At 52.3% G+C, this 57,671-nt stretch carries 48 protein-coding genes, 2 tRNA genes and 3 rRNA genes (2 of these 53 running past the window's edge); 18 read left to right on the forward strand and 35 right to left on the reverse strand.

The window, feature by feature from the left end; genetic code table 11:
• The 5 genes in view from HU143_RS21800 to HU143_RS21820 are tightly spaced (at most 1 nt apart) and all read left to right on the forward strand, a layout consistent with a single transcriptional unit that may run on beyond the window.
• Positions 1-89, forward strand: partial view of an STM4014 family protein gene (locus HU143_RS21800; protein ID WP_077909981.1) — the 3' end only. It extends 937 nt beyond the left edge of the window; the window shows 89 of its 1,026 coding nt (coding positions 938-1,026); its start codon lies off the left edge, out of view; the stop codon is at positions 87-89.
• Positions 82-957: an STM4013/SEN3800 family hydrolase gene (locus HU143_RS21805; RefSeq protein WP_023227070.1), complete on the forward strand. Its 876-nt coding sequence runs from the start codon at positions 82-84 to the stop codon at positions 955-957. The genes HU143_RS21800 and HU143_RS21805 overlap by 8 nt, the downstream gene beginning before the upstream one ends.
• A gap of 1 nt (position 958) precedes the next feature.
• On the forward strand, positions 959-2,200 hold the full coding sequence (locus tag HU143_RS21810; RefSeq protein WP_001062071.1) for an STM4012 family radical SAM protein: 1,242 nt from the start codon (positions 959-961) through the stop codon (positions 2,198-2,200).
• Entirely contained in the window at positions 2,197-3,075 is an 879-nt protein-coding gene (locus HU143_RS21815) for an STM4011 family radical SAM protein (protein WP_023227069.1), read from the forward strand. Before HU143_RS21810 ends, HU143_RS21815 begins: the two co-directional genes overlap by 4 nt.
• The gene (locus HU143_RS21820) at positions 3,060-3,794 is read left to right on the forward strand and encodes a Cof-type HAD-IIB family hydrolase (protein WP_001270588.1); all 735 of its coding nucleotides are present in this window, start codon (positions 3,060-3,062) and stop codon (positions 3,792-3,794) included. The genes HU143_RS21815 and HU143_RS21820 overlap by 16 nt, the downstream gene beginning before the upstream one ends.
• A gap of 54 nt (positions 3,795-3,848) precedes the next feature.
• On the opposite strand, the gene typA is transcribed toward HU143_RS21820, so the two are convergent.
• Positions 3,849-5,672, reverse strand: a complete 1,824-nt coding sequence (gene typA, locus HU143_RS21825) for a ribosome-dependent GTPase TypA (RefSeq protein WP_000572064.1) — start codon at positions 5,670-5,672, stop codon at positions 3,849-3,851.
• 375 nt (positions 5,673-6,047) lie between these two features.
• Here typA and glnA point away from each other — a divergent pair, with 375 nt between their 5' ends.
• The 4 genes from glnA (at position 6,048) to HU143_RS21845 (ending at position 10,422) form a co-directional block, all read left to right on the forward strand.
• Positions 6,048-7,457 carry a glutamate--ammonia ligase gene (glnA, locus tag HU143_RS21830; protein ID WP_001271699.1) on the forward strand — a complete coding sequence of 470 codons (1,410 nt, stop codon included), beginning with the start codon at positions 6,048-6,050 and terminating at the stop codon, positions 7,455-7,457.
• Positions 7,458-7,731: 274 nt separating this feature from the next.
• Positions 7,732-8,781 (forward strand): nitrogen regulation protein NR(II), encoded by a 1,050-nt coding sequence (glnL, locus tag HU143_RS21835; RefSeq protein WP_000146194.1) that lies wholly within the window; start codon positions 7,732-7,734, stop codon positions 8,779-8,781.
• A gap of 8 nt (positions 8,782-8,789) precedes the next feature.
• On the forward strand, positions 8,790-10,199 hold the full coding sequence (gene glnG, locus HU143_RS21840) for a nitrogen regulation protein NR(I) (RefSeq protein WP_001188782.1): 1,410 nt from the start codon (positions 8,790-8,792) through the stop codon (positions 10,197-10,199).
• Positions 10,200-10,311: 112 nt separating this feature from the next.
• Positions 10,312-10,422: a YshB family small membrane protein gene (locus tag HU143_RS21845; RefSeq protein WP_001578131.1), complete on the forward strand. Its 111-nt coding sequence runs from the start codon at positions 10,312-10,314 to the stop codon at positions 10,420-10,422.
• Between the two features lie 89 nt (positions 10,423-10,511).
• On the opposite strand, the gene hemN is transcribed toward HU143_RS21845, so the two are convergent.
• The 3 genes from hemN to HU143_RS21860 all read right to left on the reverse strand — a co-directional run bounded on the left by hemN (position 10,512) and on the right by HU143_RS21860 (position 12,932).
• Positions 10,512-11,885, reverse strand: coding sequence for an oxygen-independent coproporphyrinogen III oxidase (gene hemN / locus HU143_RS21850; RefSeq protein WP_000003528.1), 1,374 nt, complete (start codon positions 11,883-11,885; stop codon positions 10,512-10,514).
• A gap of 188 nt (positions 11,886-12,073) precedes the next feature.
• Positions 12,074-12,589, reverse strand: coding sequence for a Der GTPase-activating protein YihI (gene yihI, locus HU143_RS21855; protein WP_000743292.1), 516 nt, complete (start codon positions 12,587-12,589; stop codon positions 12,074-12,076).
• Between the two features lie 118 nt (positions 12,590-12,707).
• On the reverse strand, positions 12,708-12,932 hold the full coding sequence (locus HU143_RS21860; protein WP_001541209.1) for a hypothetical protein: 225 nt from the start codon (positions 12,930-12,932) through the stop codon (positions 12,708-12,710).
• A gap of 239 nt (positions 12,933-13,171) precedes the next feature.
• On the opposite strand from HU143_RS21860, the gene yihA reads away from it, so the two are divergent.
• Positions 13,172-13,804: a ribosome biogenesis GTP-binding protein YihA/YsxC gene (gene yihA, locus HU143_RS21865; protein ID WP_000183327.1), complete on the forward strand. Its 633-nt coding sequence runs from the start codon at positions 13,172-13,174 to the stop codon at positions 13,802-13,804.
• Positions 13,805-14,138: 334 nt separating this feature from the next.
• Here yihA and polA read toward each other — a convergent pair whose 3' ends face one another.
• Positions 14,139-16,925: a DNA polymerase I gene (polA, locus tag HU143_RS21870; RefSeq protein WP_000249972.1), complete on the reverse strand. Its 2,787-nt coding sequence runs from the start codon at positions 16,923-16,925 to the stop codon at positions 14,139-14,141.
• Between the two features lie 387 nt (positions 16,926-17,312).
• Between polA and HU143_RS21875 the strand changes: the two genes are divergently transcribed.
• On the forward strand, positions 17,313-18,221 hold the full coding sequence (locus tag HU143_RS21875; protein WP_000196890.1) for an acyltransferase: 909 nt from the start codon (positions 17,313-17,315) through the stop codon (positions 18,219-18,221).
• Positions 18,222-18,233: 12 nt separating this feature from the next.
• Here the strand turns inward: HU143_RS21875 and dsbA are convergent, their stop codons facing one another.
• The 3 genes from dsbA to HU143_RS21890 form a co-directional block, all read right to left on the reverse strand.
• Positions 18,234-18,857, reverse strand: a complete 624-nt coding sequence (dsbA, locus tag HU143_RS21880; protein WP_000725364.1) for a thiol:disulfide interchange protein DsbA — start codon at positions 18,855-18,857, stop codon at positions 18,234-18,236.
• A 16-nt stretch (positions 18,858-18,873) separates the two neighbouring features.
• Positions 18,874-19,860, reverse strand: a complete 987-nt coding sequence (locus tag HU143_RS21885) for a serine/threonine protein kinase (protein WP_000999264.1) — start codon at positions 19,858-19,860, stop codon at positions 18,874-18,876.
• A gap of 76 nt (positions 19,861-19,936) precedes the next feature.
• A complete protein-coding gene (locus HU143_RS21890) occupies positions 19,937-20,206 on the reverse strand; it encodes a YihD family protein (RefSeq protein ID WP_000649858.1) in 270 nt (89 codons plus the stop codon).
• Positions 20,207-20,275: 69 nt separating this feature from the next.
• Here HU143_RS21890 and mobA point away from each other — a divergent pair, with 69 nt between their 5' ends.
• Both mobA and mobB read left to right on the forward strand, forming a co-directional pair.
• Positions 20,276-20,860, forward strand: a complete 585-nt coding sequence (gene mobA / locus HU143_RS21895; protein WP_001046894.1) for a molybdenum cofactor guanylyltransferase MobA — start codon at positions 20,276-20,278, stop codon at positions 20,858-20,860.
• Positions 20,857-21,372, forward strand: coding sequence for a molybdopterin-guanine dinucleotide biosynthesis protein MobB (gene mobB / locus HU143_RS21900; protein WP_072162107.1), 516 nt, complete (start codon positions 20,857-20,859; stop codon positions 21,370-21,372). The genes mobA and mobB overlap by 4 nt, the downstream gene beginning before the upstream one ends.
• A 15-nt stretch (positions 21,373-21,387) precedes the next feature.
• Here the strand turns inward: mobB and HU143_RS21905 are convergent, their stop codons facing one another.
• The 10 genes from HU143_RS21905 to pepQ form a co-directional block, all read right to left on the reverse strand.
• On the reverse strand, positions 21,388-22,374 hold the full coding sequence (locus HU143_RS21905) for an IS110 family transposase (protein WP_023226548.1): 987 nt from the start codon (positions 22,372-22,374) through the stop codon (positions 21,388-21,390).
• A gap of 511 nt (positions 22,375-22,885) precedes the next feature.
• A 5S ribosomal RNA gene (gene rrf, locus HU143_RS21910) occupies positions 22,886-23,001 on the reverse strand.
• Positions 23,002-23,095: 94 nt separating this feature from the next.
• Positions 23,096-26,003 (reverse strand): 23S ribosomal RNA (locus HU143_RS21915).
• A gap of 182 nt (positions 26,004-26,185) precedes the next feature.
• Positions 26,186-26,261 (reverse strand) — tRNA-Ala (locus HU143_RS21920).
• A 111-nt stretch (positions 26,262-26,372) separates the two neighbouring features.
• Positions 26,373-26,449: transfer RNA gene (locus HU143_RS21925), tRNA-Ile, on the reverse strand.
• Between the two features lie 69 nt (positions 26,450-26,518).
• Positions 26,519-28,060: ribosomal RNA gene (locus tag HU143_RS21930) — 16S ribosomal RNA — on the reverse strand.
• Together the 16S, 23S and 5S rRNA genes with 2 tRNA genes alongside form the textbook arrangement of a ribosomal RNA operon.
• Positions 28,061-28,435: 375 nt before the next feature.
• Complete coding sequence (hemG, locus tag HU143_RS21935) at positions 28,436-28,981, reverse strand: menaquinone-dependent protoporphyrinogen IX dehydrogenase (protein WP_000853982.1); 546 nt, start codon at positions 28,979-28,981, stop codon at positions 28,436-28,438.
• A gap of 11 nt (positions 28,982-28,992) precedes the next feature.
• On the reverse strand, positions 28,993-30,444 hold the full coding sequence (gene trkH / locus HU143_RS21940; protein ID WP_000545688.1) for a Trk system potassium transporter TrkH: 1,452 nt from the start codon (positions 30,442-30,444) through the stop codon (positions 28,993-28,995).
• A 38-nt stretch (positions 30,445-30,482) separates the two neighbouring features.
• A complete protein-coding gene (locus HU143_RS21945; protein WP_000378897.1) occupies positions 30,483-31,097 on the reverse strand; it encodes an IMPACT family protein in 615 nt (204 codons plus the stop codon).
• Positions 31,097-32,428 carry a Xaa-Pro dipeptidase gene (pepQ, locus tag HU143_RS21950; RefSeq protein ID WP_185191066.1) on the reverse strand — a complete coding sequence of 444 codons (1,332 nt, stop codon included), beginning with the start codon at positions 32,426-32,428 and terminating at the stop codon, positions 31,097-31,099. The genes HU143_RS21945 and pepQ overlap by 1 nt, the downstream gene beginning before the upstream one ends.
• Positions 32,429-32,617: 189 nt before the next feature.
• Between pepQ and fadB the strand changes: the two genes are divergently transcribed.
• Together fadB and fadA are read left to right on the forward strand one after the other, a co-directional pair.
• Positions 32,618-34,807, forward strand: coding sequence for a fatty acid oxidation complex subunit alpha FadB (gene fadB / locus HU143_RS21955; protein WP_000966001.1), 2,190 nt, complete (start codon positions 32,618-32,620; stop codon positions 34,805-34,807).
• A gap of 9 nt (positions 34,808-34,816) precedes the next feature.
• Positions 34,817-35,980, forward strand: a complete 1,164-nt coding sequence (fadA, locus tag HU143_RS21960) for an acetyl-CoA C-acyltransferase FadA (RefSeq protein WP_000438778.1) — start codon at positions 34,817-34,819, stop codon at positions 35,978-35,980.
• Positions 35,981-36,176: 196 nt separating this feature from the next.
• Here fadA and HU143_RS21965 read toward each other — a convergent pair whose 3' ends face one another.
• The 3 genes from HU143_RS21965 to ubiD all read right to left on the reverse strand — a co-directional run bounded on the left by HU143_RS21965 (position 36,177) and on the right by ubiD (position 40,519).
• Complete coding sequence (locus HU143_RS21965; protein ID WP_023227030.1) at positions 36,177-38,000, reverse strand: aryl-sulfate sulfotransferase; 1,824 nt, start codon at positions 37,998-38,000, stop codon at positions 36,177-36,179.
• A 253-nt stretch (positions 38,001-38,253) separates the two neighbouring features.
• On the reverse strand, positions 38,254-38,955 hold the full coding sequence (fre, locus tag HU143_RS21970; RefSeq protein ID WP_000209831.1) for an NAD(P)H-flavin reductase: 702 nt from the start codon (positions 38,953-38,955) through the stop codon (positions 38,254-38,256).
• Between the two features lie 85 nt (positions 38,956-39,040).
• The gene (gene ubiD, locus HU143_RS21975; protein ID WP_000339760.1) at positions 39,041-40,519 is read right to left on the reverse strand and encodes a 4-hydroxy-3-polyprenylbenzoate decarboxylase; all 1,479 of its coding nucleotides are present in this window, start codon (positions 40,517-40,519) and stop codon (positions 39,041-39,043) included.
• Positions 40,520-40,704: 185 nt separating this feature from the next.
• On the opposite strand from ubiD, the gene rfaH reads away from it, so the two are divergent.
• Positions 40,705-41,193 carry a transcription/translation regulatory transformer protein RfaH gene (rfaH, locus tag HU143_RS21980; RefSeq protein WP_001192410.1) on the forward strand — a complete coding sequence of 163 codons (489 nt, stop codon included), beginning with the start codon at positions 40,705-40,707 and terminating at the stop codon, positions 41,191-41,193.
• 7 nt (positions 41,194-41,200) lie between these two features.
• On the opposite strand, the gene tatD is transcribed toward rfaH, so the two are convergent.
• The 9 genes from tatD to udp form a co-directional block, all read right to left on the reverse strand.
• Positions 41,201-41,983 carry a 3'-5' ssDNA/RNA exonuclease TatD gene (gene tatD, locus HU143_RS21985; protein WP_000459642.1) on the reverse strand — a complete coding sequence of 261 codons (783 nt, stop codon included), beginning with the start codon at positions 41,981-41,983 and terminating at the stop codon, positions 41,201-41,203.
• 41 nt (positions 41,984-42,024) lie between these two features.
• Positions 42,025-42,804: a Sec-independent protein translocase subunit TatC gene (gene tatC, locus HU143_RS21990; protein ID WP_000257554.1), complete on the reverse strand. Its 780-nt coding sequence runs from the start codon at positions 42,802-42,804 to the stop codon at positions 42,025-42,027.
• Positions 42,805-42,806: 2 nt separating this feature from the next.
• Positions 42,807-43,355, reverse strand: coding sequence for a Sec-independent protein translocase protein TatB (gene tatB / locus HU143_RS21995; protein WP_000459611.1), 549 nt, complete (start codon positions 43,353-43,355; stop codon positions 42,807-42,809).
• Positions 43,356-43,358: 3 nt separating this feature from the next.
• A complete protein-coding gene (gene tatA, locus HU143_RS22000) occupies positions 43,359-43,613 on the reverse strand; it encodes a Sec-independent protein translocase subunit TatA (protein WP_000508972.1) in 255 nt (84 codons plus the stop codon).
• Positions 43,614-43,819: 206 nt separating this feature from the next.
• Positions 43,820-45,460, reverse strand: coding sequence for a ubiquinone biosynthesis regulatory protein kinase UbiB (gene ubiB, locus HU143_RS22005; protein ID WP_000187559.1), 1,641 nt, complete (start codon positions 45,458-45,460; stop codon positions 43,820-43,822).
• Positions 45,457-46,062, reverse strand: coding sequence for a ubiquinone biosynthesis protein UbiJ (ubiJ, locus tag HU143_RS22010; RefSeq protein WP_023227029.1), 606 nt, complete (start codon positions 46,060-46,062; stop codon positions 45,457-45,459). Before ubiJ ends, ubiB begins: the two co-directional genes overlap by 4 nt.
• Before the next feature lie 9 nt (positions 46,063-46,071).
• Positions 46,072-46,827, reverse strand: coding sequence for a bifunctional demethylmenaquinone methyltransferase/2-methoxy-6-polyprenyl-1,4-benzoquinol methylase UbiE (gene ubiE / locus HU143_RS22015; RefSeq protein ID WP_000229009.1), 756 nt, complete (start codon positions 46,825-46,827; stop codon positions 46,072-46,074).
• A 95-nt stretch (positions 46,828-46,922) separates the two neighbouring features.
• Positions 46,923-48,353 carry a DNA recombination protein RmuC gene (gene rmuC / locus HU143_RS22020; RefSeq protein ID WP_017442069.1) on the reverse strand — a complete coding sequence of 477 codons (1,431 nt, stop codon included), beginning with the start codon at positions 48,351-48,353 and terminating at the stop codon, positions 46,923-46,925.
• 139 nt (positions 48,354-48,492) lie between these two features.
• Complete coding sequence (udp, locus tag HU143_RS22025; protein WP_000045169.1) at positions 48,493-49,254, reverse strand: uridine phosphorylase; 762 nt, start codon at positions 49,252-49,254, stop codon at positions 48,493-48,495.
• Between the two features lie 258 nt (positions 49,255-49,512).
• Between udp and HU143_RS22030 the strand changes: the two genes are divergently transcribed.
• On the forward strand, positions 49,513-50,325 hold the full coding sequence (locus tag HU143_RS22030) for a dienelactone hydrolase family protein (protein WP_000213959.1): 813 nt from the start codon (positions 49,513-49,515) through the stop codon (positions 50,323-50,325).
• A 79-nt stretch (positions 50,326-50,404) separates the two neighbouring features.
• On the opposite strand, the gene HU143_RS22035 is transcribed toward HU143_RS22030, so the two are convergent.
• Positions 50,405-51,748 carry an anaerobic sulfatase maturase gene (locus HU143_RS22035; protein WP_023227028.1) on the reverse strand — a complete coding sequence of 448 codons (1,344 nt, stop codon included), beginning with the start codon at positions 51,746-51,748 and terminating at the stop codon, positions 50,405-50,407.
• A gap of 323 nt (positions 51,749-52,071) precedes the next feature.
• Complete coding sequence (gene metE, locus HU143_RS22040) at positions 52,072-54,336, reverse strand: 5-methyltetrahydropteroyltriglutamate--homocysteine S-methyltransferase (protein ID WP_000154179.1); 2,265 nt, start codon at positions 54,334-54,336, stop codon at positions 52,072-52,074.
• A gap of 235 nt (positions 54,337-54,571) precedes the next feature.
• On the opposite strand from metE, the gene metR reads away from it, so the two are divergent.
• On the forward strand, positions 54,572-55,525 hold the full coding sequence (gene metR, locus HU143_RS22045; RefSeq protein WP_000569786.1) for an HTH-type transcriptional regulator MetR: 954 nt from the start codon (positions 54,572-54,574) through the stop codon (positions 55,523-55,525).
• On the opposite strand, the gene HU143_RS22050 is transcribed toward metR, so the two are convergent.
• From HU143_RS22050 to pldB, 3 genes are all read right to left on the reverse strand, one after another.
• Positions 55,413-56,312: a carboxylate/amino acid/amine transporter gene (locus HU143_RS22050; RefSeq protein WP_001196254.1), complete on the reverse strand. Its 900-nt coding sequence runs from the start codon at positions 56,310-56,312 to the stop codon at positions 55,413-55,415. The two genes, metR and HU143_RS22050, sit on opposite strands and share 113 nt — an antisense overlap.
• Before the next feature lie 80 nt (positions 56,313-56,392).
• Positions 56,393-57,193, reverse strand: a complete 801-nt coding sequence (gene yigL, locus HU143_RS22055; protein WP_000285336.1) for a sugar/pyridoxal phosphate phosphatase YigL — start codon at positions 57,191-57,193, stop codon at positions 56,393-56,395.
• Between the two features lie 15 nt (positions 57,194-57,208).
• Positions 57,209-57,671: the end of a lysophospholipase L2 gene (pldB, locus tag HU143_RS22060; RefSeq protein WP_000487680.1), read on the reverse strand. Its footprint extends 554 nt past the window's final position; only the last 463 of its 1,017 coding nucleotides appear in the window; its start codon lies beyond the right edge, outside the window; it ends in the stop codon at positions 57,209-57,211.

Below are 57,671 nucleotides of genomic sequence, written 5' to 3' on the forward strand. Positions count from 1 at the left end.
GCCAGGGTGATTTGATTTATCAGGATGCGCAGCAGAATAATCTAATTTATCAGGCGCAAATCCGGGCCATGAGGAAGCAAAATGTATAATTCAATGGATGAAGTCCCCGTCTCGCTGCACGCGTCGATTGACACAGGCGATGGCGAATTCGATATGAATGCGCTAATTAGTAATAACGCTCATATTCTTTTTATTGTGCTGGACTCGTTACGCTACGACATTGCGCTTCAGGAACAAACCGCCGGAAATACGCCCAACCTTAATCATTATGGACAATGGACGAAATGCGAGGCGGCCGGTAATTTTACCTGGCCTTCGCATCACGCCATGTTTTCAGGTTTTATGCCAAAACCTATTGATGATACCGTTAATCAGACCATGCTGTTTTTCCCAAAAGATATCGGACTTGGTCGTAAAGGCCCGAAAAATGCATTTGCCTTTGAAGACGCAACATGGATAAAAAGTCTGGAAAATAAAGGCTACCAGACCATCTGTATTGGCGGCGTCTCTTTCTTTAATAACCGCTCCGGCATGGGAAAAGTGTTCCCGTCGATGTTTAAAGAGAGTTACTGGCATCCACGCTTTGCCTGTACGGTTAAAGAAAGTATGGATAACCAGATCCATTATATCCAGAAAATCATGGCCGAACGTGCTGGCAGCCAACCGGTCATGATGTATATCAATATCGACACGATTCATTACCCTAACCATTTTTACGTTGAGGGCGCGGCCCCTGGCGATACCGTTGAGACCCATGCCGCCGCGCTACGCTATATCGACGCCCGCATCGACGGATTACTAAACATTTTCCGCCAAACCGGCGGCGAAACGTTCGTTATTGTCTGCTCCGATCACGGTACCTGCTATGGCGAAGACGGGAAATATTTCCATAGTTTTAATCATCCGATCGTTAATACCGTTCCCTATATGCATTTCTTGCTGAGCTGTAATCATTAATATGAATAACAATGATATTTATCGTCAGTATATGTACAGTTATCCGCATAAGACGGCTTATCGGGAGGTGGAGAACGTCAGCTTTAGCGAAGTAAAACCGCGGATTTACGAGCACGACACACATCTGTATGTTCATATGCCCTTTTGTCAAAGTCGCTGCGGGTTCTGTAATTTATTTACCTGCACTGGCGCAGATAATACGTTCATTGATAGCTATATCGACGCGATTATTACCCAGGGCCGACAAATGGCGCTGGCGCCCGCCCACTGGGCAAGCTTTACCGTAGGCGGCGGCACACCTCTGCTATTAAATATTGCGCAATTAGAGAAGTTATTTTTTTCCGTCTTTGATGTGCTCAATGTTGACTGGAATATTTATAAAACGATTGAAACTTCCCCTACGGATACCACGGCAGAAAAAGTAGCGCTATTAAACGCCTTTTCCGTTAATCGCGTCAGTATTGGCGTACAAAGTTTTCATGATAGCGAGTTACATACGCTGCACCGCCGCCACAATGCCGCCAGCGCGCACCAGGCGCTGGAATGGCTAAAGGCGGGTCATTTTCCATCACTCAATATTGATATTATTTATGGCATTCCCGGCCAGACTCACGCAAGCCTGACGGAATCGTTACATCAGGCGCTCGTTTATCAACCGGAAGAGCTGTTCCTTTATCCGCTTTATAATATGCCTCGCCAGGAAAATATGCATAGCTACTACGTTTTAGCCCGCGATCTTTTACGCAACGCGGGCTACACCCAAACGTCCATGCGCCGTTTCGTCCTTAATCCAGCGCCATCCGCCGCGGCGGAAAGCTGCGGATTTGAAAACTCACTGGCGCTCGGCGCGGGCGGCAGAAGTTATCTTGGCAATCTGCATTACTGTTCACCGTGGTCGTCGAACCTGCAAACATCACGAAAAATCATTCAGGCGTTTATCGACAGCCCGGATAAAACCGTCATTAATCACGGTTATCTGCTTCCCCCTGATGAAATGAAACGCCGCTTTATCATTAAAAATCTATTTTTCTGGCAGGGACTTTCTCTTAGCGATTATCAGCAATATTTTGCCAGCGATGCGCTAAGGGATTTCCCCGACCTTGAACGCTTCATACGGCAGGGTTACTGCTATCAGAATGGCAGTCGCCTCCGGCTAACGGAGACCGGTATGGCATTATCCGATTGCCTTGCTCCTGTGTTCGTTTCGCCTGAGGTGATGCTACGGGAGAATCGGCAGAGATGAGCGCCCCCGCCCTGCGCGATATTCACACGCTGTTTTATCGCGGCTATCTTAAATCGTGTAATTATCATTGCGGCTATTGCCCGTTCCATAAACACGCCCGCAACGATAAAAAACGCGACGAAGCCGCGCTATGGCGCATGGTTGACCATTTGCCTCTTTTAGGTACGCCGTTGAATGTGATGATTACGCCTTATGGCGAGGCGCTACGCTTGCGTTATTACATGGCGGCGTTGGCAGAAATTAGCCGCTATCCTCATGTTCAGGCGGTCGGCATACAAACTAACGCCTCTTTTTCGTTAATGTCATTGCTGGAATCATTTCGTGCCGGCGGCGGAGATATCTCAAAGCTTCGGTTATGGTGTTCTTTTCATCCCTCACAAATTACCGCTGAGCGCTTTCTCCAGCAGTGTTTAGCGCTCTCTGCCGCCGGAATAACCTGGTGCGCGGGGGCTGTCGCCAGTATGAAAGATATCGCCCAGTTTCGTTGGCTACGCCAGCAGTTGCCTGACCAGAATTATTTTTGGTTTAACGCCAACGAGTGTGCCAATACCCGGCATACCGTTGAGGAAACCATCGCCTTCAGCGAACTCGATCCGCTGTATGTGGTTGAAACGCAGCAGTGGCCAGCGCAGCTGGATATCTGTACCGCAGGAAGAAAAAGTATTTTTATGGACGCAGAAGGCGATCTTTTTGCTTGTCATATCAGCAAAATTAAAATGGGTAATTTATATCAGCAACGTCTTAATTCTCCCGCCTGCCAGGCAAAACAATGCCACTGTTTTCTCGCTTATCAGCACCGTCTCGATATTCCATTGCTGAATCACCTGGATGCCTCACGCTGTTTTAGGATCGGACGCTCATGCGATATCGTTTAATCGCTTTTGATCTTGATGGAACGCTGCTAAACCGTAATAAACAAATTCTGCCAGAGTCGCTAACCGCCATCCGTCAGATGCAGGACATGGGCTGCCGAATAATGCTTGTCACCGGTCGCTCTCATCGTGAAGCCTATGCGTATTATCAAACGCTGGCGCTCACCGAACCGATGATCTGTTGTAACGGAAGTTATATTTATCAACCGGCTCAACAGCAGATCCTTGATCCGCTGCCGCTGACGCACTTACAAACGGAAAAAATACTGGCGCGGGTATATCCGCTTAAACCGACAATTCGTGCTGATGATAAAATAATCTTTCAGGCTGATGAGTTAAGCAGTAGGGAAAATATCTGGCAAATCAGCGTCGTTCATCGGCACATAAAACAACTACAACATATTGCTGAGTTTATACAGCATGAATTACAGCTAAGCTGTACCTGGTCCTGGCATCATCAACTGGATATTCTCCAGAAGGGGTGCAGCAAAGGGCAAAGCCTCGCCAGATATGCACAGCAACAGCATATCGCAATGCGCGAAGTGATGGCGTTTGGCGATAATGATAACGATGCGGAAATGCTACGTTTAGCCGGATTGGGCGTCGCGATGGGGAATGCCAGCGCCCGGGCAAAGGTTTATGCGGATAGCGTCATTGGTCGGCATAATACGCCAGCGATTGCTGATTTTTTGGCAACCTTATCCCTTTCTCAACGTGAATAAAAAAACCCCGCCGAGTTTTCATTTCGGCAGGGTTTTTATCCGTAAGAGCGTTAATTACTCTTCTTTCTGACCACGGTTCGCACGGCGGCGATCGTTTTCCGTCAGGTGACGTTTACGGATACGGATAGAGGTTGGGGTGACTTCTACCAGTTCGTCGTCATCAATGAACTCCAGCGCTTGCTCAAGGCTCATTTTAATTGGCGGAACCAGAATCACCGCTTCATCCGTACCAGACGCACGCATGTTGGTCAGTTTCTTACCGGTCAGGCAGTTTACCGTCAGGTCGTTGGAGCGACTGTGAATACCAATAATCTGGCCTTCATAAACTTCCGCACCGTGACCCAGGAACAGCTTACCGCGATCCTGCAAACCGAACAGCGCAAACGCCACCGCTTTACCCTGACCGTTGGAGATCAGTACGCCGTTCTGACGCTGGCCCACTTCACCCGGACGAATATCGTCGTAATGGCTGAAGGTGGAGTACAGCAGACCCGTACCGGAAGTCATGGTCATGAATTCTGAACGGAAACCAATCAGCCCACGGCTTGGGATCACGTAGTCGAGACGTACGCGGCCTTTACCGTCCGGATTCATGTTTTTCAGGTCGCCTTTACGCTCGCCCAGCGCCTGCATGACAGACCCCTGGTGCTGCTCTTCGACGTCCAGCGTCACGTTTTCGTACGGCTCTTGTTTACGACCGTCGATTTCACGGAAGATAACTTTCGGACGGGAAACCGCCAGTTCGAAACCTTCACGACGCATATTTTCAATCAGCACGGACAGGTGCAGTTCGCCACGACCGGATACACGGAACGCATCCGCATCTTCGGTTTCTTCAACGCGCAGCGCCACGTTATGCACCAGCTCTTTGTTCAGACGGTCAAGAATCTGACGAGAAGTCACAAACTTACCTTCTTTACCGCAGAACGGCGAGGTGTTAACGCAGAAGAACATAGACACGGTCGGCTCATCAACGGACAGCGCCGGCAGCGCTTCAACGTTCTGCGGGTCGCAGATGGTGTCGGAAATGTTCAGCTCGCCCAGACCGGTGATCGCAATGATATCGCCCGCTTCGGCGATATCGCTGTCGATACGCTCCAAACCCAGATGCGTCAGCACTTTACCTACTTTCGCGTTACGGGTTTTCCCTTCACTATCGATGATAGTGACCTGCTGGTTCGGCTTCACTTTGCCGCGTTTGATACGGCCGATGCCGATAACGCCAACGTAGTTGTTGTAGTCCAGCTGGGAGATCTGCATCTGCAACGGACCATCGAGGTCAACGTCCGGCGCCGGAACATGATCAACGATCGCCTGATACAGCGGGGTCATGTCTTCCGCCATATCTTCGTGGTCCAGACCCGCGATACCGTTCAGCGCCGAAGCGTAGATGATCGGGAAGTCCAGCTGTTCGTCGGTCGCGTCGAGGTTAACAAACAGGTCGAATACCTGGTCAACAACCCAGTCAGGGCGCGCGCCAGGACGGTCAACCTTGTTGATAACCACAATAGGTTTCAGGCCATGAGCAAAGGCTTTTTTGGTCACGAAGCGCGTTTGCGGCATCGGGCCGTCAAATGCGTCAACCACCAGCAGCACAGAGTCAACCATGGACATGACGCGCTCTACTTCACCACCGAAGTCAGCGTGCCCGGGAGTATCAACGATGTTGATACGGTAATCATTCCATTTAATAGCGGTGTTTTTAGCGAGGATAGTAATACCACGCTCTTTCTCCAAATCGTTGGAGTCCATCACTCGCTCTTGAGTTTCGGCACGCGCGTCGAACGTACCGGATTGCTGGAGCAGCTTATCAACCAGGGTAGTTTTACCATGGTCAACGTGCGCGATGATGGCGATGTTACGCAAATTTTCGATCACAACTTTGCCTCAGGCATTAGAAATAGCGCGTTATTGTACACGGATTAATCGCACTACAAAACAGGATCACAAACATCCTCCGCAAACAAGTATTGCAGAGTCTCTTTGTGATCGCTTTCACGGAGCGTTAAAAGGGTGGCTTGCGTTCTATTGCACCAATGTGGTGCTTAATGTTCACATTAAAGCACTATTTTGGTGCAACATAGTCACCGTGGTGCAGCCTTTTTGCACGATGGTGCGCATGATAACGCCTTTTGGGGGCAATGTGAAAGTTGGCACAGATTTCGCTTTATATTTTTACGGCGACACGGCCAGCAGAATTGAAGATCTCGTTACCACGACGACCGACCATGACCAATCCGGGAGAGTACAAGTATGTCCGCTGAACACGTTTTGACGATGCTGAACGAGCACGAAGTGAAGTTTGTCGATCTGCGCTTCACCGATACCAAAGGCAAAGAACAGCACGTCACGATTCCTGCTCATCAGGTAAATGCCGAATTCTTTGAAGAAGGCAAAATGTTTGACGGCTCCTCTATCGGCGGCTGGAAAGGCATTAACGAATCCGACATGGTGCTGATGCCAGACGCATCCACCGCAGTGATTGACCCGTTCTTCGCGGACTCTACCCTGATTATCCGTTGCGACATCCTGGAGCCTGGCACTCTGCAAGGTTATGACCGTGACCCACGTTCCATCGCAAAACGTGCGGAAGACTACCTGCGCGCGACCGGTATCGCCGATACCGTCCTGTTTGGGCCGGAACCTGAATTCTTCCTGTTCGACGACATCCGCTTCGGCGCATCTATCTCCGGCTCACATGTGGCGATTGACGATATTGAAGGCGCCTGGAACTCCTCTACCAAGTACGAAGGCGGCAACAAAGGCCATCGTCCGGGCGTGAAAGGCGGTTATTTCCCGGTTCCGCCAGTTGACTCCGCGCAGGATATCCGTTCTGAAATGTGTCTGGTCATGGAGCAGATGGGCCTGGTCGTTGAAGCGCACCACCACGAAGTAGCGACCGCAGGTCAGAACGAAGTGGCGACCCGCTTTAACACCATGACCAAAAAAGCCGACGAAATTCAGATTTACAAATATGTCGTGCATAACGTGGCTCACCGCTTCGGTAAGACCGCGACCTTTATGCCAAAACCGATGTTCGGCGATAACGGTTCCGGTATGCACTGCCACATGTCGCTGGCGAAGAACGGCACCAACCTGTTCTCTGGCGACAAATATGCCGGCCTGTCTGAACAAGCGCTGTACTACATCGGCGGCGTCATCAAACACGCCAAAGCCATCAACGCCCTGGCGAACCCGACCACCAACTCCTACAAGCGTCTGGTCCCGGGTTACGAAGCGCCGGTGATGCTGGCCTACTCCGCCCGTAACCGTTCCGCCTCCATCCGTATTCCGGTGGTGGCGTCTCCGAAAGCGCGCCGTATCGAAGTTCGCTTCCCGGACCCGGCGGCTAACCCGTATCTGTGCTTTGCCGCCCTGCTGATGGCCGGTCTGGACGGGATTAAGAATAAGATTCACCCGGGCGAAGCCATGGACAAAAACCTGTATGACCTGCCGCCGGAAGAAGCGAAAGAGATCCCACAGGTAGCGGGTTCTCTGGAAGAAGCGCTGAACGCGCTGGACCTGGACCGCGAGTTCCTGAAAGCAGGCGGCGTGTTCACGGATGAAGCGATCGATGCGTATATTGCGCTGCGTCGCGAAGAAGATGACCGCGTGCGTATGACCCCGCACCCGGTAGAGTTTGAGCTGTACTACAGCGTTTAATCGTATATTAAAAATCCGACAAATTTCGCGTTGCTGCAAGGCGGCAACTGAGCACATCCCCAGGAGCATAGATAGCGATGTGACTGGGGTAAGCGAAGGCAGCCAACGCAGCAGCAGCGTGAAAGGCGTCAGGAGTTTTTGAGTTGCCGTGGAAACTTTCAGCCCATCCCAGGATGGGCTTTTTTCTCCACCAACAATCTGATCTCACGCGCTTTTTAGTGGTAAAAAGCTATAATGCACTAAAATGGTGCAACCTTTTCCAGGAGACTGCTGAATGGCAAGCGGCATACAGCCCGATGCTGGGCAGATCCTCAATTCGTTAATCAACAGCGTGCTGGTGGTCGACGACGCGCTGGCAATCCATTACGCCAATCCTGCCGCGCAGCAGTTGCTCGCGCAAAGCTCACGCAAACTGTTCGGGACGCCGTTACCTGAACTGTTGAGCTATTTTTCGTTAAACATTGACCTGATGCGCGAAAGTTTAGCGGCAGGACAAGGCTTTACCGATAACGAAGTGACGCTGGTGATTGATAGTCGCTCGCATATTCTCTCTTTGACCGCCCAACGTCTGCCCGACGATTTTATACTGCTCGAAATGGCGCCGATGGATAACCAGCGTCGTCTGAGTCAGGAGCAGTTGCAGCACGCGCAGCAAATCGCCGCCCGCGATCTGGTGCGCGGTCTGGCGCACGAAATCAAAAATCCGCTCGGCGGCCTGCGCGGCGCGGCGCAGCTACTCAGCAAGGCGCTGCCCGACCCGGCGCTAACGGAATATACCAAAGTCATCATTGAACAGGCCGACAGGCTACGCAACCTTGTCGATCGTTTACTGGGGCCGCAGCACCCGGGAATGCACATTACCGAGAGCATACATAAAGTCGCGGAGCGCGTGGTGGCGCTGGTGTCGATGGAACTGCCGGATAATGTCCGGCTTATCCGCGATTACGACCCCAGTCTGCCAGAACTGCCGCACGACCCGGAACAAATTGAGCAAGTACTGCTGAATATTGTCCGCAATGCCTTGCAGGCGCTGGGGCCGGAAGGCGGCGAAATTACGCTGCGTACGCGTACCGCCTTCCAGTTAACGCTGCATGGCGAACGCTATCGCCTGGCGGCGCGTATAGACGTTGAAGACAATGGGCCGGGCATTCCTCCCCATTTACAGGATACGCTGTTCTACCCGATGGTCAGCGGTCGCGAAGGCGGCACCGGGCTTGGGTTATCTATCGCCCGCAATCTTATCGATCAACACGCCGGCAAAATTGAATTTACCAGTTGGCCGGGGCATACCGAGTTTTCGGTTTACCTGCCGATTCGGAAATAGAGGTGTTTATGCAACGAGGAATAGTCTGGGTCGTCGATGATGATAGTTCCATCCGTTGGGTGCTTGAACGTGCTCTCGCCGGGGCAGGGTTGACCTGTACCACCTTTGAGAATGGTAATGAAGTACTGGCTGCGCTGGCCAGTAAAACGCCGGACGTCTTGCTGTCGGATATCCGAATGCCGGGAATGGACGGGCTGGCGCTATTAAAGCAGATTAAACAGCGTCACCCGATGCTTCCGGTCATCATTATGACCGCGCATTCCGATTTAGATGCCGCCGTGAGCGCCTATCAGCAGGGGGCGTTTGATTATCTGCCTAAACCGTTTGATATTGATGAAGCCGTCGCTCTGGTCGAGCGCGCGATTAGTCACTATCAGGAGCAGCAGCAGCCGCGTAATATCGAGGTTAACGGCCCGACAACAGACATGATAGGCGAAGCGCCCGCCATGCAGGATGTGTTTCGCATTATTGGTCGGCTGTCGCGTTCTTCGATTAGCGTGCTGATTAACGGCGAATCAGGGACCGGTAAAGAACTGGTCGCCCATGCGCTACATCGCCATAGCCCACGCGCCAAAGCGCCGTTTATCGCGCTCAATATGGCGGCCATCCCGAAAGATTTGATTGAATCCGAACTGTTTGGCCATGAGAAAGGCGCTTTTACCGGGGCGAATACCATCCGGCAGGGCCGTTTCGAGCAGGCTGACGGCGGCACGCTGTTTCTGGACGAAATTGGCGATATGCCGCTGGATGTCCAGACTCGTCTGTTACGCGTGCTGGCTGACGGACAGTTCTACCGCGTGGGCGGGTACGCGCCGGTAAAAGTGGATGTGCGCATTATCGCCGCCACCCACCAGAACCTCGAACGACGCGTTCAGGAAGGGAAATTCCGCGAAGACCTGTTCCACCGCCTGAACGTGATTCGTATCCATCTTCCGCCGTTGCGCGAGCGTCGTGAGGATATTCCGCGCCTGGCGCGCCATTTTTTGCAGGTCGCCGCCCGTGAATTAGGCGTGGAAGCCAAATTATTACATCCGGAAACCGAAACGGCGTTAACGCGCCTGGCATGGCCTGGTAACGTGCGTCAGTTAGAAAATACCTGCCGCTGGCTCACCGTCATGGCCGCCGGACAGGAGGTATTGATCCAGGATTTACCGGGCGAACTGTTTGAAGCCTCGGCGCCGGATAGCCCGTCCCACCTGCCGCCGGATAGCTGGGCTACATTACTGGCGCAATGGGCGGACCGCGCCTTGCGATCCGGTCATCAAAACCTGCTTTCTGAAGCGCAGCCAGAACTGGAAAGAACGCTACTGACCACGGCGTTACGCCATACGCAGGGTCATAAACAGGAAGCCGCCAGGCTGCTCGGTTGGGGGCGAAACACCCTAACGCGGAAGTTGAAAGAGCTGGGAATGGAGTAAACATTACCCGCGAGTGTAAAGATTAATAATTGAGCGCAAAACGCTGCTATTTTGCGCTTTACTGTTCCGATGAGTTCAGTATGATCATGCCCGGCAAACGGGGGGATTCATTATGTTAGAATCTATTATTAATCTGGTATCGAGTGGAGCGGTCGACAGCCACACGCCACAAACTGCGCTAGCCGCCGTGTTGTGTGCCGCGCTGGTGGGACTGTTCAGCTGACAATGTGCCGGATGGCGCTAATGCTTATCCGGCCTACAGGTTGTCGCAACGTGTAGGCCCGGTAAGCGCAGCGCCACCGGGCAACCCGGCTAAATGACGCGCGAGAACTGCTGCATCCGCGCTTTCTGGCGCAGATACGCGTCAAAGCACATGCAGATATTGCGAATCAGCAAACGACCTTTCGCCGTCACCTGAATTCCCTTCTCGCTAATATCCACCAGCCCATCTTTCGCCAGCGGCGACAGTAACTGCAAATCTTCGGCAAAATACTCAGCGAAATGCAAACCCCACTGCTGTTCGACAGCGTTAAAATCCAGGCGGAAGTTACAAATCAGCGCTTTGATAACATCGCGACGAATACAATCATCACGGGTCAGCGTAATACCACGCCATAGCGCATTGCCCCGCTCATCCACTTGCTGGTAATAACGCTTCAGCTCTTTCTGGTTCTGCATGTAGCCATCGCCAATCATGCTGATAGCAGAAACCCCCATCCCCAGCAGATCGGTATCGCCCTGGGTCGTATAGCCCTGAAAATTACGGTGCAGCACGCCTTCGCGCTGCGCGACGGCCAGTTCGTCGTCCGGACGGGCAAAATGGTCCATCCCGATAAACTGATAACCGGCCTGAGTAAGCGATACGATCGTCTCCTGCAAAATATCCAGTTTCTGCTGCGCGCTGGGTAAATCGGCATCTTTAATTTTACGCTGGGCGGCAAAAAGCGTTGGCAGATGCGCATAGTTAAAGACGCTCAAACGATCGGGGTTCAGCTCCGTCACACGCTTCAGCGTGAAAGCGAAGCTTTCCGGCGTCTGTTTCGGTAGACCGTAGATCAAATCGATATTGGTCGAGGTAAAGCCGATATCGCGGGCGTGATTAAGCAACGCAAAGATGAATTCTTCATCCTGCTCGCGGTTAACCAGGCGCTGCACCTCTTTATTAAAGTCCTGCACGCCCATACTCAGGCGGTTAAAACCTTCCGCACGTAAATGATCGAGCACATCCAGCTCAATTTCACGGGGATCGACTTCGATCGAGATTTCCGCGTCGGTATTAAAGTGGAAATTTTCACGCAACAGCGTCATTAAGCGGCTGATTTGCGCTTTATTCAGGTAAGTAGGCGTACCGCCGCCCCAGTGAAGCTGGCTGACATGACGGTTTGCAAACAGCGGCGCGCGATGACGAATTTCCTGCTCAAGCGCGTCAAGATACTGGTCAGCTTTATGCTGTTGGCGGGTGACAATCTTGTTGCAGCCGCAGAAATAACACAACTTGTGACAAAACGGGATATGCACATACAGCGAGAGCGGACGTTCAGGATAACGCGCCACAGCCTGCAAGAATGCGGCGTCCTCGAAGTCTTCAGAAAACTCCAGCGCGGTTGGGTACGAGGTATATCGTGGCCCGGAATAGTTATATTTCTGGATCAGGGCCAGATCCCAGTCTATTTGCTGTTCAGACATGCTCACTCCTTCCGATGGCGTCTCTGGCGGGTACGGCGTACCGGCTTCACGCCATGACGGGCGGCAAGCCGGCTGCGCAGCCATTTCTGTCGCCGCGACAATCGCTGTAGTTTAACGAATAACCACACCAGATAACATATAACCGGAAGGGTTATAAGCAGGACGGGCAAGCCCACGGTGTAAACCCGTTAGTTGCCGCCTCTTAGCAGGCGCATCATATCTTCCTGCTTCTCGTCCTCTTCGTCGTCTTCTTCGTCGTCATCGTAAGACAGACCAAGCTTCTGCATCAGTTCATCAATACGATCCAGTTTGGCATCTACCCAGGCTTGATCTTCCGCACTCAGGGTTTCGCCCGCTTCCAGACGTTCTAACAGCGCATCCAGGCGCTCATCCGTTTCCAGTAAATCCAACTCCGCCTGCGGTGAAAGCATAGGTTTCTCACTTTTCGGTTTATGCTGTTGGGTCACTTTTTCAGTCACGCCCAATGGAACAGGTGTTTTACTGCCAATACGTGGATCTTTTTGTTGATTCTGATTGCCGCCGCCCGAAGCGGAATTGCCGCCCGCCGCGCGACTTCCCGGCGCATGGCCGCGATGTTTTTTCAGGCGCTTACGGTCACGCGCCTCCTGGTTTAACTCTTCACGCGTTTTACGACGCTGTTTGCCAAAGGCTTTACTGCGCGGTGCAGAGGTTGGTTTTTTCATGATGTCAGATCTTTAAGCCGTTTTATTCAGTATAGAATTGAGGCGGAATCTAGCAGAAAGCAAGCAAAGAAAAAAGGCGACAGAGTAATCTGCCGCCTTTTTTCTTGACTCACGACCCTTAACGGGTTCCACCATCCCTGTTGGCTATCAACACGCCCTGTTTTTCCCTTAGCCTGGAACATTCCATGTTGTTTCCATTTCCTTTTACTAACGTCTCCGGACGTTTGTCTTCCTGACAATCCTGTGTCTTCGCCTCCTGGCGCTCCTGACCCTCATCCTGAGTCGTTGATCCTGTTAGCGTCCTCGCTATGTGCATTACTTTACTCTTTTGGGGTAAACTCACAAGATACCGACACGGCAAATCCCTTTTTTTCAGACAATTACCTTTCTATAAATTCATGATTTAACTATATTAACTGGCTTTTAGCGTGACAACGACTCTGTCATGTCGCATAAGTGCAATGGACAATGTCTCACAAAGCGTATGGCTTTTACTTACAGCACCGCCGCGCCGAAAAATCCGTCTTTTGCTGGCGTTCAGGTATAATCGCCACAATGCTTTGACTGACGGAGACGACCGCTTTGACTAACCTGAATTATCAACAGACGCATTTTGTGATGAGTGCGCCTGATATTCGCCATTTACCTTCCGATTGCGGAATTGAAGTGGCTTTTGCTGGCCGTTCCAATGCAGGCAAATCCAGCGCCCTGAACACGTTGACCAACCAAAAAAGCCTGGCGCGTACCTCTAAAACGCCGGGCCGTACCCAATTGATTAACCTGTTTGAAGTCGTAGATGGCAAACGGTTGGTCGACCTGCCGGGCTATGGCTACGCGGAAGTCCCGGAAGAGATGAAACGCAAGTGGCAACGCGCGCTGGGGGAATATCTGGAGAAACGTCAAAGCCTACAGGGCTTAGTCGTTTTAATGGATATCCGCCATCCGTTGAAAGACCTCGACCAACAGATGATCCAGTGGGCTGTAGAGAGCAATATCCAGGTTCTGGTTCTGCTGACCAAAGCGGACAAACTGGCCAGCGGCGCGCGCAAGGCGCAGTTGAATATGGTACGTGAAGCCGTGCTGGCTTTTAATGGCGATGTGCAGGTAGAAGCGTTTTCCTCGCTGAAAAAGCAGGGAGTGGATAAGTTACGTCAGAAACTGGATAGCTGGTTTAGCGAACTGGCACCGGTCGAAGAGATTCAGGACGGGGAATAATCACCCGCTATGCCGGATGGCGCCGCTGCGCGTCTTATCCGGCCTACGGTGTGAGCGAAACTTTTCTTACGCCCAATAAAAAACGCCCCAGTCATAAACTGACTGGGGCGGCTAAAATATTCAGCCAAATCCGATTACGTGAAGTAAAAGGTCTGAAAGATAGAACATCTTACCTCTGTACCCTACGTGAATAACTTTACTCTTTTTTGAGCAACACAGAAAGACCTTTTCGTAATTTTTTTTCATTCTTTACATAGGGAATTCTAATACCCATCACAAAACCCCCGTGCTTATGTTGCTTAATTACGAAAAAAGCGCGTTATTCCTTAAATGCTTAGTGCGCTTGATCCCAATTTTCCCCGCTACCGACTTCTACCAGCAACGGCACATCAATACGCGTGCAGTTTTCCATCAACTGATGGATACGTTTTGCTACCGCATCTAAGTCGTCTTTATGCACCTCGAACACTAATTCATCGTGTACCTGCATAATCATCCGCACGCGTGGCTGCTCGGCCTGTAGCCAGGCATCGACGGCAATCATGGCGCGCTTGATGATATCGGCAGCCGTTCCTTGCATGGGAGCATTGATCGCCGCGCGTTCCGCCCCCGCGCGCCGCGCCGCGTTGCTGGATTTAATATCCGGCAGGTAAAGGCGGCGTCCCTCCAGCGTTTCCACATAGCCTTGTTCTTTTGCCTGAGCGCGGGTGCGTTCCATATATTCCAGCACGCCAGGGTAGCGTTCGAAGTAGAGATCCATATACTTCTGCGCCTCTTTACGCGGAATATTAAGCTGGCGAGAAAGACCGAAGGCGCTCATCCCGTAAATCAGGCCAAAGTTAATGGCTTTCGCACTTCGGCGCTGTTCCCCGGTCACGCTATCCAGCGGCAAGCCAAAGACTTCCGCCGCCGTTGCGCGGTGAATATCTTTCCCTTCGGCGAACGCCGTGAGCAGTCCTTTATCACGGGAAAGATGCGCCATAATACGCAGCTCAATCTGTGAATAGTCCGCAGATACAATGAGATAATCCTCAGGCGCAATAAATGCCTGACGAATGCGGCGGCCCTCTTCATTGCGCACCGGAATATTTTGCAGGTTCGGATCGGTGGACGATAAACGTCCCGTCGCCGTTACCGCCTGATGATAGGACGTATGGACGCGCCCGGTTTTCGGGTTAATCATCAGCGGCAGCTTATCGGTATAGGTGGATTTTAGCTTCGCCAGACCACGATACTCCAGAATCACTTTCGGCAACGGATAGTCCAGCGCCAGCTCCTCCAGCACCTCTTCCGACGTTGACGGCGCGCCGCCAGGCGTTTTCTTCAACGGCTTAATACCCTGCTTTTCAAACAGGATGGTCTGCAACTGCTTCGTTGAGGACAGGTTGAACGCCTCGCCCGCAATGTCATGCGCTTTCTTTTCCAGTTCCGCCAGACGTAGCGTGATTTCTTCCGAATGTTTGTGCAGGACGGCAGGATCGATTTTTACGCCATTGCGCTCAACGCGTGACAGTACCGGCACCAGCGGCATTTCGATGTTTTCGAAAACATTCAGCGGGCCTTTGTGCTGCTGGAGCTCAGGCCACATTTTGAGATGCAACTGTAACGTGACATCCGCATCTTCTGCCGCATAGCGCCCCGCTTCCTCCAGTGCGATCTGGTTAAAGGTGAGCTGGTTTTTACCTTTACCGGCAATGTCTTCAAAGGTGATAGTTTTGTGCTTCAGCCAACGATCGGACAAGCTGTCCATATCATGGCGTCCGGCGACGCTGTTCAGAATGTAAGACTCAAGCATGGTATCGAAGGCGATACCGCGCAGCTCAATACCGTAATTTTGCAAGACGCCGCGATCGTACTTGAGGTTTTGCCCCACTTTGCGCACTTTTTCATCTTCCAGCAGCGGCTTCAGCAGTTCCAGAGCACGCTGGCGGGAGATTTGATCCGGAGCGTCCAGATAATCATGTGCGACAGGTACATACGCGGCAACGCCAGGTTCGATGGCAAACGAGAGGCCCACCAGGTTGGCGGCGATATTATCCAGACTGTCGGTCTCCGTGTCGAAAGCAAAAACTGGCGCTTTTTTCAGCTTTTCAATCCAGCTTTCCAGCGTAACGTCGTCCAGAATAGTGACATAATTTTCATAAGAGAGCGCCGCTGCCGGTTCGCTGGGCGATTCATCAATAACGACCGTTTCCTGCGGTTTGGCCGCCGGTTTCGCGCCCTTTGCCTGTAGCCACTTGCCTGACTCGACGTCCGCCGTCCAGCGCTTAAACTCATATTTTTTAAACAGGCCCAGCAGTTCATCCGCAATCGGCTGCTGCACTTCAAGCTGTTCGCAGGTCAGCTCCAGTTCAACATCCGTTTTAATGGTGGCGAGTTTATAAGACAGGTACGCTACGTCTTTATTCTGCGCTAATTTACCGGCCATCGTTTTGGCGCCGCGGAAAGTGAGACCGGCAATTTTTTCCGGCTCGGCGTACAGCGTATCCAGGCCGCCCAATCCCTGAAGCAAGGCTTGCGCCGTCTTCTCACCCACGCCTGGCACGCCTGGAATATTATCCGAGGAGTCCCCCATCAGCGCCAGAAAGTCGATAATCAGCTCAGGCGGCACGCCGTACTTATTAACGACTTCATCCGGGCCGAGGATGGTGTTAGTCATGGTGTTGATCAGCGTAATATTCGGCGTCACCAACTGTGCCATATCTTTATCGCCGGTGCTGATTAATACCGGACGCCCCACCTTCTCCGCTTCTCGCGCCAGTGTACCGATAACGTCATCCGCTTCTACGCCAGAGACTGCCAGCAGAGGTAACCCCATGGCTTTAACCATGGCATGTAACGGCTCTATTTGCGCTCGCAGATCATCCGGCATCGGAGGACGATGCGATTTGTAGTGTTCAAAGAGCTCATCACGGAAGGTTTTTCCTTTGGCGTCAAACACCACCGCAGCATGCGTCGGCTGATACTGCATGATCAGGCTGCGCAACATGTTGAGGACACCATACATTGCGCCCGTAGGTTCTCCCGCGCTGTTGGTTAACGGCGGAAACGCATGATAGGCGCGATAGAGATAGGATGAGCCATCTACGAGAATAAGTGGGTTTTCTGGGATCTGAACCATAATGTCCGTGCCTGTTTAACAGATTATGGTTAAAGGATGCCACATACAGGAGGAAAACTTGAGTTTTTCGCCGCATTTGCGGAAAAGTTTTGTCGATCTTCAGGATCGCTCGCAAAACAACCTGTGGATAACTTTGTGTGTAAATTCTTACCATTACTTTAAAATCAGCGCGATAGCCTTCTCGTCTTAATAATTACCCATTATTTTCAATGAGTTGTTAACATCACGTTTTTCTGATTATCTGATTCATGCCGTTATCATAATGTGGATAGTTGTTACGAGTGTTTCTATTTCATTCAGCGCCATCATTAGCATCGTTTTCTGATAGAATCAGCCTCTTGCGCCCTTTTCGCGCACCGTTTATGGCTAACTTTTGAATAATTTATTATGACGAGAATACTCGCGGCTATCACGCTCCCATTGAGTATCGTATTGACCATCCTGGTCACTATTGTTTGCTCAGTACCGATCATCATTGCCGGTATGGTAAAGCTTCTTTTGCCTGTTCCCGGTATCTGGCGCAAGGTCTCCATTTTCTGCAATTTCATGATGTATTGCTGGTGTGCTGGTCTTGCAGCGCTGTTACGCCTTAATCCGCACTTGCAATGGGATGTAGAAGGGTTAGAAGGGCTGAGCAAGAAAAATTGGTATTTACTGATTTGTAATCATCGCAGCTGGGCCGATATCGTTGTGCTTTGCGTTCTGTTCCGCAAGCATATCCCAATGAATAAGTACTTTCTTAAACAGCAATTGGCCTGGGTGCCGTTCATCGGCCTGGCGTGCTGGGCATTAGATATGCCGTTTATGAAGCGCTACTCCCGTAGCTACCTGCTCCGACACCCCGATCGACGCGGCAAAGATGTTGAAACAACTCGTCGCTCTTGCGAAAAGTTTCGTCGGTATCCCACCACTATCGTTAACTTTGTTGAAGGCTCGCGATTTACGCATGAGAAACGTCAGCAAACGCATTCACCTTATCAACATCTGTTGCCGCCAAAAGCAGCCGGTATTGCAATGGCGATTAATGTTTTAGGCTCACAGTTCGATAAGCTGCTTAATATTACGTTGTGTTACCCAAACAACGATCGTCACCCCTTCTACGATATGCTAAGCGGTAGGCTGACGCGTATTGTTGTTCGGGTGCAACTGGAACCCATAAATGAAGAACTGCACGGCGATTACGTGAACGACAAAACATTCAAACGCCGTTTTCAACGTTGGCTTAATACGCTGTGGGATAAGAAAGATATACAGATAGAAGAGATTAAAACATCTTATAAAAACGCCGGTCAGTGACCGGCGTTCTTTTTATTTTTTATCAACCAAATATTTCACGGTATCAGCATACTGCTGAACAAAAACATCCATGCTGCTGGTATCCATGCCTTGTGGGTTAATCTGGTATTTGCCATTGACGAACATCGCCGGAACGCCCTGCAGTTGCAGGTCAGCCGCGGCTTTCTCCTGTTGCGCAACCAGTGATTTCACCACGAAGCTGTTCCATGCCGCATCGTAATCTTCGCCTTTGACGCCCGCATCTACGAAAACTTTACGGATATCCGCGGCAGATTGTACTGTCTGGGTTTTCTGTACGGCTTCAAACAGCGGGACCGTGACTTTATCTTCTACACCCAACGCCATCGCCACCGCCCATGCCTGGGTGAGCTCCTTGCCCAACGGCCCCAGGAACTCAACGTGGTACTTGGTCATTTTGGTGCCTTCCGGCAGCTTTTTCTTCACATTGTCAGACACATGAAGCACTTCTTCAAACTGATAACAATGTGGGCAGTAGAAGGAGAAAAACTCCAGTACCTGGGGTTCGCCAGCGACCGGTTTATCCAGCGTGATATACTGTTTACCGTCGCTGATCTGTGCTGCCGAGGCGCTAAAAGCTAAAACCATACCAGCCAGCGCCAGCCAAATCTTTTTCATGATCAACTCTCTCCGATTAATACATTGGCGTTAATTGTAAAGGGGGTTCGTGCAAAATTTTAGTCTGCTCAATAAAAGTCGTTGTCTGTCGCTGCCAGTAATCTTCCCCTGTTAACCAGGGAAAGTTTTTTGGAAACGCAGGATCGCCCCAACGACGAATCAACCAGGCAAGATAATAAACTAAACGCATGGCGCGTAAAGGTTCAATGAGACCAATTTCAGCCGTATCGAACTCACTAACTTCTTCATAAGCTTCAATAATGGTTTCAAGCTGCATTCGCTGTTCGGCTTTGTCGCCGTTCAGCAGCATCCATAAATCCTGTATCGCCGGGCCGTTACGGGCATCATCTAAATCGACAAACAGCGGTCCATCACGCCATAGAATGTTGCCGGCATGACAATCGCCGTGCAATCGCAGCGTGGCGAAATCGGTGCGCCAGCATTCGGTAACTGCAGACAGTAGAGTATCAGTGGCTTTCAGGAAAGCCGCTTTTTGCCCGGAGGGAATCAGTGCGGCATCTTCGAATACCTGGCGAGGTTCAAAAAGATACTCTGCAAGCCCAATGTCAGGCCGGAAAGTGAAAGGACGTTTTCGCCCCGTCTGATGCAATCGGCCAAGATAACGCCCTACCGCCTCCATCTGATCGATATTGTCTGCTTCAAACTGACGACCGCCTACGCTGGGGAAAATGGCATAATGATAGCCCTGATGCGCTAACAGCGTCTGGCCATTAAACGCGAGCGGAGCAGCAACCGGAACCTCATCCTTCACCAGTTCAAGCGCGAATTGGTGTTCTTCCCGAATTTGATCAACAGACCAGCGTTCAGGACGATAAAACTTAACGACAAAACGTCGACGGTCTTCATCCTGAAACTGATAGACGCGGTTTTCATAACTGTTTAGTGGAGTCAGCCCGGAATCCACCCTGATCCCCTGTTCAAACAGCGCATCCATGATGGTTTCCGGGTGTAGCGTCTGGAAAGTAAAAGCGTTGTCGTTCATCCCATCATCCGGAAAATACTACGAATGATTCAGGATATCATTTCGTGGCGATTTCGGTGGCGCCGCTTACAAGGTTTTACTCTTTAATAACGCCGCGGGCGCGTAAAAGCGCCGTTTTAAAGTCCTCTTCATAGTCTTTTTGAATCCCTGGAATGGCGGCGTCTTTGGCGGAATCGCGCATTTTCAGATGGTAGATCAGGATATCATCAGTTAAATCTTCCAGTTTGCCGTCAAAACCTGACTCTTTCGCCAGTTTCTGCAAAAATTGCGTCAGATTAAGATCAGGCTCTTTCTGCCAGGCTGGCTGGAGGAGTTCAATGACTTCATTCAGGCGTTTACATTTCATAGCTGTGCTCCTTATTCTTGATACAGACACGGTAGCAGGGTCAATCCCACAATAAAAGAGGCGATATCGGTGAATCTGGATGAAGTAATAACCGGCGTGGTGCTGGCAGGCGGTAAAGCCCGGCGGATGGGAGGTGCGGATAAAGGTCTGCTTGAACTGAACGGGAAACCGCTCTGGCGACACGTTGCCGACGCGCTCGCGCCACAACTTGCAACGGTCGTCATTAGTGCTAATCGCCATCTGGATATCTACCAGGCCAGCGGCCTGAAAGTCATTCCGGATTCAATCGCTGACTTTCCCGGTCCGCTGGCGGGTATGCTTTCCGTTTTTCAGCAGGTAGCAAGCGACTGGTTTCTGTTTTGTCCCTGTGACAATCCCTGTATCCCCCACAACCTGGTCGATCGTTTAGCAGCGCAGCGTCATGGCGCACCCGTGGTTTGGGTTCATGATGGAGAGCGCGATCATCCAACGATCGCGTTGATTAATCGTGCCGTTGAGCCCCAGTTGACAGCTTATTTGCAAGCAGGCGAGCGGCGGGTAATGATTTTTATGCGCCAGGTAGGCGGACACGCCGTTGATTTCAGCGATTGTAAGGAGGCATTTGTGAACGTCAACACGCCGGAGGAACTCGCGCAATGGCAAAAGAGACCATGATACCGCTACTCGCCATTGCCGCATGGAGCGGCACGGGAAAAACAACACTGCTGAAAAAACTGATCCCGGCGCTTTGCGAGCATGGAATTCGGCCAGGGCTGATTAAGCATACCCATCATGATATGGATGTCGATAAACCGGGTAAAGATAGCTACGAGCTGCGTAAAGCCGGGGCGGCACAGACGCTGGTTGCCAGTCAGCAGCGCTGGGCGTTAATGACGGAAACGCCGGAGCAAAAAGAGTTGGATCTGGCATGGCTGGTGAGCCGGATGGATGCATCAAAGCTAGATATGGTGCTGGTTGAAGGGTTTAAACACGAAGCAGTTGCGAAGATCTTACTTTTTCGTCAGGGATGTGGGCACAGCGAGGAAGAATTAATTCTTGATGAGCATGTTATTGCGGTTGCCAGTGATATTCCACTTGCCGTAGCGGTACCCGTTTTGGATCTTAATGATGTATCGCAGATTTCTGTCTTCATTTTGCGGTGGTTAGAGAAAGCACGCACCTTGTAGCTACCGTCTTGAACGTCAAGCGGTAGCTACATAATTTTCATCCCACGGAAGCCGCGTTTTCAACACGCCGAAGCATAAATGTACCAGTTTGCGCATCACAGCTCCCAGCGCGGCTTTCTTCGCCTTGCCCTTTGCGACCAGCCTTTCATAGATAGCCTTCGCCTGTTTGTTCCAGCGGCTCGCGGTCAGCGCTGCAACGTACAGCTTAGCCCGCACTCCTGACGGTCCTGTTTTTGACATATGTGGTCTGCCACGCACTGAGCTCCCCGACGTTTTCTCTACCGGTGTCAGTCCCAGATAGGCCGCCACCTGTGAGGCGCTTTTGAACGTCCCGTCTTTCAGCAACGCCAGCATCTCCCGCCCGACCTGATCTTTCACTCCCTTGATTGATTTCAGTAACTCGAGATCAGCCTTCAGCCCCGGATCGTTATCCGTATGATCGGTTATCAGCTTCTCTATCCGGGCCAGTTCCTCGTTCAGCCAGCTCTTTGTTCGCTCAAGTGAACGGATGACCTCCTGTGGTGTGGATGTGGAATTCGCTTTTTCCAGCCGGTTCACCGTACGCTGTACATCCTCTCTCAGCGCATCCCGCTGGCGCAGCAATGCCCTCAGCTTACGTACTTCAGGCGAAGGAGGAACCCAGACAGCCGGGGACTTCAGCTCGCCATAACAGGCCAGCACGAAGGCATCGACAGCATCATTCTTGTTGAGGATATCCATCCCGTGGGCAAATTCGCGGACACGACAGGGGTTGGCCATGCAGACGCTGACACCGGCCTCATGCAGGCCATACGCCAGATTTTCATGGTAAATACCCGTCGCTTCCAGTACGACAGTCACGCTTTCAGGAACACATTTTTGTGCGTTCAGCCAGTCGATAACTTTACGGGCAACGGCGGGTTCGTTAGTCAGAACCTTGTGCTTTTTTTTACCGCCGGGGCCGGCAGTAAGCAGACAAAGATCGATTTTATTTTTACTGACATCAATACCGAGAGTACACACAGAACACCTCCTTTCACCTGAGCCAACACGCCATTCCAGCCTTGTACATACGAAGTCAACGCTTCTGGTTACCGTTCGGATTTTGAGTGACGTGAAAGGTGAAACGGGAGGCTTAAGCTACATCGGAAGCTCAGAGTCTTCAGGCCGGATACAAGCTTCTCCCGTTTCAGATAGCTGACAGCTAATCAGCTATCTGTTCAGGATACAAGGCCGGATAAGGCGGAGCCGCCATCCGGCGGTGCCGGTTGCCTGATGGCGCTGCGCTTATCAGGCCTACATTTTTACAGTTACCACACACGCCAAGAAGCCCGTCCAGACGGACGGGCTTCTTCACTTGTCTGATGTCTGGCAGTTTATGGCGGGCGTCCTGGCCGCCACCCTCCGGGCCGTTGCTGCGCAACGTTCAAATCTGCTCCCGGCGGATTTCTCCTCCTCAGGAGAGTGCTCACCGACAGACCACAGATAAAACAAAAGGCCCTGTCTTCCGACAGGGCCTTTTGTTTTATTTGATGCCTGGCAGTTCCCTACTCTCGCATGGGGAGACCCCACACTACCATCGGCGCTACGGCGTTTCACTTCTGAGTTCGGCATGGGGTCAGGTGGGACCACCGCGCTAGTGCCGCCAGGCAAATTCTGTTATCAGACCGTTTTTACGTTCTGATGTAATCTGAATCAGTGCTGAAAATCGTCTTCTCATCCGCCAAAACATCTTCGGCGTTGTAAGGTTAAGCCTCACGGTTCATTAGTACCGGTTAGCTCAACGCATCGCTGCGCTTACACACCCGGCCTATCAACGTCGTCGTCTTCAACGTTCCTTCAGGAGACTCTAAGTCTCAGGGAGAACTCATCTCGGGGCAAGTTTCGTGCTTAGATGCTTTCAGCACTTATCTCTTCCGCATTTAGCTACCGGGCAGTGCCATTGGCATGACAACCCGAACACCAGTGATGCGTCCACTCCGGTCCTCTCGTACTAGGAGCAGCCCCCCTCAGTTCTCCAGCGCCCACGGCAGATAGGGACCGAACTGTCTCACGACGTTCTAAACCCAGCTCGCGTACCACTTTAAATGGCGAACAGCCATACCCTTGGGACCTACTTCAGCCCCAGGATGTGATGAGCCGACATCGAGGTGCCAAACACCGCCGTCGATATGAACTCTTGGGCGGTATCAGCCTGTTATCCCCGGAGTACCTTTTATCCGTTGAGCGATGGCCCTTCCATTCAGAACCACCGGATCACTATGACCTGCTTTCGCACCTGCTCGCGCCGTCACGCTCGCAGTCAAGCTGGCTTATGCCATTGCACTAACCTCCTGATGTCCGACCAGGATTAGCCAACCTTCGTGCTCCTCCGTTACTCTTTAGGAGGAGACCGCCCCAGTCAAACTACCCACCAGACACTGTCCGCAACCCGGATTACGGGTCCACGTTAGAACATCAAACATTAAAGGGTGGTATTTCAAGGTCGGCTCCATGCAGACTGGCGTCCACGCTTCAAAGCCTCCCACCTATCCTACACATCAAGGCTCAATGTTCAGTGTCAAGCTATAGTAAAGGTTCACGGGGTCTTTCCGTCTTGCCGCGGGTACACTGCATCTTCACAGCGAGTTCAATTTCACTGAGTCTCGGGTGGAGACAGCCTGGCCATCATTACGCCATTCGTGCAGGTCGGAACTTACCCGACAAGGAATTTCGCTACCTTAGGACCGTTATAGTTACGGCCGCCGTTTACCGGGGCTTCGATCAGGAGCTTCGCTTGCGCTGACCCCATCAATTAACCTTCCGGCACCGGGCAGGCGTCACACCGTATACGTCCACTTTCGTGTTTGCACAGTGCTGTGTTTTTAATAAACAGTTGCAGCCAGCTGGTATCTTCGACTGACTTCAGCTCCATGAGTAAATCACTTCACCTACATGTCAGCGTGCCTTCTCCCGAAGTTACGGCACCATTTTGCCTAGTTCCTTCACCCGAGTTCTCTCAAGCGCCTTGGTATTCTCTACCTGACCACCTGTGTCGGTTTGGGGTACGATTTGATGTTACCTGATGCTTAGAGGCTTTTCCTGGAAGCAGGGCATTTGTTGCTTCAGCACCGTAGTGCCTCGTCGTCACGCCTCAGTGTTAAAGTGAACCGGATTTACCTGGAACACACACCTACACGCTTAAACCGGGACAACCGTCGCCCGGCCAACATAGCCTTCTCCGTCCCCCCTTCGCAGTAACACCAAGTACGGGAATATTAACCCGTTTCCCATCGACTACGCCTTTCGGCCTCGCCTTAGGGGTCGACTCACCCTGCCCCGATTAACGTTGGACAGGAACCCTTGGTCTTCCGGCGAGCGGGCTTTTCACCCGCTTTATCGTTACTTATGTCAGCATTCGCACTTCTGATACCTCCAGCAACCCTCACAGGCCACCTTCGCAGGCTTACAGAACGCTCCCCTACCCAACAACACACAGTGTCGCTGCCGCAGCTTCGGTGCATGGTTTAGCCCCGTTACATCTTCCGCGCAGGCCGACTCGACCAGTGAGCTATTACGCTTTCTTTAAATGATGGCTGCTTCTAAGCCAACATCCTGGCTGTCTGGGCCTTCCCACATCGTTTCCCACTTAACCATGACTTTGGGACCTTAGCTGGCGGTCTGGGTTGTTTCCCTCTTCACGACGGACGTTAGCACCCGCCGTGTGTCTCCCGTGATAACATTCTCCGGTATTCGCAGTTTGCATCGGGTTGGTAAGCCGGGATGGCCCCCTAGCCGAAACAGTGCTCTACCCCCGGAGATGAATTCACGAGGCGCTACCTAAATAGCTTTCGGGGAGAACCAGCTATCTCCCGGTTTGATTGGCCTTTCACCCCCAGCCACAGGTCATCCGCTAATTTTTCAACATTAGTCGGTTCGGTCCTCCAGTTAGTGTTACCCAACCTTCAACCTGCCCATGGCTAGATCACCGGGTTTCGGGTCTATACCCTGCAACTTAACGCCCAATTAAGACTCGGTTTCCCTCCGGCTCCCCTATTCGGTTAACCTTGCTACAGAATATAAGTCGCTGACCCATTATACAAAAGGTACGCAGTCACACAGGTAAACCTGTGCTCCCACTGCTTGTACGTACACGGTTTCAGGTTCTTTTTCACTCCCCTCGCCGGGGTTCTTTTCGCCTTTCCCTCACGGTACTGGTTCACTATCGGTCAGTCAGGAGTATTTAGCCTTGGAGGATGGTCCCCCCATATTCAGACAGGATACCACGTGTCCCGCCCTACTCATCGAGCTCACAGCACATGCGCTTTTGTGTACGGGGCTGTCACCCTGTATCGCGCGCCTTTCCAGACGCTTCCACTAACACACATGCTGATTCAGGCTCTGGGCTCCTCCCCGTTCGCTCGCCGCTACTGGGGGGAATCTCGGTTGATTTCTTTTCCTCGGGGTACTTAGATGTTTCAGTTCCCCCGGTTCGCCTCATTAACCTATGGATTCAGTTAATGATAGTGTGACGAGTCACACTGGGTTTCCCCATTCGGAAATCGCCGGTTATAACGGTTCATATCACCTTACCGGCGCTTATCGCAGATTAGCACGTCCTTCATCGCCTCTGACTGCCAGGGCATCCACCGTGTACGCTTAGTCGCTTAACCTCACAACCCGAAGATGTTTCTTACGATTCATCATCGTGTTGCGAAAATTTGAGAGACTCACGAACAACTTTCGTTGTTCTGTGTTTCAATTTTCAGCTTGATCCAGATTTTTAAAGAGCAAAACTTCGCAGTGAACCCTTTCAGGTACACTCTGAAGTATTTTTTCGTAAACACTCACGAGATGGTGGAGCTATGCGGGATCGAACCGCAGACCTCCTGCGTGCAAAGCAGGCGCTCTCCCAGCTGAGCTATAGCCCCATCGTGTAGTCAGAACCTCTTTACCGATAATTTTTCCTGAGACAAGGCGTGGAATAACGAAGCATACATCAGTATGTGAGTTATTTCACAACGCAGTATTCAGGGAAAATTTGGTAGGCCTGAGTGGACTTGAACCACCGACCTCACCCTTATCAGGGGTGCGCTCTAACCACCTGAGCTACAAGCCTGTAGAGGTTTTACTGCTCGTTTTTCATCAGACAATCTGTGTGAGCACTGCAAAGAACAGTTCTTTAAGGTAAGGAGGTGATCCAACCGCAGGTTCCCCTACGGTTACCTTGTTACGACTTCACCCCAGTCATGAATCACAAAGTGGTAAGCGCCCTCCCGAAGGTTAAGCTACCTACTTCTTTTGCAACCCACTCCCATGGTGTGACGGGCGGTGTGTACAAGGCCCGGGAACGTATTCACCGTGGCATTCTGATCCACGATTACTAGCGATTCCGACTTCATGGAGTCGAGTTGCAGACTCCAATCCGGACTACGACGCACTTTATGAGGTCCGCTTGCTCTCGCGAGGTCGCTTCTCTTTGTATGCGCCATTGTAGCACGTGTGTAGCCCTGGTCGTAAGGGCCATGATGACTTGACGTCATCCCCACCTTCCTCCAGTTTATCACTGGCAGTCTCCTTTGAGTTCCCGACCTAATCGCTGGCAACAAAGGATAAGGGTTGCGCTCGTTGCGGGACTTAACCCAACATTTCACAACACGAGCTGACGACAGCCATGCAGCACCTGTCTCACAGTTCCCGAAGGCACCAATCCATCTCTGGAAAGTTCTGTGGATGTCAAGACCAGGTAAGGTTCTTCGCGTTGCATCGAATTAAACCACATGCTCCACCGCTTGTGCGGGCCCCCGTCAATTCATTTGAGTTTTAACCTTGCGGCCGTACTCCCCAGGCGGTCTACTTAACGCGTTAGCTCCGGAAGCCACGCCTCAAGGGCACAACCTCCAAGTAGACATCGTTTACGGCGTGGACTACCAGGGTATCTAATCCTGTTTGCTCCCCACGCTTTCGCACCTGAGCGTCAGTCTTTGTCCAGGGGGCCGCCTTCGCCACCGGTATTCCTCCAGATCTCTACGCATTTCACCGCTACACCTGGAATTCTACCCCCCTCTACAAGACTCAAGCCTGCCAGTTTCGAATGCAGTTCCCAGGTTGAGCCCGGGGATTTCACATCCGACTTGACAGACCGCCTGCGTGCGCTTTACGCCCAGTAATTCCGATTAACGCTTGCACCCTCCGTATTACCGCGGCTGCTGGCACGGAGTTAGCCGGTGCTTCTTCTGCGGGTAACGTCAATTGCTGCGGTTATTAACCACAACACCTTCCTCCCCGCTGAAAGTACTTTACAACCCGAAGGCCTTCTTCATACACGCGGCATGGCTGCATCAGGCTTGCGCCCATTGTGCAATATTCCCCACTGCTGCCTCCCGTAGGAGTCTGGACCGTGTCTCAGTTCCAGTGTGGCTGGTCATCCTCTCAGACCAGCTAGGGATCGTCGCCTTGGTGAGCCGTTACCTCACCAACAAGCTAATCCCATCTGGGCACATCTGATGGCAAGAGGCCCGAAGGTCCCCCTCTTTGGTCTTGCGACGTTATGCGGTATTAGCCACCGTTTCCAGTAGTTATCCCCCTCCATCAGGCAGTTTCCCAGACATTACTCACCCGTCCGCCACTCGTCAGCAAAGCAGCAAGCTGCTTCCTGTTACCGTTCGACTTGCATGTGTTAGGCCTGCCGCCAGCGTTCAATCTGAGCCATGATCAAACTCTTCAATTTAAAAGTTTGATGCTCGTGAATTAAACTTCGTAATGAATTACGTGTTCACTCAGAGACTTGGTATTCATTTTTCGTCTTGCGACGTCAAGAATCCGTATCTTCGAGTGCCCACACAGATTGTCTGATAAATTGTTAAAGAGCAGTGCCGCTTCGCTTTTTCTCAGCGGCGCGGGGTGTGCATATTACGCTTTCCCGCTTCAGAGTCAAGCGTTTATTTTCGCTTTTCTCCGTGAGGTTCTGGTCTGAACCCCGCTGACCCGGCGGCCTGTATGCCGTTGTTCCGTGTCAGTGGTGGCGCATTATAGGGAGTTATTTCTGCCTGACAAGAGGAAATTTAAAATAATTTTCTGAGTGCGCACTTTTTATTCTTTGCGTTTATTTTGCCGACGATTTGTTGGTTAAATGGGCTATTTCACGGGCAAAGTGCGCAACCTGCTCCCAGTCGGTGTACACCACTTCTTTACTGGTATCCGTTTCGCCGCCCGACATCTTCATAATAAGCTTGATCATCAGACGGTCATACCAGCGATAGCGGGGATAGCGAAGCGCGCCTGCAATGACGGCACAGTAGTCAGGTCGCCACGGAGAGCTCATTAAAAACTTACGCGCGTAGCTGTTAGTCTGCGGCGTCCGTTTTTCAGCTTTACGCGCCACCAGGTTAACGGAATAAAAGGCGCTCGGCATTCCGTTCAACCGCGTGGCATATTTCTTAACAAACTCCTGAAAGGCGCTGTGGTAATGACCATAACGAATAGACGCGCCAATCACTACGCGATCATAACTATCCCAGTCCGGCTCTTCTGCGCGATGCAGATTAACGACATCGGCCCAGATCCCCATCTCTTTGAGTTCAGAAGCCAGATAAGAGGCAATTTCGCGCGTTTGTCCGTCCCGGGTAGAGAAAAGAATCAATGTTTTCACGTGTTACTCCATTATTCACGCCAGAAAGTCGGGGTAAAAAGTACCAGCAAAGTGAATACTTCCAGACGACCAAATAGCATGTTGGCGATGAGTATCCATTTCGCAACCGGATTCATACTGGCGAAGTTATCAGCAACCACCCCCAGCCCCGGTCCCAGGTTATTAAGCGTAGCCACTACCGAGGCGAAAGCCGAGAAATCATCTACGCCTGTAGCGATAATGGCCAGCATACTGACGATAAATACCAGCGCGTAGGCAGAAAAGAATCCCCAGACGGCTTCCAGAATACGTTCTGGCAGCGCCCGGTTCCCCAGCTTAATACTGTAAACGGCATTCGGATGCACCAGACGTTTGAGTTCGCGGTTCCCCTGTTTAAACAACAACAGAATACGGATGACCTTTAACCCCCCGCCCGTTGACCCGGCGCAACCGCCAATAAACGCGGAACATAGCAGCAAGACGGGCAAAAACAGCGGCCAGCGCGCAATGCTGTCCGTGGTAAACCCTGCCGTTGTCGCCATCGACACAACCTGGAAGAACGCCTGATTTAGCGTTGTCAGCGCCGAGTCGTAGATATTATGGAACCACAGTACCAGCGTGCAGATCACCACCAGCGTCAACTGTACGCCGATGAACATGCGGAATTCCGGATCGCGCCAGTATACTTTCAGGCTACGTCCGCTTAATAAAGAGAAATGCAGGCCATAGTTACAACCGGAGATCAGCAGGAAAATAGCGATGATGGTATTAATAGTGGGACTATCAAAATAGCCTACGCTGGCGTCATGCGTTGAGAAGCCGCCGATAGCGATAGTGGAGAAGCTGTGTCCGATAGCGTCAAACGCGGGCATCCCTGCAAACCATAGCGCCAGCGCGCAGGCTACCGTTAGCAAGACATAGATAAGCCACAGCGTTTTCGCCGTCTCGGCAATACGCGGGCGCATTTTGTTATCTTTGAGCGGCCCCGGCATTTCCGCCCGATAGAGCTGCATCCCCCCGACGCCGAGGATAGGGAGAATCGCCACCGCCAGCACAATGATCCCCATACCGCCAAACCATTGCAGCATCTGACGATAAAAGAGAATGGCGTGCGGTAATGAATCCAGCCCCACCAGCGTAGTGGCGCCCGTGGTGGTTAACCCGGAGAACGATTCAAAAAAAGCATCGGTAATGGTGAGGTTTGGGCTTTCCGAGAAAATAAACGGCAGCGCACCCACGCTGCCCAGCACGGTCCAGAACAGCACCACGATAAGAAATCCTTCGCGGGATTTCAGCTCGCCCTTTTCCCTACGGTTTGGCCACCACAGTATGGAACCGATCGCCAGCGCGACAAAAAAGGTCTGCGTGAACGCTCTTCCTGCGCCATCACGATATATTAGCGCTACCAGTCCCGGGAGAATCATTGTCCCCGAAAATAAGATAACCAGTAGTCCAACGATTCGGGTAATGGCGCGAAAATGCATCTCTGCCGCTTCCTTTATTCTTAAAAATGAGGTGGGGATTATTCTTCAATCGCTAACAATTGCAATGAACCACGGCTAAAATCCGCCAGTTTTGTGGAGAATGCATTCACATGAGCAAAAGGAAGCGCCACCCTGAGCCGAACAGACGCCTGATAATCGCTGGAAACGATCTTCCCGGCAAACTGTCCTAATAATGCTTCGATTCCGGCCAACTGACCGTACTCACACTGCAAAGTATATTCGGTTAATGGCGTCTTGCGTTGTGTGGCAAGCTGACGTAATGCCTGATTCACACCGCCGCCATAGGCTTTTACCAGCCCGCCCGTACCCAGCAGAATACCACCATAGTAGCGCACGACGACGGCAGTAATCTCTCCGACGCCACTGCCCATCAATTGCGCAAGCATTGGCTTGCCTGCCGTTCCCGCCGGTTCGCCGTCGTCTGAAAAGCCCAGTTGCTGTGAGTCGTCCGGCGCACCCGCCACCCACGCCACACAATGGTGGCGCGCATCAGGGTGCTCAGCTCTGACTGACTCAACAAACGCTTTCGCCGCGTCTACGCCATCGGTATGCGCCAATAGCGTAATAAAGCGGCTTTTTTTGATCTCTTCAACAACGGTGACCGGCGCTGCAGGGATTAACCAACTGTCCATTACGCCAGTTTTAAATCCCGCGTCATGTTTTCCACGCCGTTTTCGTGGATGACCACGTTATCTTCAATGCGAATACCGCCGAAAGGCTTGAGCGCTTCAATTTTCTGCCAATTGAAGTGCTTGCTGAACGGGCCTTCGCGCCACGGCGCTAACAGCGATTCGATGAAGTAAATCCCCGGTTCGATGGTCAACACCATTCGCGGCTGTAACACACGCGTGCAGCGCAGATACGGGTATTTGGACGGTGCAGCGAGATGCGTACCGGAATCATCCTGCATAAACCCGGCCACATCGTGTACCTGCAGACCCAACGGATGACCAATACCGTGCGGCATAAACGGCCCGGTAAGATCATTTTCCACCATCGCCTCTTCACTCATGTCGGTAATGATTTGATGTTTACGCAGCAGCTTCGCGATGCGCTGATGGAACTGAATATGATAATCCACATAGCTGACGCCCGCCTTCATGGTAGCGATCAGCGCCAACTGTTCATCGTTAACATCTTTCACCAGGTGGGCGTAGTCGTTATCGCTTTTCGCCGACCAGGTCCGCGTCAGATCCGCCGCGTAGCCATTGTATTCCGCGCCCGCATCCAGCAGGAAACTGCGCATTTCAGACGGTGCCTGATGATCCAGTTTCGTGTAATGCAGCACGGCGGCATGTTCGTTCAGCGCCACAATGTTGCTGTATGGAACATCGGTATCGCGATGTCCCGTGGCGGTCAGGTACGCAAGGTTGATGTCAAACTCGCTCATGCCGGAACGGAAGGCCTCTTCCGCCGCACGATGACCGCTCACCGCCATTTTCTGCGCTTCGCGCATACAGGCCAGTTCATAATCCGTTTTATAGGCGCGGTAGTAATGCAGATAGTCGATAACACCTTTCGGGTTGATGTTGCTGGCGGCGATATCCAATTGTAGCGCGCGCTCAGGAACCGGGCCGATATAGCCGATATTGCCACGCGCGGCAGGCAGTTGGCTGCCGATGCCATCCGCTTTCGGCAAGGCGACGACCTCGACTTCTTCCGTCCAGAAGGACGTTGGCAGCGGTTCAACGTTATGCCAGTAATCGACCGGCAGATAAAACCACAATTTGGGTTTGTTGACGCCATCGACCAGCAGCCAGCAATTTGGAACCTGAGTTACCGGCACCCACGCTTTAAACTGCGGATTGACCTTAAACGGATAAGGGTGATCGTCGAGAAAGACGTTGAATAGCTCGCCGGAGTGAATAAGTAACGCATCCAGCTTAAAGCGCGCCAGAACATCGCGCGTCCGTTCTTGTAAGGTAACAATATGATTTTTATAGAGCGCGGCCATTGATTCCATTTTTTACCCTTCTGTTTTTTTGACCTCAAGTTCCCGCATCTTAGCACATCGCCCCACGAGAGCGTGATCTATGCCGAGCGTGATCACATCGGCATTTCTTTAATCATTTATTTGCATTTTATTAACACAAAATACACACTTCGCTTCATCTGGTACGACCAGATCACCTTGTGGATTCAGGAGACTGACATGCTTTATAAAGGCGACACCCTGTACCTCGACTGGCTGGAAGATGGCATCGCCGAACTGGTGTTCGATGCTCCAGGCTCGGTCAATAAACTCGACACCGCAACCGTCGCCAGCCTCGGCCAGGCGCTTGAGGTGCTGGAAAAGCAACACGATTTAAAAGGGCTGCTGCTGCGCTCTAATAAAGCGGCCTTTATTGTCGGCGCGGACATCACCGAATTTCTTTCACTGTTCCTCGTCCCCGAAGAGCAGTTAAGCCAATGGCTGCATTTCGCTAATAGCGTCTTTAACCGTCTGGAAGATTTACCCGTACCGACCCTTGCCGCCGTAAACGGCTATGCGCTGGGCGGCGGGTGCGAATGCGTGCTGGCCACCGATTACCGTCTGGCGACGCCAGACCTCCGCATCGGTCTGCCGGAAACTAAACTGGGCATCATGCCGGGTTTCGGCGGCTCCGTTCGTCTGCCGCGTATGCTGGGCGCAGACAGCGCGCTGGAGATTATCGCGGCAGGTAAAGATGTCGGTGCTGAACACGCGCTGAAAATCGGCCTTGTGGACGGCGTGGTCAAACAAGAGAAGCTAATTGAAGGCGCGATAGCGGTGTTACGCCAGGCCATTACCGGCGATCTCGACTGGAGAGCTAAACGCCAGCCGAAACTGGAGCCGTTGAAACTCAGTAAGATTGAAGCAGCGATGAGCTTTACCATCGCTAAAGGCATGGTCGCACAAACGGCGGGTAAACATTATCCGGCGCCGATGACCGCAGTGAAAACCATTGAAGCCGCCGCGCGTTTTGGTCGTGAAGAAGCGTTGAATCTGGAAAATAAAAGCTTTGTTCCGCTGGCGCATACCAATGAGGCTCGTGCGCTGGTCGGTATCTTCCTCAACGATCAATATGTAAAAGGTAAAGCCAAAAAGCTGACCAAAGATATTGAGACGCCGAAACAGGCAGCCGTACTGGGCGCGGGCATTATGGGCGGCGGTATCGCTTACCAGTCGGCCTGGAAAGGCGTACCGGTCATCATGAAAGATATCAACGATAAATCGTTGAACCTCGGCATGACCGAAGCGGCCAAGCTGCTGAACAAACAGCTGGAGCGCGGCAAGATCGACGGTCTGAAGCTGGCGGGCGTCATTTCGACCATCCACCCGACTCTCGATTATGCCGGTTTCGATCGCGTAGATGTTGTTGTCGAAGCGGTAGTCGAAAATCCGAAAGTCAAAAAAGCGGTACTGGCGGAAACCGAGCAGAAAGTGCGCCCGGAAACCGTGCTGGCCTCAAATACCTCCACCATCCCGATTGGCGAACTGGCAAGCGCCCTGGAACGTCCGGAAAACTTTTGCGGAATGCACTTCTTCAACCCGGTACACCGGATGCCGCTGGTTGAAATCATTCGCGGCGAGAAGAGTTCAGACGAAACCATTGCCAAAGTCGTCGCCTGGGCAAGCAAAATGGGCAAGACGCCGATTGTAGTCAACGACTGCCCCGGCTTCTTTGTTAACCGCGTGCTGTTCCCCTATTTCGCCGGTTTCAGTCAACTGCTGCGCGACGGCGCGGATTTCCGCAAGGTCGATAAAGTGATGGAAAAACAGTTCGGCTGGCCGATGGGCCCGGCCTATCTGCTGGATGTTGTCGGCATTGATACCGCGCATCACGCGCAGGCGGTAATGGCGGCAGGCTTCCCGCAACGGATGCAGAAAGAGTATCGCGACGCGATCGACGCATTGTTTGACGCCAGCCGTTTTGGGCAAAAAAACGGTCTGGGCTTCTGGCGCTATAAAGAAGACAGCAAGGGTAAGCCGAAGAAAGAAGAAGATGCCGCGGTGGATGACCTGCTGGCAAGCGTCAGCCAGCCGAAACGCGACTTCAGCGACGACGAGATAATCGCCCGTATGATGATACCGATGATTAACGAAGTGGTTCGCTGTCTGGAAGAAGGCATTATCGCAAGCCCGGCGGAAGCCGATATGGCGCTGGTCTACGGCCTGGGCTTCCCTCCGTTCCACGGCGGCGCATTCCGCTGGCTGGATACACAGGGCAGCGCGAAATATCTTGATATGGCGCAGCAGTATCAACACCTCGGCCCGCTGTATGAGGTGCCGGAAGGGCTGCGTAATAAAGCGCGCCATAACGAACCGTATTATCCCCCGGTTGAACCAGCCCGTCCGGTTGGTTCTCTGAAAACGGCTTAAGGAGTCACAATGGAACAGGTTGTCATTGTCGATGCTATTCGCACCCCGATGGGCCGTTCGAAGGGCGGCGCGTTTCGCAACGTGCGGGCGGAAGATCTCTCCGCCCACTTAATGCGTAGCCTGCTGGCGCGTAATCCGTCGCTTACAGCGGCCACCCTCGATGATATTTACTGGGGCTGCGTACAACAAACGCTGGAGCAAGGCTTCAACATTGCCCGTAACGCCGCGCTGCTGGCAGAAATTCCCCATTCGGTACCGGCGGTCACCGTCAACCGTCTGTGTGGTTCCTCGATGCAGGCGTTACACGATGCAGCGCGAATGATCATGACCGGCGATGCGCAGGTTTGTCTGGTTGGCGGCGTGGAGCATATGGGGCACGTGCCGATGAGTCACGGCGTGGATTTTCACCCGGGTCTGAGTCGCAACGTCGCCAAAGCGGCAGGGATGATGGGGCTAACGGCGGAAATGCTCTCCCGCCTGCACGGCATTAGCCGGGAAATGCAGGACCAGTTCGCCGCGCGTTCTCATGCTCGCGCCTGGGCCGCCACGCAGTCTGGCGCATTCAAAACGGAGATTATCCCGACTGGCGGTCATGATGCAGACGGCGTGTTGAAGCAGTTTAACTACGATGAAGTGATCCGCCCGGAAACCACGGTCGAAGCGCTATCAACGCTGCGTCCGGCATTTGATCCGGTTAGTGGCACGGTCACGGCGGGCACCTCATCCGCGCTTTCCGATGGCGCAGCCGCCATGCTGGTAATGAGCGAAAGTCGTGCCCGTGAGCTGGGTCTGAAACCTCGCGCCCGTATTCGCTCAATGGCAGTGGTGGGTTGTGATCCGTCAATTATGGGTTACGGGCCGGTTCCGGCGTCAAAACTGGCGTTGAAAAAAGCGGGACTGTCAGCCAGCGATATCGATGTGTTTGAGATGAACGAAGCGTTTGCCGCACAGATCCTGCCATGCATTAAGGATCTGGGATTGATGGAGCAGATAGACGAGAAGATCAACCTCAACGGCGGCGCGATCGCGCTTGGTCATCCGCTCGGCTGCTCCGGAGCACGTATCAGCACCACGCTTATCAACCTGATGGAGCGCAAAGACGCGCAGTTTGGTCTGGCGACGATGTGTATTGGTCTGGGTCAGGGCATCGCCACGGTGTTTGAGCGGGTTTAATCAAAGATAATATCCCCTAAATAACTCGCATTGCAGCGCAGCGGCAACTGAGCGAATCCCCGGGCACATAGATAACTATGTGCCCGGGGTGAGCAAAGGCAGCCAACAAAGAGGCTGCGCGAATTATGACGGGAAACAGTTTAGTTGCCGTTTTTCCCGCCCGTCAGGGGCGGGTTTTTTCACCGTATGGCCCGCTCTACTCAGTAAGCGCTTTGGTCAGGCTAAATGGCATAGCCTGATATCCACGCGCACCATGTATTTGCATTTCAACCGCAGGCTCTTTTTCTCCCCATTTGAACTCTTCCAGATACGGATTAGGCAAGCTGGTAAATGCGCCTACCGATAAATCAAACACACCACCTGCTGTTGCGGAATACACGAACACAGAATTCTTGTCAGTCTGGTACTCGGTGATAGAGGTTACCGGGCTAAACCACTCGTTCCCGCGCTCTTTACCGTATTGCCAGATCTGTTGGACTGTCTTGTTTTTCTGGTCGATTTTGTAAATCACGGAGCGGCTGTATTTCATACTCTGCATAGCAGGCTGTTCTAAGCCGCGGCCATCGCCATTGTCGAAAGCGGAAAGGTATAAGATATCGCCTTTACTCTTACTATCAATTTTAAAGGCCGTATGTTGCGTCCATGTCCAGTCGAAGTCACCCTCGCAGCCACTGTCCTGGCAGGCGATTTTTTGGCCTTTGCTATCCACAGGCGTCAGAATTGCGGCATTAAATGGCGCTTTCCAGCCAGCAGGCGTACCCAGTATCCACTTCACTTTCTTATCGCGGCCGATTTTGATAATCGCACTCTGGTGGCGGGAGCTGATGATGATGGAATCATCTTCACTGTCATAGTCGACGCTGTTGACATGCGCCCAGTTGCGGCCAGCCCCACTACCCACGATATCCCCGAATTTGTCGGAGGAGTCCAGCGCCGCCAGATCTTCTTCGCTCAACGTATGGCCGGACTGGCTGGCGTCGATATTCAGGCACACAGCGCCCTGATCGAGGGTTTTCATTATCACATCACGATAAGGATCGAGGATATCAAACAGACGCCATTCATCCACTACCACGCCGTTCTGATCAACTTCGGCAATCACATCACGCACGGTACGAACATTTTTCCCATCAGGACGTTTATAGTTAGAGCTGGCTACACGCAGGAAGTAGTGACCGTTGGCCGCGTTATCCATTGAGTGTGAAAAATCGTTATAATTATCCGGCAGGCGGCGGTTAAAGATTTCACGCCCCATGATATCGTATTTCACATAACGCTGACCGTAGCCCCACGATAGTGCGCCATCCTGGTTTTGTTTAAAGCCCATCATAACGCCAGCACGATAAATTGACTTTAAATCATAAATTGAACTTGGATTCATAAACCAACGAATATCACCGGAGGTGTCGATAATAGCGTTAGCTGTAGTGAAGTTCCATTCTAATGCACCCCCAGTAGGGTTGTTCCAGACAGTACGCGTTCCATTCCCAGACTTATCTTTCGTATTATTCAAAAGATACAAGCGATCTTTAAATTCTGGGGAAACCTTTTTAACATCGATAGTAAAGAGTGCTGATTGTTCTTCTTTTGTACCCGCTGATTCAATATAGGCAGGCGGTGCATACATTTTATAGCTTTCTTTTATATTTTCGGTTTTACTACCCTGGATTCTTGTATATTCAACTTCAACGGTATTGACATAATCCGGGTAAAGACCAAAGACGGGAATACCGCCATACGTTAAAAGGTATTTATTATTAACTTTATACGCGATCTCCTGGCCATTTTCTTTGGGTACAATCCGCACATGCACGTCACGTAACTGGTAACCGCCATTACGAATAACGGCGGTTAACGGCGCGATATCATAGGGGTTCATAACAACTTCGCCAATTTTTCCCTGGACCTGATAGTCCACTTTAGCGCCGCTGGCGCCGCCGATGGCGAAAGCAGTAGAAGGTACTGATGACAAAATTGCAACAGATAATGCGAGAGAAGTTAAAGCATATTTAAATTTCATAACACTCTCCATCTTATAAATAAATAACTAACTTTCCATTTTATGTTTCTTTTATAAAAATAAATGAAGCATATATAATTAACTATTTTTATTGATAGCCTCAGGACATAATATTACTTAATTTATTACACGCAATACAAAGCCTGTAGATATTCAATATCATAACGTTTTATAGTTGACGATTAATTAATATTTAAGAGGACTTTTAGGTAGGCTAACGTAAAAAGGGACGCTACTGCGTCCCATAAAATAGTTAAATAAATGCGAACGCATCGCCAAACAGACGATCTTCCCGCGCGTTACGCTCATGACAGAACAGATCGCGGGCGATTTTCGCCATCTCAAAACGTCCGGCAATATAAATATCGTGCCCCGCCAGCGTACCATAATCCTGCAATACCGCCGTAAGTACCGTTCCTGTACGTCCACGCCAGCCTTCTTCCGGCTGCTCGACAACAGGTTCAATACGCAAATTCGGATGGTTAACAGAGAGTGCTTCCAGTTCAGAGAGATCATAGAGGTGCTTTTCTTCGCGACCACCCCAGTAAATGGTAACATCACGGGCCGGGTTGCGCGCTAACGCCGTCAACAGGATGGAGCGCACATAAGAAAAGCCCGTACCGCCCGCGATCAGAATCAACGGACGCTCTTCATCGTCACGTAGCCAGGCGTCGCCATGCGGAATATCGACGACGATTTCCCGGTCTTTCAGAATCCGATCCATGACCGCCATCGCATACAGATTGAGCTCGGAAGCGCCAATGTGTAATTCAATAAACCCTTTCTCGTCCGGCGTTGAGGCCATCGAAAACGGGCGTTTGTCACGCTCGTCCATTACGACCATCAAATACTGACCAGCGCGGAATGAAAACGCCGCGTCCGGCACTAAACGAACCCGATATACGGTATCGGTGATAGCTTCTACCGAGGTCACTTTACAGCTTAAGGTTGTCATGCGCTCCCTCTGTCGGGTGTCGGGTCAATACCGACATTTTTCAAGCCGAGTCGCCGCAGCCTGAAATGTCGATGTCCGCTTTCAGTTATTTAAAGATAGCCAGCTCATCCCAAATCGCATCAATACGCGCGGTAACTTCAGGATCTTTAACAATAGGACGACCCCACTCGCGTTGGGTTTCGCCCGGCCATTTGTTTGTGGCATCCAGCCCCATTTTTGAACCCAGCCCGGAGACCGGCGAGGCAAAATCCAGGTAGTCAATCGGCGTATTTTCAACCAGCACCGTATCCCGCGCAGGGTCCATACGGGTGGTAATCGCCCAGATCACATCATTCCAGTCGCGTGCGTTAACGTCATCATCGCAAACGATAACAAATTTCGTATACATAAACTGGCGCAAAAACGACCAGACGCCCATCATGACGCGTTTCGCATGACCAGCGTACTGCTTTTTCATCGTCACTACCGCCAGGCGGTAAGAACACCCTTCCGGCGGCAGATAAAAGTCGACGATTTCCGGAAACTGTTTTTGCAGAATAGGCACAAAGACTTCATTGAGCGCCACCCCTAATACCGCAGGCTCATCGGGCGGACGCCCGGTATAGGTGGAGTGATAGATGGCATCCTCACGCTGCGTAATATGCGTGACGGTAAAGACCGGAAAGTTATCCACTTCATTATAATAGCCCGTATGATCGCCATACGGTCCTTCCGGCGCCATCTCTCCCGGCTCAATGTAACCTTCAAGGATAATCTCGGCGCTGGCAGGCACTTCCAGATCGTTAGAAAGGCATTTAACCACTTCAGTTTTCGTGCCGCGCAGCAGGCCCGCAAAGGCATACTCCGACAGAGTATCGGGAACAGGAGTCACGGCGCCAAGTATCGTCGCCGGATCGGCGCCCAATGCGACGGAGACCGGGAAACGTTCACCCGGACGCGCGGCTAACCACTCCTGAAAATCCAACGCGCCGCCGCGGTGAGACAGCCAGCGCATAATCAGCTTATTTTTACCTATCAACTGCTGACGATAAATGCCCAGGTTTTGCCGTTCTTTGTGCGGGCCACGCGTTACCGTCAGTCCCCAGGTAATCAGCGGCGCGGCGTCGTCCGGCCAACAGGTCATGACAGGAAGACGCGTTAAATCGACATCATCGCCAGACGCGATTTTCTGCTGGCAAGGCGCGCCGCGTAACCGTTTCGTCGGCATATTCAGCACTTGCTTAAACTGCGGCAGCTTGTCAAACAGATCGCGAAAGCCTTTCGGCGGCTCAGGTTCTTTCAGAAACGCTAATAATTTACCCACTTCCCGTAAGGCGGAAACATCATCCTGCCCCATGCCCATCGCCACGCGTTTTGGCGTGCCAAAAAGGTTGCACAGCACCGGCATGGCGTAACCTTTAGGATTTTCAAACAGCAACGCCGGTCCACCGGCACGCAGCGTGCGGTCAGCGATTTCCGTGATTTCCAGATGAGGATCCACAGGTAGCGTGATGCGTTTTAGTTCCCCCTGCTGCTCAAGTAGCGTCAGGAAGTCGCGTAAATCGTGATATTTCATGGCGTCCATTGTAGCCTCTTGGTAAGCGCATCATTATACGGCGTTCATCATCGGGATGCTGTATTTTTGTTAAATTAGCGTGAACTCTGGCAACCAACGCTAATCCAGATACGGCTTAAAGGATGAAGTGTATAATTAACTTCGCGCATGGCTTTTGCTATGCTTGCGCCCCGAACAAGCGGATAAGAGTCATTATGCAATCCTGGTATTTACTGTACTGCAAACGCGGGCAACTTCAGCGTGCTCAGGAACACCTCGAAAGACAAGCGGTAAGTTGCCTGACACCGATGATCACCCTGGAAAAAATGGTACGCGGAAAACGTACCTCCGTCAGCGAACCGCTCTTTCCTAATTATCTGTTCGTTGAATTTGATCCGGAAGTGATACATACCACTACAATCAACGCCACGCGCGGCGTCAGCCATTTTGTGCGCTTTGGCGCGCATCCTGCGATCGTGCCTTCCAGCGTTATTCATCAGCTTTCTATCTACAAGCCCGAAGGCGTTGTCGATCCTGAAACCCCCTATCCCGGCGATAGCGTCATCATCACGGAAGGCGCATTTGAAGGGCTGAAAGCGATTTTTACCGAACCGGATGGCGAAACGCGTTCGATGTTACTGCTTAATTTACTCAATAAAGAAGTGAAGCAGAGCGTAAAAAACACCGGTTTTCGCAAGATTTAGCGATCGTTCAGAATACGACCTCAAATAAGGTTCTGGCGTTGGCATCTGTCATCGCCGCTAACCATTGCGGATCTTCACCACGCCATAGCGCTATGCGCTCCAGGATGTGAGGCAGATACGCGGGCTCGTTGCGTCGTGACGTTGGTTTCGGCGTAAGATCGCGGGGCAACAGATACGGCGCGTCGGTTTCTATCAGTAGCTTTTCCGCTGGAATAAACGGTAAGAGTTCACGTAGCTCAAGCCCGCGTCGTTCGTCGCAAACCCACCCGGTAATACCGATATAGAGCCCTCTGTCCACACAGGCCTGCATTTGCTGGCGTGAACCGGTAAAGCAGTGCAGTATTGCACCAGGAAGACTATCCAGCCAGGGATCAAGCAATGCCAGAAATCGCTCATGCGCGTCCCGGCAGTGCATAAAGATTGGCATCTGCAATTCGGCGGCAATTTGTAGCTGCGCCTGAAAGGCACGCTCCTGCTCCTGCGGCGTGGAAAAATTGCGATTGAAATCCAGCCCGCACTCACCGATAGCGACGACTTCCGGCTGGTTCGCCAGCGCAATAATGGCGTCTTCAGACGCAGATGACCACTGACTGCTGTCATGGGGATGGACGCCAGCCGTCGACCAACAATGGGGGTAGCGCCGCGCCAGTTTTAATGCCTGCTGACTTTCATGGATGTTCGTTCCGGTCAGTAGCATACCTTTTACTCCCGCCGCAAACGCACGGGCGACCACATCATCACGATCTTTTGCAAACTGGCTACTGGTTAAATTAACGCCAATATCAAACATGCTTGCCCCCATATGACAACCGCCCTGGCGGGCGGTTGTGTTTAGTCTTCAGTGTGCTCGGCCTTTTCGGTTTCGGCCTCGTTATCTTCGTCGCGCGTCCGTCGCTTACCGACATAAAAGCGTGAGCAGAAAACGCCAATTTCAAACAGGCAGTACATCGGTATCGCCAGCAACGTTTGCGAGAAAACATCTGGCGGCGTAAGCAGCATTCCCACAATGAATGCCCCGACCAGGATATAAGGCCGTTTTTTACGCAAATCTTCTGGCGTGGTGATGCCCATCCAGCACAGCAACACAATCGCCACCGGCACCTCAAAGGCTACGCCAAAGGCCATAAAAAGCGCCATGACAAAGCTCAGATAGCTGGCGATATCTGTCGAAACCTGTACCCCTTCCGGCGCCGTATGCGTCAGGAAACCAAAGGCCAAAGGGAATACGACAAAATAGGCGAAGGCCATACCAATGTAAAAAAGCAGCGAACTGGATACCAGCAGCGGTACGACCAGACGACGCTCATGTTTATACAGCGCCGGGGCGATAAAGGCCCAAACCTGGTACAAAATGACAGGCGCGGATAAGATCAAAGACACCATGAAGGTGAGTTTGATAGGCGTAAAAAACGGCGACGCCACATCCGTCGCAATCATTGTCGCCCCTTGCGGCATCTGTTTAATCAGCGGTGCGGCGACTAAATGATAAATATCATTGGCGAAATAAATTAACGCCAGAAAAATCAGAAGTACTGCGACGATGCAGTTTAGCAGGCGCTTACGCAACTCGATCAGATGCGTGATAAGCGGTTGAGTATCTTCTACAGCCATGTTTACGGTTTATCACTCGACGAGGGGGAAGATTCGACAACAGGCGCAGCGGATTTCTTCTCGGCGTCTATCGCGGCTACGGAAGCGGTTTCCGTCGACTCAGGCACGTTAGCTTTAACGGGCTCCGGCTTTTGTTCCGGCGCGCTCGCCTGTGTTTCAGCGGCGGCAGGGGTGACGCCCTCATGCTGCGTTTCGTTCCCTTTTACCACCGGATTATGGATGGTATGCGCTTCATCGCTCGCTTGTTCGGGATCGTTAGCGCTGTAGGTGCGTTTCATCGACTCCGCCGCCTGACGCAGTTCATCCATAGATGCTTTCAGTTCGGGAGTCAGATTTTCCAGGCTCGCCTTTTCGACTTTTTTCAGACTGTCCTGGAACTCCTGAAGTTTCAGTTCCTGAGTCAGTTCATTCTGAACCGTTGTCGCAAGGGAGCGCAACGCGCGAATCCAGCCCGCTACCGTTTTTACCGCTACTGGCAATCGTTGCGGCCCCAACACAATGAGGCCGATAACGAACACTAACAGCAGTTCGCTAAAACCGATATCAAACACGGATTATACCTGCTCTTTATCTTGGCTTTTAGCGTCTTCCTTTTTCGCTTCGCCTTGCTTATCCGCGATAGATTTAGCGGTAAAATCAGCGTCCTGACTGGTTTTATCCTGTTTGGCATCATCATCGCTCATGGCCTTTTTAAAGCCTTTGATAGACGCGCCAAGATCGGAACCGATGGAACCGAGTTTTTTGGTGCCGAACAGCAGTACGACGATAACGGCAACAATCAACAACTGCCAAATACTGATACCACCCATACATGTTCCTCTGTGATAGATGATGAATTATTAGGGCCGCATTATACACATTATCCGTCGCGCTGCCTCTTTGTTAGCCGCTTTCGCCCGCCCTATTCACATACTTTTACATACGACCGGGACGACATTGACTTGCGGCCTGAGTACTGCCTTGAGTGATAATATGTACCTGCGTGACACAACCGGCGTTGAGCGATAAAAAAATCTTAACGAGTTTTACGCCAGCCAACCAGCCAGACAACTACGCCGCCGACCATGAGCCAGCCAGGCATCAATCCCCATTCAGGGCGGTTGACGAGTAAGAATGACCCGCTCAGTAACAGCGTTGCGCCAATTCCCAATAAATAACGAGACTGACTTTGGCGCACATGGTTTACCTGTAACTCGCGCGCAATCTTATCAACACTGTGCTGTAAATATTTGCCCTGGCGCAAACTGTCGTACACCAGTTCAGGTATTTCTGGCATTTTTTCGACCCAGAACGGCGCTTTTTCTTTAAGAGCCCGCGTGAGAGCCGGAATACCCACCTGATCTTTGATCCAAGACTCAAGAAACGGCTTCGCCGTTTTCCACAAATCAAGCTGAGGATAAAGTTGCCGCCCAACCCCTTCAACATACAATAATGTTTTCTGCAACAACACCAGTTGCGGCTGGACTTCCATGTTAAATCGACGCGCTGTATTGAAAAGGTTTAACAACACATGACCAAACGAGATTTCCGCGAGCGGCTTTTCAAAGATAGGTTCACAGACGGTGCGGATGGCAAACTCAAAATCTTCAACGTTGGTATCTGGCGGAACCCAGCCTGAATCGACATGCAGTTCTGCCACCTTTCGGTAATCGCGATTAAAAAACGCGATAAAGTTTTCAGCCAGATAACGCTTATCTTCTTTGTTTAGCGACCCGACGATACCGCAGTCAATGCCGATATATTGCGGGTTTTCAGGGTGTTCATGGCTGACAAAAATATTTCCCGGATGCATGTCCGCATGGAAAAAGCTGTCGCGGAAAACCTGGGTGAAGAAAACTTTAACCCCGCGTTCCGCCAGCAGTTTCATGTTGGTGCCGTTCTTTTCCAGCGCCGCCACATCCGAAACCGGAATGCCGTATATCCGCTCCATCACCATCATGTTCTGGCTACAGTAATCGGAGTACACCTCCGGGATATACAGCATGGGACTATTTTCAAAATTGCGGCGTAACTGAATCGCGTTGGCCGATTCCCGCAGCAGATTCAGCTCATCGATCAGCGTTTTCTCATACTCACGCACCACTTCCGTCGGGCGCAGACGACGCCCATCCGGCAACAGGCGTGGTACCCAGCGAGCAAGGCGATAAATCAGTTTCAGGTCTGCCTGAATTACCGGCAAAATATCCGGGCGAATGACCTTAATAACCACTTCTTTACCGTTTGATTTCAATCGCGCGGTATGTACCTGGGCGATTGACGCCGACGCTAAAGGCTGGATATCAAAGTCGTCAAACCAGGCTTCGACAGGTAGCCCCCCCATCGCCTCTTCAATCTGGGCTTTCGCCAGCCGACCATCGAATGGCGCGACTTTATCCTGGAGCAAAGCGAGCTGATCGGCGATTTGCGGCGGGAACAGGTCACGGCGCGTGGAGAGCATCTGACCAAATTTGATCCAGACCGGTCCCAGCTCTTGCAACGCCAGTCTTAATCGTTCACCCAGCAATTTATCTTTATGCCGGTTTGGCATCCAGAACAGCGAATAGCGCCATAATCGGAGTGGCAGTGTAAGACGCATTCGGGGGATGAGTTCATCAAGGCCGTAGCTTAGAAACGTGCGGATGATGAAATATAGGCGCCGTACTTCACCTGGCGTCATTTGGCCTCCAGTTTTTCCAGCCGTGTGGTCAGAGAATCTACGGCGCGCTCAACAGCCGCGGTTTCTTCGGCAAACCATGCGACTTCCAGCGGGCCAGGCGCCATACGCCACTCTTCAGTGATCGCTTCAGCGGCATAACGCTGCTGGCGTTGAAACCCGTGGCGCAGGAATTTAGCCCCGCCACGCACGACCTTACCGATACTTTCCGCCGCAATATCACCCGTGTATGGCGCCAACAGCTCCGCAGGATCGAATTCGGCGAAATCGGCGAGCGCCACAAAATTTTGCACGACCTGAATATCGCCCTGCACTTCCAGTTCGCCGCTGCGAATAAGCGCGGCCAGCTGCTGACGATCGCGTAGTTTTGGCAAAACGCTAGCTTGAGTGATTACCGTACAGTCCGCTTCGCCTTCCCATGCCCCCAGCACATCAACCTGGCGTTCGCTGAATACCAGGACTAATGGCGTCGAAAATCCCTTTAGTTTCACACACAGTACTTTTCCCTGTAAGCGCGTTCTGGCTGATTTCAGCGCTGGCGAACGATACAGAAACGTATTGAGGAGACCTTCAATTCCTGCGGTCACTAAGGGTTTAAAAGGCATTCCACCCTCCTAGAATTTATAACCACGGTGCAATGCCACAACGCCCGCCGTCAAATTGTAATAATCCACGCTCTCAAACCCGGCGTCCTGCATCATGGCTTTTAAGGTATCCTGATCGGGATGCATACGGATGGATTCCGCGAGATACCGATAGCTATCCGCATCGTTCGCGACCATCGAGCCAATACGCGGTAAAATATGGAAAGAATAGGCGTCATACGCTTTACTCAGCGGCTCAATGATAGGCTTGGAAAATTCAAGCACCAGTAAACGTCCGCCGGGTTTCAACACACGGAACATTGACCGCAGCGCTTTTTCTTTTTCCGTTACATTGCGCAAACCAAACGAAATGGTAATGCAATCAAACGTATTATCAGGGAAAGGCAGAGCTTCGGCATTCGCCTGCACATACTCTACGTTGCCGATCACGCCGATATTACGCAGCTTCTCACGCCCCATTTTGAGCATAGAATCATTAATATCCGCCAGGATAACTTTGCCAGTTTCCCCGACCATACGTGAAAATTTCGCGGTAAGATCGCCCGTACCACCCGCTAAATCGAGAACGGTTTGTCCACGACGCACGCCACTGCAATCAATGGTGAAGCGCTTCCACAAACGATGAATGCCAAATGACATTAAATCATTCATCACATCGTACTTTGACGCCACAGAATGAAAAACGTGGGCCACCATGTCAGCTTTCTGCTCTTTAGCGACGGTCTGAAAGCCAAAGTGCGTCGTTTCTTGTGAATCTTCCACCATCTCAGTGCCTGCTTATCGATAAAAATGTTCAAGAAGTGTAACAGATTGGGCCAATTTGCCCTACTCTGCGCCAGGACTAAACTACTCCGTATGGGTTAACTTAACTGCTGCTTCACCCGTTCATCATTGGGATAATGTTCATCCTGCCGCCCTTCAGGGATCGATCGTAAACGATATTCTTCATCTTGCGTAACGGCCTGTTCCGCTAAATCCGGATTAATCTCGCGTTTGATTTCCACGCCTAGCCCCCGGAAAGCCTCCGCCTGAGCCAAAACGTTGCCACGCCCCGACGCAAGTTTTTTCATCGCCTGGCGGTAGTTATCCTGCGCTTTATCCAGACTCTGACCGATCGCTGACATATCATCAACGAACAGCCGCATTTTATCGTAGAGCTTACTGGCTCTGTCTGCGATGTGCTGCGCATTGCGGCTCTGGTGTTCATAGCGCCACAGGTTGGCGATTGTCCGTAACGCCACCAGCAGCGTCGTGGGGCTTACCAGCATAATGTTATTTTTCAGCGCCTCGGTTATCAGTTCGGGCTGTTTATCTAACGCCAGCAGGAAAGCGGGTTCTACGGGGATAAACATCAAAACATAGTCCAGCGAGCGGAGGCCGGGAAGCTGCTGGTAGTCTTTACGCCCCAGTAAGCGAATATGATTGCGCACCGAGGCGATGTGCTCTTGTAAAGCGGCCTCGCGCGTATAGTCATCTTCAGCGTTAAAGTAACGCTCGTAGGCGACCAACGTCATTTTAGCGTCGATGACCACATCTTTGCCCTGCGGCAAGCGGACGATGACATCCGGCTGCATCCGCGAGCGCGCATCGTTCTCAATACTGACCTGGGTTTCGTATTCGTAGCCTTCACGCAGTCCGGATGCCTCCAGTACCCGCGCCAGCACAACTTCGCCCCAGTTTCCTTGCGCCTTATTGTCCCCTTTCAGGGCGCGCGTCAGGTTGATCGCTTCCTGCGCCATTTGCGTGTTAAGCTGCTGCAAATTACGAATTTCGTGCGCCAGCGTATGCCGCTCCTGCGCTTCTTTGCCAAAACTCTCCTGAACCTGGCGGCGAAAACCGTCCAGTTGCTCACGCAGCGGCGTCAGCAGGCTATTCAGGCTTTGTCGGTTTTGTTCGTCTACGCGACGATTACTGTGTTCAAAGATACGGTTCGCCAGATTTTCAAACTGCTCGCTTAAACGCTGTTCGCTGTTGATCATCTGACGGATTTTGTCTTCCGCGTGTTGCTGAGTCGCTTCCAGACGGGTCGTGACTTCACGCAGATCGGCTTCCAGGGAGGTATTAATACTGTGCAGGCTACGCAGTTCGTTATTAAGTAACTCGCATTCACTGCGCCAGTGCGCTTCTTGCGCTAATTGCTGCCGGGCCGCGCTAAGTTCGATATCCAGCTCACGCCGTTCTTCGATAAGATCGGCGCGGATTTGATCGGCGTGCGCTTTCGTCGCCAGCCAGCCAATCACCGCCCCAGCCGCCAGCGCCACGACGGCGCTTATCATAAGAGTAATATCCACAACACCTCTCCTGGAACCACACTGTCCTGCACAAAATAGAATTGTGCTGTATAAACGTCCAGTTTAAAAGGGATTTCCTGCGAGGCGCCACGCAAAAAGAAAAGGCCGAACGCGTCGGCCTTTGCAAAAGAGAGGAGAATTACAGCAGACGACGGGCCGCTTCCACGACGATTTTCACCGCGTGGCTTTCAGTTTGTTTCATCGTTTCCGCATTCGGAATCTCTTGTTGGGTACGGTTGACGATAACACCCGCCACCATACCTGCGCGTAACCCCTGGCTTGCGCACATGGTTAACAGCGTAGCGGATTCCATTTCGTAGTTCATTACGCCCATCGCCTGCCACTCTTCCATAGAGCCTTTGAAGCGACGCACAACGCGGCCAGAATAGGTGTCGTAACGTTCCTGACCCGGATAGAAAGTGTCGGAAGAGGCGGTTACGCCAACGTGAGTCGTGGCGCCAATCGATTTCGCGGCTTCAACCAGCGCAGTGGTGCAGGCAAAGTCGGCAACCGCCGGGAATTCCATCGGCGCAAAATGCAGGCTCGCCCCATCCAGACGAACGGATGCGGTCGTTACCAGAACGTCGCCGACGTTAATGTGCGGCTGAATAGCCCCCGTGGTGCCGATACGCAAGAAGGTACGAATACCCAGTTGCGCCAGTTCTTCCACGGCAATAGAGGTAGACGGGCCGCCGATACCGGTAGAGCAAACGATAACTGCTTTACCATCCAGCTCAGCGCGCCAGGAGGTGAATTCGCGGTGAGATGCCAGCTTAACCGGCTTATCCATCAGCGCGGCGATCTTTTCCACACGCTCAGGATCGCCAGGGACGATGGCGAGCTGGGCCCCTTGTAAATCGTTTTTGGTGAGGCCGAGATGAAAAACATCAGACTTGGACATATAAAACTCCTCTGTGAATCGGGTTTGTCAGAAGAAGCAAAGAGACACTTTACCTAAGGCATAAAGATATTTTCGTGACAGCCATCACTATGACGTAAAACAATTGCACTCGTTTACCATTAAAAAGTGATGCGCATCACAATAAATAATCAATATCGCCAGGCATTGCACAAAAGATAGCCGCTTTAAGGCAATGTGGTTTGTTACACACTGTCTATAGTTAAGATTGCGCTATTTTTTAAGGGTACGGAGAATACCATGACAACGACACATCCATCCGGCTTTGCACCTGCAGCTTCCCCACTTGCCCCTACGATGATTCATACGCCTGATGGGGCCATTAGCGCGGGGATAACGTCGATCCCCTCTCAGGGCGACGATATGCCAGCCTATTACGCCAGACCAAAAGCGAGCGACGGCGCGCTGCCTGTGGTCATTGTGGTACAGGAAATTTTTGGCGTACATGAACACATTCGCGATATTTGCCGACGACTGGCGCTGGAAGGCTATCTCGCTATCGCGCCGGAGCTCTATTTCCGCGAAGGCGACCCCAATGATTTCGCCGATATACCCACATTATTGAGCGGGCTGGTGGCTAAAGTACCCGATTCGCAAGTCCTTGCCGACCTGGATCACGTCGCCAGTTGGGCTTCGCGCAACGGCGGGGATGCGCATCGGCTGATGATCACCGGTTTTTGTTGGGGAGGCCGGATTACCTGGCTGTACGCCGCGCACAACCCACAGTTAAAAGCGGCGGTAGCGTGGTACGGCAAGCTGGTGGGCGACACGTCACTCAATTCGCCGAAGCATCCCGTTGATATCGCCACCGATCTTAACGCGCCGGTACTGGGTTTATACGGCGGGCAGGATACCAGTATTCCACAGGAGAGCGTGGAAACCATGCGTCAGGCGCTACGCGCCGCTAATGCGAAGGCGGAAATCGTGGTCTATCCCGATGCAGGGCACGCGTTTAATGCCGATTATCGTCCGGGCTACCACGAAGCCTCAGCGAAAGACGGCTGGCAAAGAATGTTGGAATGGTTCGCGCAGTACGGTGGGAAAAAAGGCTAACCACAGCGCATTACGATGTTTGTTGGGCCTACGAGACCGGAGTCGGTGTAGGCTCAACAAATCGTCATCGCCACGTTAGCTATGCTTTACCACAGCATTTTTTATATTTTTTGCCGCTGCCGCAGGGACAGAGATGGTTACGACTGACGGCTCCTGTGTCTTTACGCGCGTCCTGCGCCAGCCAGCGCATGATCGATGCCATCGGATAGCCTTGCGCCAGCAGCTCCCGCCAGACATTCATATACGGCGTAACGTGCTGGAAAAAATGCTTATAGCCCGCACACAAGTAATTATGCGCAGGATGACCGGACGGCGAGACGGCAAAGCGATGCTTCGGACAGCCGCCATGACACGCAAAGCGGTAGTCACAGCGACGACAATCGGCGGTCAGGGTCTCCCGCTTGGCCTCGCCAAACGCAATAGCCCGCTCGCTATTATTTAAGGTTTTGATGCTGTGCTGGTGGATATTCCCCAGCAGATGCTCCGGGTAGACAAAGTGGTCACAGTTGTAGAGATCGCCGTTCGACTCCAACGCGAAGGCATGTCCACAAATCTCGGAATGTACACACAGTACCGGCTGCTGCGCCGTCCAGGCGGCTAACGCCACGTCAAACATCTGCACATAGACGCGGTCTACGTCGCGACGAACCCAGATATCAAAGATCTGGTTGAGAAATTCGCCATATTGCCACGACGGTACCGTCCATGGCGCCAGCTTTGCCGCGCTTTCGCCGGGCATCACCAGATTAAGTACCGATGAGTTATCGGTGCTCATTCGCTCTACCAGCGGGATAAACTGAATAAAACGCGATCCCGCCGCCAGAAGAAATTCGTAGACGTCTGCTGCATGACCGACGTTATGTTTTCCCACGACGGTTAAGGTATTAAAGTCGACATGGTGCGCTTTAAGCCGCGCCATGGCTGCGACGACCTGTTCATGAGTTCCTTTTCCAGCGCGATTAAGCCGATAGTGGTTGTGTAACGACGCCGGACCGTCGATAGAGAGACCGATGAGAAAATGCTGTTCAGCGAAAAAGCGCGCCCACTCGTCATTCACCAGGATGCCGTTCGTCTGCAACGCATGAGTGATTTTTCGCCCATCGCCGTACTTTTCACATAATGCGACAACCCGACGGAAAAACGGTAGTCCCATCATGGTCGGCTCGCCGCCCTGCCAGGCAAAGTCAATGCGGTCGCCACTCTGCGCGGCAATATGCTGGCGTATAAATTGTTCCAGCGTCTCGTCCGACATCCGCCAGTTTTTATTGCGTTCCGGATACAGCGCCTCTTTTTCAAGATAGAAGCAATATGTGCAATCAATATTGCAGATCGCGCCGCCGGGTTTGGCCATTACGTGACAACCAGCTACCGCCATGTCAGACATCTCCGTTAAAAAATAAGGTTCACCAGCGCCATGAGACAATGCGACGTTTATCGTCGCCAGGGAACATAACAGAATGGAAAACCTCGTTTTGTGCTATGAGAGCGCTGGGCGATCATGACAGGAAAAACGATCTGCGAGACAATAGCTGCTTCCAGGGACGCTATCCGCCTGGTTGTCATTCATACGGAGAACCTGTTTATTATCAAGATCGCCAAATAGCCAGATCCTGAAAAGGACAGCGCGGAAAATAAGAAAAAGGGAAATGAGAAGAAAGAGGCGCTGTTAATCAGGTCAGACACGGGCGCTACCCGTCAAAGGGTAGCGCCGCATTGCTGCCGGAGAAACGCAGCGGTCAGGATGGGTTATTTCGCCTGACGCAGATTGTGCGCCGCTTTGACCATGTTCGCTAACGCCGCGCGGGTTTCAGGCCAACCGCGAGTTTTCAGACCGCAGTCCGGATTCACCCACAGGCGTTGTGCCGGAATACGCTGTGCCGCCTTCTTCAGCAGGGCTTCAATCCACTCGACGCTCGGCACGTTCGGCGAGTGAATATCGTACACGCCCGGCCCGATTTCGTTCGGGTAGTCGAACGCTTCGAACGACTCCAGCAACTCCATATCCGAGCGGGAGGTCTCAATGGTGATCACATCCGCATCCAGCGCGGCGATCGAATCCATAATGTCGTTGAACTCGCAGTAACACATGTGGGTGTGGATCTGGGTTTCATCCTTCGCCACCGCCGCGTTGATGCGGAAGGCTTCCACACCCCATTCCAGATAGGCGTCCCAGTCGCTGCGACGTAGCGGTAGACCTTCGCGCAGCGCCGGTTCGTCGATCTGAATAATCCCGATCCCCGCCGCCTCCAGATCCGCGACTTCATCACGCAGCGCCAGCGCAATCTGTTTCGCAATCGTTTCGCGGGTCACGTCTTCGCGGGGGAATGACCAGCAAAGAATAGTCACCGGGCCGGTCAACATCCCTTTTACCGGCTTGTCGGTCAGCGACTGGGCATATTTCGCCCACTCCACGGTAATCGGTGCCGGACGGCTGATATCGCCAATCACTACCGGCGGTTTCACACAGCGGGAGCCATAGCTTTGCACCCAACCATTCTGGGTAAAGACGAAACCGTCCAGATGCTCGCCGAAGTATTCCACCATGTCGTTTCGCTCGGCTTCGCCGTGTACCAGCACATCCAGCCCTAAACGCTCCTGCTCGATGATAGCCTGTTTGATATGTTCGGCGATGCCGGTGCGGTAGTTATTCGCGTCGAGGTTGCCCTTTTTGAAGTCCAGACGCAGGCCGCGAATCTCCGTGGTTTGCGGAAACGAACCGATAGTCGTCGTCGGCCAAGCGGGAAGTTTAAAGCGGGCGCGTTGCGCTTCAGCGCGCACCTCATACGGGTTCTCACGCTGGCTGTCCTGCGCGGTGATCGCCGCCAGGCGTTTTTCTACCGCGGCATTATGTACGCGGCGGGAGTGACGACGAGCCTGAATCGGTGCGCTCCATTCCTCAAGCGCCGCCGTTTCGCCGCTGTTCAGCGCATCGCGCAGCAACGCCAATTCACCGCATTTTTGCAGCGCAAAGGCAAACCAGCTTTTAACTTCCGTATCCAGACGCGTTTCGACGCTGAGATCGATCGGGCTGTGCAGCAAAGAGCAGGAGGATGCTACCCACAGCGCGCGTTTGCCCACAATGGCGTTAATCTGCGCGTATTTTTCGGTCAAATCGGCGCGCCAGACATTACGCCCGTTAATCAAGCCTGCGGAGAGCAGCCAGTCGACCGGCAGACGTTGATGCAGTTCCGCTACATCATCTTTGCCATGAATGAGGTCAACATGTAGCCCCTGTACCGGTAGCGCGATAATAGTGTCCAGGTTTGGCGTCACGCCTTCAAAATAGGTCGTCAGCAACAGCTTCACTTGGCCGGCGAGCGCGTCGTAAGCCGGTTTGAAGGCATCCAGCCACGCCTGCGGCAGTTCCAGCACCAGCGCTGGCTCATCAATTTGGACCCACTCAATACCACGTTTTGCCAGTTCAGCCAGCACGTGCTGATACACCGGCAAAATGTCTTTCAGCAACGTCAGGCGGTCAAACGGTTCGCCTTTCACTTTACCCAGCCACAGATACGTGACAGGCCCCAGCAGTACGGGTTTGATCTTATGCCCCAGCGCCAGCGCTTCGTCCACTTCCTCCAGCAATTGTGTCCAGGTGAGTCTGAACTGCTGGCCTTTGCTGAACTCCGGTACTATGTAGTGATAGTTAGTATTAAACCATTTGGTCATTTCCGCTGCCGCCGCCGGTTCGCCGGTTGGCGCGCGACCGCGGCCAATGCGGAACAGAGTGTCGATGTCCACGGAACCGTCGTTGTTCTGATGACGAGCCGGCACATTGCCTAACAGCAGGCTGGTGGTCAGAACATGGTCGTACCAGGCAAAGTCGCCTACCGGTAACAGGTCAATACCCGCTTGTTTCTGCTGCTCCCAGTGACGCGCGCGCAGTTCGCGGCCCACCGCCAGTAACGCTTCACGCGTTGAGTTCCCCGCCCAGTAGCTCTCTTGCGCTTTTTTCAACTCGCGACGCAGGCCAACGCGAGGAAAACCGAGGGTATGAGTCAATATTGTCATTTTACTTCCTCTAATTATATGTAAATCCTAAGTATTTTAAATTCAGGGAAGGCGGCAAGTTTGCTCATCCCCGGGAGCTTACATCAGTAAGTGACCGGGGTGAGGAAACGCAGCCAACGCACCATCAATTTAAAAGACGACGGATTTTGGACGTCTGGATGTTTACACATCCATAATGTAAAGGTACTGTATATTCCTCAAGCGCAATTTGTTCATGGCGAAGTGAAGGACTTTCATGATCGAAATTAAACATCTGAAAACACTCCAGGCATTGCGGAATAGTGGATCGCTGGCTGCCGCGGCGGCGGTGCTGCACCAGACCCAATCCGCTCTGTCTCATCAGTTCAGCGATCTGGAACAACGCCTTGGCTTCCGCCTGTTCGTGCGTAAAAGCCAGCCGCTGCGCTTTACGCCGCAGGGGGAAGTTCTGCTGCAACTGGCAAACCAGGTGCTGCCGCAAATCAGCCGTGCGCTGCAGGCGTGCAACGAACCGCAGCAAACTCGTCTGCGCATCGCTATTGAATGTCATAGCTGTATTCAGTGGCTGACCCCGGCGCTGGAAAACTTCCGTGCAAGCTGGCCGCAGGTAGAAATGGATTTCACATCCGGCGTCACTTTTGATCCGCAACCGGCCTTGCAACAAGGCGAGCTGGATTTGGTGATGACGTCGGATATTTTGCCGCGCAGCGGGCTGCATTATTCGCCGATGTTTGATTTTGAAGTCCGACTGGTGCTGGCGCCCGACCATCCGCTGGCCAGCAAAACGCAGATTACGCCGGAAGATTTAGCCAGCGAAACGCTGTTGATTTACCCGGTGCAGCGCAGCCGACTGGATGTCTGGCGACATTTCCTGCAACCGGCGGGTATCAGTCCGCTGCTGAAAAGCGTGGATAATACGCTACTGCTGATTCAGATGGTGGCGGCCAGAATGGGCATTGCCGCCCTGCCGCACTGGGTGGTGGAAAGCGTTGAGCGCCAGGGTCTGGTGGTGACCAAAACCCTGGGTGATGGTCTGTGGAGCCGCCTGTATGCCGCCGTGCGCGACGGCGACCAGCGTCAGGCGGTGACCGAGGCGTTTATTCGCTCGACGCGGGATCACGCCTGCGATCATCTGCCGTTTGTGCGGAGCGCGGAGCGACCCATTTTCGATGCACCCACAGCGAAGCCAGGATCACAGCCGCGCCTGTAATAAAGCTTGGCCAGTGGGGCTGCTGATGCCAGATGGCAAGATTAACCAGCAGTCCTGCGGGAACATGCATATTATTCATGATACCCAGCGTCCCGGCGTCTACCTGGGTAGCGCCATAGTTCCACATAAAGTAGCCAATGCCGGACGCCACCACGCCGAGAAACACCAGAATGCTCCATTGCAGCGTGGTTTCCGGCAGCTTTTGCGCGTTCCCCAACAGCGACCACGCCACCGCCGCCACCAAAAACGCCCCCAGATAGAACCATGCAAAGGCGTTGTGCTGCGGCATGGGACGGGTCTCCATCAGACGTTTATACCCCACCATTCCGATAGCGAAACTGATATTAGAAAGCTGCACCAGGAGCAAACCGACCCAAAAATGGTCGGTCACGCGATCGTAGCGAATAATCCCGGCGCCAATCACCGCCAGCAACGCGCTAAATGCATAGCCCCAGCGCAAACGACGCTGACTCATCACATCGTAAATCAGCGTGATATAGAGCGGCGTCAGAACGGTAAACAACAGCAGTTCGGATACGGTCAGGTAGAGGTAAGCATGGAAGCTCAACATATACATGATGCCAAGCTGCATCGCCCCCACCAGCATATACAGGCTGATGGTTTTTAGGTTGTGCCCGCGAGAACGCAAAAACGGCAGAAAAACGAGCGCCGCCAGCCCAACGCGTATCAGCACCGCGAAATAGCTATCGACATGCCCGGCAAGATACTCGCCAAATAGACTAAAGGAGAAAGCCCACAGGATAGTGGTAATGATGAGTAGCGCCACAATGGATGTCTCTTAGAACAGGGAACACCCATTGTAGCGGAGAGTGAAGTTGACAACTGGTCAACTAACAAACAATCACATCAGCGTAAGAAAAGATCGCGCAGGTAATGCGGCACGGCGTTATCCGCGTTGATGCCGATCACCTCAAGTTCGGGATACAGGTCTTTCAGACGCTGGTGCGCATTGCCCATGATGCAGCCTTTGCCCGCCATCGTGAGCATTTCAGCGTCGTTCATTCCGTCGCCAAAGGCGATACACTCTTTCAGGCTGTACCCCATCGCATGAGCGACCGCTTCCAGCGCATGACCTTTCGACACTCCGCCCGCCATCACTTCCAGACAGGTTAGCGTAGAGAAGCTCACGTTTACCCGATCGCCCCAGCGCGCGTTAATCGCCTGCTCCAGCGGCAACAACTTTTCATGAGTGTCGCTGGTGAAAAACACTTTGCTGACGCCCTCCGGCTCCAGCAGCGCAGGCTCAAACAGCGAATAGTTAAATACCGCCTCTTTGAAAAAACGCATTTCATCGGGGCGATGACGATTCATAAACCATTCGTCGTCGCGATAAACGTTAGTCACGATGTCCGGGTTCGCATTCACCACCCCGAACAGATCGCTGGCAATGTCGCTGTCCAGATTATGCGTAAAAACCAAATTCCCGTCGGTATCGTGCACTCGCGCGCCGTTGGAGGTGATCATGTAAGACTTGATTTCAAGATTATCGCGGATTTGCCCTACATCGACATGATGACGACCAGTGGCAAAGACAAAATGGATGCCGCGTGCGGTCAACAGCTTCAGAGTCTCTTTGGCATAAGGGGACAACGTATGGTCGGGGGAGAGCAGCGTGCCATCTAAATCAGACGCAACAACCTGATACATAATAAAATTTAACCTCTAAGCAAAGCGATTTCCGCTGGATAAATTAGGCTTGTTGAAAAATTCAACAATGGCGTTAAGCGCGACTGAGCGCATGGCGTCCTTTTCAAAAAGGATCTCATGGTACGCGCCTTTGATAACCAGCGGTTTTCCCCCTTCACAAGGGTATCCCGCCGCGGCGCGAATTTCACAAAAACGATCGTGGGTGCGGTTATCCACTACCCGCTCTTCTTCCGCCTGAATCAGTAGCGTAGGCGTCGTGTCATCGCTCGCCCCAGCCAGTACCTGCTCACCCGCCAGAATGCCTTCGCGTACCCAATGCCAGGTGGGGCCGCCAACGCGCAGCTGCGGCTCGTCGGCATAAAATCGTAAGTTGCGCTGATAACGCTGGCGGCTGTGGGTCAGCGCATTCATCCCAAACGGCAACGCCCGCCACTGACCGGTACCAATAGCGTAATCTTCACGGATACGCTGGTGCCCT

It is taken from the genome of Salmonella sp. SJTUF14076 (assembly GCF_015534835.1).
Lineage (GTDB): Bacteria > Pseudomonadota > Gammaproteobacteria > Enterobacterales > Enterobacteriaceae > Salmonella > Salmonella enterica.

Bases quoted from the DNA above. Each gene is read 5' to 3' on its own strand.
- HU143_RS21805 (WP_023227070.1), top strand. From the start codon at position 82: ATGTATAATTCAATGGATGAAGTCCCCGTCTCGCTGCACGCGTCGATT.
- HU143_RS21810 (WP_001062071.1), top strand. From the start codon at position 959: ATGAATAACAATGATATTTATCGTCAGTATATGTACAGTTATCCGCAT.
- HU143_RS21815 (WP_023227069.1), top strand. From the start codon at position 2,197: ATGAGCGCCCCCGCCCTGCGCGATATTCACACGCTGTTTTATCGCGGC.
- HU143_RS21820 (WP_001270588.1), top strand. From the start codon at position 3,060: ATGCGATATCGTTTAATCGCTTTTGATCTTGATGGAACGCTGCTAAAC.
- glnA (WP_001271699.1), top strand. From the start codon at position 6,048: ATGTCCGCTGAACACGTTTTGACGATGCTGAACGAGCACGAAGTGAAG.
- glnL (WP_000146194.1), top strand. From the start codon at position 7,732: ATGGCAAGCGGCATACAGCCCGATGCTGGGCAGATCCTCAATTCGTTA.
- glnG (WP_001188782.1), top strand. From the start codon at position 8,790: ATGCAACGAGGAATAGTCTGGGTCGTCGATGATGATAGTTCCATCCGT.
- HU143_RS21845 (WP_001578131.1), top strand. From the start codon at position 10,312: ATGTTAGAATCTATTATTAATCTGGTATCGAGTGGAGCGGTCGACAGC.
- hemN (WP_000003528.1), bottom strand. From the start codon at position 11,885: ATGTCTGAACAGCAAATAGACTGGGATCTGGCCCTGATCCAGAAATAT.
- yihI (WP_000743292.1), bottom strand. From the start codon at position 12,589: ATGAAAAAACCAACCTCTGCACCGCGCAGTAAAGCCTTTGGCAAACAG.
- polA (WP_000249972.1), bottom strand. From the start codon at position 16,925: ATGGTTCAGATCCCAGAAAACCCACTTATTCTCGTAGATGGCTCATCC.
- HU143_RS21875 (WP_000196890.1), top strand. From the start codon at position 17,313: ATGACGAGAATACTCGCGGCTATCACGCTCCCATTGAGTATCGTATTG.
- dsbA (WP_000725364.1), bottom strand. From the start codon at position 18,857: ATGAAAAAGATTTGGCTGGCGCTGGCTGGTATGGTTTTAGCTTTTAGC.
- HU143_RS21885 (WP_000999264.1), bottom strand. From the start codon at position 19,860: ATGAACGACAACGCTTTTACTTTCCAGACGCTACACCCGGAAACCATC.
- HU143_RS21890 (WP_000649858.1), bottom strand. From the start codon at position 20,206: ATGAAATGTAAACGCCTGAATGAAGTCATTGAACTCCTCCAGCCAGCC.
- mobB (WP_072162107.1), top strand. From the start codon at position 20,857: ATGATACCGCTACTCGCCATTGCCGCATGGAGCGGCACGGGAAAAACA.
- trkH (WP_000545688.1), bottom strand. From the start codon at position 30,444: ATGCATTTTCGCGCCATTACCCGAATCGTTGGACTACTGGTTATCTTA.
- HU143_RS21945 (WP_000378897.1), bottom strand. From the start codon at position 31,097: ATGGACAGTTGGTTAATCCCTGCAGCGCCGGTCACCGTTGTTGAAGAG.
- pepQ (WP_185191066.1), bottom strand. From the start codon at position 32,428: ATGGAATCAATGGCCGCGCTCTATAAAAATCATATTGTTACCTTACAA.
- fadB (WP_000966001.1), top strand. From the start codon at position 32,618: ATGCTTTATAAAGGCGACACCCTGTACCTCGACTGGCTGGAAGATGGC.
- fadA (WP_000438778.1), top strand. From the start codon at position 34,817: ATGGAACAGGTTGTCATTGTCGATGCTATTCGCACCCCGATGGGCCGT.
- HU143_RS21965 (WP_023227030.1), bottom strand. From the start codon at position 38,000: ATGAAATTTAAATATGCTTTAACTTCTCTCGCATTATCTGTTGCAATT.
- fre (WP_000209831.1), bottom strand. From the start codon at position 38,955: ATGACAACCTTAAGCTGTAAAGTGACCTCGGTAGAAGCTATCACCGAT.
- ubiD (WP_000339760.1), bottom strand. From the start codon at position 40,519: ATGGACGCCATGAAATATCACGATTTACGCGACTTCCTGACGCTACTT.
- rfaH (WP_001192410.1), top strand. From the start codon at position 40,705: ATGCAATCCTGGTATTTACTGTACTGCAAACGCGGGCAACTTCAGCGT.
- tatD (WP_000459642.1), bottom strand. From the start codon at position 41,983: ATGTTTGATATTGGCGTTAATTTAACCAGTAGCCAGTTTGCAAAAGAT.
- tatC (WP_000257554.1), bottom strand. From the start codon at position 42,804: ATGGCTGTAGAAGATACTCAACCGCTTATCACGCATCTGATCGAGTTG.
- tatA (WP_000508972.1), bottom strand. From the start codon at position 43,613: ATGGGTGGTATCAGTATTTGGCAGTTGTTGATTGTTGCCGTTATCGTC.
- ubiB (WP_000187559.1), bottom strand. From the start codon at position 45,460: ATGACGCCAGGTGAAGTACGGCGCCTATATTTCATCATCCGCACGTTT.
- ubiJ (WP_023227029.1), bottom strand. From the start codon at position 46,062: ATGCCTTTTAAACCCTTAGTGACCGCAGGAATTGAAGGTCTCCTCAAT.
- ubiE (WP_000229009.1), bottom strand. From the start codon at position 46,827: ATGGTGGAAGATTCACAAGAAACGACGCACTTTGGCTTTCAGACCGTC.
- udp (WP_000045169.1), bottom strand. From the start codon at position 49,254: ATGTCCAAGTCTGATGTTTTTCATCTCGGCCTCACCAAAAACGATTTA.
- HU143_RS22030 (WP_000213959.1), top strand. From the start codon at position 49,513: ATGACAACGACACATCCATCCGGCTTTGCACCTGCAGCTTCCCCACTT.
- metE (WP_000154179.1), bottom strand. From the start codon at position 54,336: ATGACAATATTGACTCATACCCTCGGTTTTCCTCGCGTTGGCCTGCGT.
- metR (WP_000569786.1), top strand. From the start codon at position 54,572: ATGATCGAAATTAAACATCTGAAAACACTCCAGGCATTGCGGAATAGT.
- yigL (WP_000285336.1), bottom strand. From the start codon at position 57,193: ATGTATCAGGTTGTTGCGTCTGATTTAGATGGCACGCTGCTCTCCCCC.